This window comes from Kitasatospora sp. NPDC098663, assembly GCF_044760075.1.
Taxonomy (GTDB): domain Bacteria; phylum Actinomycetota; class Actinomycetes; order Streptomycetales; family Streptomycetaceae; genus Kitasatospora.
The window spans coordinates 57,672-113,031 of record NZ_JBIWAP010000009.1 but is presented as its reverse complement, the minus strand read 5'-3'; the positions used below and the strand labels follow the sequence as shown (position 1 = coordinate 113,031).

Annotated in this window: 52 protein-coding genes and 1 CRISPR repeat array (2 of these 53 only partly in view); of the genes, 17 read left to right on the top strand and 35 right to left on the bottom strand. The window is 74.4% G+C overall.

The features are described 5' to 3' along the window. Positions 1-401 carry the 3' portion of an excinuclease ABC subunit UvrA gene (locus ACIQVZ_RS12180; RefSeq protein WP_350879092.1) on the top strand. The gene continues 1,993 nt to the left of window position 1, outside the view, so the window shows 401 of its 2,394 coding nt (coding positions 1,994-2,394); its start codon lies off the left edge, out of view; it ends in the stop codon at positions 399-401. Positions 402-498: 97 nt separating this feature from the next. Beyond that, positions 499-1,086, top strand: a complete 588-nt coding sequence (locus ACIQVZ_RS12175) for a hypothetical protein (RefSeq protein WP_402449181.1) — start codon at positions 499-501, stop codon at positions 1,084-1,086. Here the strand turns inward: ACIQVZ_RS12175 and ACIQVZ_RS12170 are convergent. The 10 genes from ACIQVZ_RS12170 to ACIQVZ_RS12125 form a co-directional block, all read right to left on the bottom strand. Further along, complete coding sequence (locus ACIQVZ_RS12170; protein ID WP_402449179.1) at positions 1,083-2,708, bottom strand: amidohydrolase; 1,626 nt, start codon at positions 2,706-2,708, stop codon at positions 1,083-1,085. The two genes, ACIQVZ_RS12175 and ACIQVZ_RS12170, sit on opposite strands and share 4 nt — an antisense overlap. Further along, a complete protein-coding gene (locus tag ACIQVZ_RS12165) occupies positions 2,705-3,559 on the bottom strand; it encodes a PaaX family transcriptional regulator C-terminal domain-containing protein (protein ID WP_350879095.1) in 855 nt (284 codons plus the stop codon). Before ACIQVZ_RS12165 ends, ACIQVZ_RS12170 begins: the two co-directional genes overlap by 4 nt. A gap of 53 nt (positions 3,560-3,612) precedes the next feature. Beyond that, the gene (locus ACIQVZ_RS12160) at positions 3,613-4,371 is read right to left on the bottom strand and encodes an Asp/Glu racemase (RefSeq protein WP_402449176.1); all 759 of its coding nucleotides are present in this window, start codon (positions 4,369-4,371) and stop codon (positions 3,613-3,615) included. Positions 4,372-4,419: 48 nt separating this feature from the next. After that, positions 4,420-5,322 carry a fumarylacetoacetate hydrolase family protein gene (locus tag ACIQVZ_RS12155; protein WP_402449174.1) on the bottom strand — a complete coding sequence of 301 codons (903 nt, stop codon included), beginning with the start codon at positions 5,320-5,322 and terminating at the stop codon, positions 4,420-4,422. Between the two features lie 55 nt (positions 5,323-5,377). Continuing rightward, positions 5,378-6,214: a cupin domain-containing protein gene (locus ACIQVZ_RS12150; RefSeq protein ID WP_402449172.1), complete on the bottom strand. Its 837-nt coding sequence runs from the start codon at positions 6,212-6,214 to the stop codon at positions 5,378-5,380. Between the two features lie 17 nt (positions 6,215-6,231). Continuing rightward, positions 6,232-8,643 (bottom strand): FAD-dependent monooxygenase, encoded by a 2,412-nt coding sequence (locus ACIQVZ_RS12145; protein WP_402449169.1) that lies wholly within the window; start codon positions 8,641-8,643, stop codon positions 6,232-6,234. Then, entirely contained in the window at positions 8,640-10,667 is a 2,028-nt protein-coding gene (locus ACIQVZ_RS12140) for an AMP-binding protein (protein WP_402449167.1), read from the bottom strand. Before ACIQVZ_RS12140 ends, ACIQVZ_RS12145 begins: the two co-directional genes overlap by 4 nt. Positions 10,668-10,872: 205 nt before the next feature. Continuing rightward, positions 10,873-11,886 (bottom strand): alcohol dehydrogenase AdhP, encoded by a 1,014-nt coding sequence (gene adhP / locus ACIQVZ_RS12135; protein WP_350879100.1) that lies wholly within the window; start codon positions 11,884-11,886, stop codon positions 10,873-10,875. A gap of 133 nt (positions 11,887-12,019) precedes the next feature. Next, entirely contained in the window at positions 12,020-12,523 is a 504-nt protein-coding gene (locus ACIQVZ_RS12130; RefSeq protein ID WP_350879101.1) for a GNAT family N-acetyltransferase, read from the bottom strand. After that, a complete protein-coding gene (locus ACIQVZ_RS12125; RefSeq protein WP_350879102.1) occupies positions 12,520-13,845 on the bottom strand; it encodes a DUF6271 family protein in 1,326 nt (441 codons plus the stop codon). Before ACIQVZ_RS12125 ends, ACIQVZ_RS12130 begins: the two co-directional genes overlap by 4 nt. A gap of 373 nt (positions 13,846-14,218) precedes the next feature. Between ACIQVZ_RS12125 and ACIQVZ_RS12120 the strand changes: the two genes are divergently transcribed. Next, positions 14,219-15,418, top strand: a complete 1,200-nt coding sequence (locus tag ACIQVZ_RS12120) for a peptidoglycan-binding protein (protein ID WP_402449163.1) — start codon at positions 14,219-14,221, stop codon at positions 15,416-15,418. A gap of 72 nt (positions 15,419-15,490) precedes the next feature. Continuing rightward, the gene (locus ACIQVZ_RS12115) at positions 15,491-16,498 is read left to right on the top strand and encodes an MsnO8 family LLM class oxidoreductase (RefSeq protein WP_402449161.1); all 1,008 of its coding nucleotides are present in this window, start codon (positions 15,491-15,493) and stop codon (positions 16,496-16,498) included. 54 nt (positions 16,499-16,552) lie between these two features. On the opposite strand, the gene ACIQVZ_RS12110 is transcribed toward ACIQVZ_RS12115, so the two are convergent. Then, positions 16,553-18,103 carry an APC family permease gene (locus tag ACIQVZ_RS12110; protein WP_402449159.1) on the bottom strand — a complete coding sequence of 517 codons (1,551 nt, stop codon included), beginning with the start codon at positions 18,101-18,103 and terminating at the stop codon, positions 16,553-16,555. A 169-nt stretch (positions 18,104-18,272) separates the two neighbouring features. Further along, positions 18,273-19,883, bottom strand: coding sequence for an amidohydrolase (locus ACIQVZ_RS12105; RefSeq protein ID WP_402449157.1), 1,611 nt, complete (start codon positions 19,881-19,883; stop codon positions 18,273-18,275). A gap of 235 nt (positions 19,884-20,118) precedes the next feature. Here ACIQVZ_RS12105 and ACIQVZ_RS12100 point away from each other — a divergent pair, with 235 nt between their 5' ends. The 5 genes from ACIQVZ_RS12100 (at position 20,119) to ACIQVZ_RS12080 (ending at position 23,777) form a co-directional block, all read left to right on the top strand. Further along, the gene (locus ACIQVZ_RS12100; protein WP_363585199.1) at positions 20,119-20,727 is read left to right on the top strand and encodes a TetR/AcrR family transcriptional regulator C-terminal domain-containing protein; all 609 of its coding nucleotides are present in this window, start codon (positions 20,119-20,121) and stop codon (positions 20,725-20,727) included. A gap of 662 nt (positions 20,728-21,389) precedes the next feature. Continuing rightward, positions 21,390-21,773, top strand: a complete 384-nt coding sequence (locus ACIQVZ_RS12095) for a hypothetical protein (RefSeq protein WP_402449154.1) — start codon at positions 21,390-21,392, stop codon at positions 21,771-21,773. A gap of 88 nt (positions 21,774-21,861) precedes the next feature. Beyond that, on the top strand, positions 21,862-22,869 hold the full coding sequence (locus ACIQVZ_RS12090) for a hypothetical protein (RefSeq protein WP_402449152.1): 1,008 nt from the start codon (positions 21,862-21,864) through the stop codon (positions 22,867-22,869). Between the two features lie 82 nt (positions 22,870-22,951). Continuing rightward, entirely contained in the window at positions 22,952-23,347 is a 396-nt protein-coding gene (locus tag ACIQVZ_RS12085; protein ID WP_350879110.1) for a roadblock/LC7 domain-containing protein, read from the top strand. A 55-nt stretch (positions 23,348-23,402) separates the two neighbouring features. Further along, entirely contained in the window at positions 23,403-23,777 is a 375-nt protein-coding gene (locus ACIQVZ_RS12080; RefSeq protein ID WP_350879111.1) for a hypothetical protein, read from the top strand. 98 nt (positions 23,778-23,875) lie between these two features. On the opposite strand, the gene ACIQVZ_RS12075 is transcribed toward ACIQVZ_RS12080, so the two are convergent. The 7 genes from ACIQVZ_RS12075 to ACIQVZ_RS12045 form a co-directional block, all read right to left on the bottom strand. Beyond that, positions 23,876-24,292, bottom strand: a complete 417-nt coding sequence (locus ACIQVZ_RS12075) for a DUF6188 family protein (RefSeq protein WP_063350273.1) — start codon at positions 24,290-24,292, stop codon at positions 23,876-23,878. A gap of 146 nt (positions 24,293-24,438) precedes the next feature. Continuing rightward, a complete protein-coding gene (locus tag ACIQVZ_RS12070) occupies positions 24,439-25,572 on the bottom strand; it encodes an NUDIX domain-containing protein (protein ID WP_402449147.1) in 1,134 nt (377 codons plus the stop codon). A 103-nt stretch (positions 25,573-25,675) separates the two neighbouring features. Then, the gene (locus ACIQVZ_RS12065; RefSeq protein ID WP_402449146.1) at positions 25,676-26,557 is read right to left on the bottom strand and encodes an SGNH/GDSL hydrolase family protein; all 882 of its coding nucleotides are present in this window, start codon (positions 26,555-26,557) and stop codon (positions 25,676-25,678) included. Further along, positions 26,532-27,758 (bottom strand): glycosyltransferase, encoded by a 1,227-nt coding sequence (locus ACIQVZ_RS12060; protein ID WP_402449144.1) that lies wholly within the window; start codon positions 27,756-27,758, stop codon positions 26,532-26,534. The genes ACIQVZ_RS12065 and ACIQVZ_RS12060 overlap by 26 nt, the downstream gene beginning before the upstream one ends. Further along, positions 27,755-28,984 carry a glycosyltransferase family 4 protein gene (locus ACIQVZ_RS12055; protein ID WP_402449142.1) on the bottom strand — a complete coding sequence of 410 codons (1,230 nt, stop codon included), beginning with the start codon at positions 28,982-28,984 and terminating at the stop codon, positions 27,755-27,757. Before ACIQVZ_RS12055 ends, ACIQVZ_RS12060 begins: the two co-directional genes overlap by 4 nt. 108 nt (positions 28,985-29,092) lie before the next feature. Further along, on the bottom strand, positions 29,093-29,281 hold the full coding sequence (locus ACIQVZ_RS12050) for a DUF1508 domain-containing protein (protein WP_063350276.1): 189 nt from the start codon (positions 29,279-29,281) through the stop codon (positions 29,093-29,095). A 248-nt stretch (positions 29,282-29,529) separates the two neighbouring features. Continuing rightward, positions 29,530-29,924: a CRISPR direct-repeat array (repeat unit 28 nt; unit sequence GAGCAACCCCCGCGAGCGCGGGGCCGAC). A gap of 636 nt (positions 29,925-30,560) precedes the next feature. Further along, positions 30,561-30,941, bottom strand: a complete 381-nt coding sequence (locus ACIQVZ_RS12045) for a hypothetical protein (RefSeq protein ID WP_402449140.1) — start codon at positions 30,939-30,941, stop codon at positions 30,561-30,563. A gap of 1,488 nt (positions 30,942-32,429) precedes the next feature. On the opposite strand from ACIQVZ_RS12045, the gene ACIQVZ_RS12040 reads away from it, so the two are divergent. Then, positions 32,430-34,265: an ABC transporter ATP-binding protein gene (locus ACIQVZ_RS12040; protein ID WP_402449138.1), complete on the top strand. Its 1,836-nt coding sequence runs from the start codon at positions 32,430-32,432 to the stop codon at positions 34,263-34,265. Between the two features lie 66 nt (positions 34,266-34,331). On the opposite strand, the gene ACIQVZ_RS12035 is transcribed toward ACIQVZ_RS12040, so the two are convergent. Together ACIQVZ_RS12035 and ACIQVZ_RS12030 are read right to left on the bottom strand one after the other, a co-directional pair. Beyond that, positions 34,332-34,751, bottom strand: coding sequence for a hypothetical protein (locus ACIQVZ_RS12035; protein ID WP_350879129.1), 420 nt, complete (start codon positions 34,749-34,751; stop codon positions 34,332-34,334). A gap of 240 nt (positions 34,752-34,991) precedes the next feature. Then, positions 34,992-36,374: an amino acid permease gene (locus tag ACIQVZ_RS12030; protein ID WP_402449459.1), complete on the bottom strand. Its 1,383-nt coding sequence runs from the start codon at positions 36,372-36,374 to the stop codon at positions 34,992-34,994. Between the two features lie 400 nt (positions 36,375-36,774). On the opposite strand from ACIQVZ_RS12030, the gene ACIQVZ_RS12025 reads away from it, so the two are divergent. Beyond that, on the top strand, positions 36,775-36,999 hold the full coding sequence (locus tag ACIQVZ_RS12025; RefSeq protein ID WP_350879131.1) for a hypothetical protein: 225 nt from the start codon (positions 36,775-36,777) through the stop codon (positions 36,997-36,999). A 70-nt stretch (positions 37,000-37,069) separates the two neighbouring features. Here the strand turns inward: ACIQVZ_RS12025 and ACIQVZ_RS12020 are convergent, their stop codons facing one another. Further along, positions 37,070-38,020, bottom strand: coding sequence for a deoxyribonuclease IV (locus ACIQVZ_RS12020; RefSeq protein WP_402449135.1), 951 nt, complete (start codon positions 38,018-38,020; stop codon positions 37,070-37,072). 337 nt (positions 38,021-38,357) lie between these two features. Between ACIQVZ_RS12020 and ACIQVZ_RS12015 the strand changes: the two genes are divergently transcribed. Beyond that, positions 38,358-39,431 (top strand): right-handed parallel beta-helix repeat-containing protein, encoded by a 1,074-nt coding sequence (locus ACIQVZ_RS12015; RefSeq protein WP_350879133.1) that lies wholly within the window; start codon positions 38,358-38,360, stop codon positions 39,429-39,431. A 98-nt stretch (positions 39,432-39,529) separates the two neighbouring features. Continuing rightward, positions 39,530-40,561 (top strand): methyltransferase, encoded by a 1,032-nt coding sequence (locus ACIQVZ_RS12010; RefSeq protein WP_350879134.1) that lies wholly within the window; start codon positions 39,530-39,532, stop codon positions 40,559-40,561. Between the two features lie 69 nt (positions 40,562-40,630). Here the strand turns inward: ACIQVZ_RS12010 and ACIQVZ_RS12005 are convergent, their stop codons facing one another. The 9 genes from ACIQVZ_RS12005 to ACIQVZ_RS11965 form a co-directional block, all read right to left on the bottom strand. After that, positions 40,631-41,329, bottom strand: coding sequence for a class F sortase (locus ACIQVZ_RS12005; protein ID WP_350879135.1), 699 nt, complete (start codon positions 41,327-41,329; stop codon positions 40,631-40,633). 168 nt (positions 41,330-41,497) lie between these two features. Then, positions 41,498-42,109, bottom strand: a complete 612-nt coding sequence (locus tag ACIQVZ_RS12000) for a hypothetical protein (protein ID WP_402449132.1) — start codon at positions 42,107-42,109, stop codon at positions 41,498-41,500. 460 nt (positions 42,110-42,569) lie between these two features. After that, positions 42,570-42,890, bottom strand: a complete 321-nt coding sequence (locus ACIQVZ_RS11995) for a TcmI family type II polyketide cyclase (RefSeq protein ID WP_350879205.1) — start codon at positions 42,888-42,890, stop codon at positions 42,570-42,572. Between the two features lie 5 nt (positions 42,891-42,895). Continuing rightward, positions 42,896-43,351 carry an SRPBCC family protein gene (locus tag ACIQVZ_RS11990; RefSeq protein ID WP_063350292.1) on the bottom strand — a complete coding sequence of 152 codons (456 nt, stop codon included), beginning with the start codon at positions 43,349-43,351 and terminating at the stop codon, positions 42,896-42,898. 1 nt (position 43,352) lies between these two features. Then, positions 43,353-43,616, bottom strand: a complete 264-nt coding sequence (locus ACIQVZ_RS11985) for an acyl carrier protein (RefSeq protein WP_350879137.1) — start codon at positions 43,614-43,616, stop codon at positions 43,353-43,355. Between the two features lie 34 nt (positions 43,617-43,650). Then, positions 43,651-44,892, bottom strand: a complete 1,242-nt coding sequence (locus ACIQVZ_RS11980) for a beta-ketoacyl synthase N-terminal-like domain-containing protein (RefSeq protein WP_350879138.1) — start codon at positions 44,890-44,892, stop codon at positions 43,651-43,653. A gap of 5 nt (positions 44,893-44,897) precedes the next feature. Further along, positions 44,898-46,154, bottom strand: a complete 1,257-nt coding sequence (locus ACIQVZ_RS11975; protein WP_350879139.1) for a beta-ketoacyl-[acyl-carrier-protein] synthase family protein — start codon at positions 46,152-46,154, stop codon at positions 44,898-44,900. Further along, the gene (locus tag ACIQVZ_RS11970; protein ID WP_350879141.1) at positions 46,151-46,576 is read right to left on the bottom strand and encodes a cupin domain-containing protein; all 426 of its coding nucleotides are present in this window, start codon (positions 46,574-46,576) and stop codon (positions 46,151-46,153) included. The genes ACIQVZ_RS11975 and ACIQVZ_RS11970 overlap by 4 nt, the downstream gene beginning before the upstream one ends. Positions 46,577-46,608: 32 nt before the next feature. Next, positions 46,609-47,775, bottom strand: a complete 1,167-nt coding sequence (locus tag ACIQVZ_RS11965; protein WP_402449128.1) for a SchA/CurD-like domain-containing protein — start codon at positions 47,773-47,775, stop codon at positions 46,609-46,611. 302 nt (positions 47,776-48,077) lie between these two features. Here ACIQVZ_RS11965 and ACIQVZ_RS11960 point away from each other — a divergent pair, with 302 nt between their 5' ends. Then, the gene (locus ACIQVZ_RS11960) at positions 48,078-49,703 is read left to right on the top strand and encodes an FAD-dependent oxidoreductase (RefSeq protein WP_402449126.1); all 1,626 of its coding nucleotides are present in this window, start codon (positions 48,078-48,080) and stop codon (positions 49,701-49,703) included. A 103-nt stretch (positions 49,704-49,806) separates the two neighbouring features. Here the strand turns inward: ACIQVZ_RS11960 and ACIQVZ_RS11955 are convergent, their stop codons facing one another. The 3 genes from ACIQVZ_RS11955 to ACIQVZ_RS11945 all read right to left on the bottom strand — a co-directional run bounded on the left by ACIQVZ_RS11955 (position 49,807) and on the right by ACIQVZ_RS11945 (position 51,483). After that, positions 49,807-50,730, bottom strand: coding sequence for a serine/threonine dehydratase (locus ACIQVZ_RS11955; RefSeq protein WP_350879145.1), 924 nt, complete (start codon positions 50,728-50,730; stop codon positions 49,807-49,809). A 124-nt stretch (positions 50,731-50,854) separates the two neighbouring features. Next, complete coding sequence (locus tag ACIQVZ_RS11950; RefSeq protein WP_063350300.1) at positions 50,855-51,181, bottom strand: hypothetical protein; 327 nt, start codon at positions 51,179-51,181, stop codon at positions 50,855-50,857. After that, entirely contained in the window at positions 51,178-51,483 is a 306-nt protein-coding gene (locus ACIQVZ_RS11945; RefSeq protein WP_402449123.1) for an SAV_915 family protein, read from the bottom strand. Before ACIQVZ_RS11945 ends, ACIQVZ_RS11950 begins: the two co-directional genes overlap by 4 nt. A gap of 236 nt (positions 51,484-51,719) precedes the next feature. Here ACIQVZ_RS11945 and ACIQVZ_RS11940 point away from each other — a divergent pair, with 236 nt between their 5' ends. The 3 genes from ACIQVZ_RS11940 (at position 51,720) to ACIQVZ_RS11930 (ending at position 54,994) form a co-directional block, all read left to right on the top strand. Continuing rightward, positions 51,720-52,154, top strand: coding sequence for a helix-turn-helix domain-containing protein (locus ACIQVZ_RS11940; RefSeq protein WP_350879147.1), 435 nt, complete (start codon positions 51,720-51,722; stop codon positions 52,152-52,154). A gap of 94 nt (positions 52,155-52,248) precedes the next feature. Further along, positions 52,249-52,605, top strand: a complete 357-nt coding sequence (locus ACIQVZ_RS11935) for a DUF4180 domain-containing protein (RefSeq protein ID WP_363586000.1) — start codon at positions 52,249-52,251, stop codon at positions 52,603-52,605. 166 nt (positions 52,606-52,771) lie between these two features. Continuing rightward, positions 52,772-54,994, top strand: coding sequence for an NADP-dependent isocitrate dehydrogenase (locus tag ACIQVZ_RS11930; RefSeq protein WP_402449120.1), 2,223 nt, complete (start codon positions 52,772-52,774; stop codon positions 54,992-54,994). Between the two features lie 86 nt (positions 54,995-55,080). Here ACIQVZ_RS11930 and ACIQVZ_RS11925 read toward each other — a convergent pair whose 3' ends face one another. Next, positions 55,081-55,360 carry the 3' portion of a YdcF family protein gene (locus ACIQVZ_RS11925; RefSeq protein ID WP_402449118.1) on the bottom strand. 353 nt of this gene lie beyond the right edge of the window, so 280 of the gene's 633 nt are visible here — the last part of the coding sequence; its start codon lies off the right edge, out of view; its stop codon occupies positions 55,081-55,083.

Genomic DNA, 55,360 nt, shown 5'->3' with positions numbered 1-55,360 from the left:
ACCGCATCCTCGCCAACCTGGCCGACGTCGGGCTCGGCTACCTCAGCCTCGGCCAGCCGCTCACCACGCTGTCCGGTGGCGAGCGGCAGCGGCTCAAGCTGGCCACCCACATGGCCGAGAAGGGCGGCGTCTACGTCCTCGACGAGCCGACCACCGGCCTGCACCTCGCCGACGTCGAGCAACTGCTCGGGCTGCTCGACCGGCTGGTGGACTCCGGCAAGTCGGTCATCGTCATCGAGCACCACCAGGCGGTGATGGCGCACGCCGACTGGATCGTCGACCTCGGCCCGGGCGCCGGCCACGACGGCGGCCGGATCGTCTTCGAGGGCACGCCCGCCGACCTGATCGCCGCCCGCTCCACCCTCACCGGCGAGCACCTCGCGGCCTACGTCGGGGGCTGACGGCCCCGGCGGTCGAACCCTTCGGCGGTCGAATGCCCCGGCGGTCGAGCGTTTCGGCGGCAGGGTGGTGCCACGCCCCGGGCACTACCCTGCTGCCATGGCGATCCACGGCTTCGGGGCCACCGAGTTCCAGCTCGTGCTGCTGCGCCGGATGGCCGACTTCAACCCGGAACTGGTCGAGCAGGCCGTGTGGCGGCTCGGCGCGACCCGGGCCGCCATGCGGGAGGCGAACAAGCGCTGGCAGGCGATGGTCCGCTCGCCCCGGTTCCCGCGCGGCGCCGACCGCTGCGCCGCCGTCCTCGGCCCGCCGCAGGCGGTGGCGCCGCGCCGGATCGGGGACCTCGCCTGCACCGCGCGGCAGTGGGCGCTGCCGCTCTGGCCCGAGCTGCGCTTCGAGAGCCTGCTCGGTCCGGCGCAGGCCGGGCGGCCGCTGCTGAACGAGTGGCTGGTGCGCGGCCCGGACGCCCCGGCGCCCGGGCTGCGCACCCTCGCCGACCTCACGCCGTGGAGCTGCGTGGTCGCCGACCTGGGCGCCGCGTTCCCGCCCGCCCGGCCGCGCGAGGGCAGCGCGCCGACCCGCTTCCAGCTCGACTTCACCGCCCCGGACGCCGACGGGCGGGCGCGCCCGTGCACCGCCGACTTCACCTGGGGGCTGCTTCAGGAGGTCCGGCCGGACGGTCCTTAGGCCCGGGCCGGGTGGACGGTCCGCCCGCCGACGACCGTGCGCTCGGGCCGCAGCTCGCGCAGCACGTCCACCGGGCAGCTCAGCGGATCGACCGGCCACACCGTCAGATCGGCCAGCGCCCCCGGCCGCAGGCTGCCGCGCTCGGCGCTCTCGCCCATCAGCCGGGCCGCGTGGACGGTGTGCAGCGCGACCGCCTCGGCCCGGTCGACGGCGTGCTCGGGCCCCACCACCCCGGCGGTGGTCCGGCGGGTCGTCATGCCCCACACCGACACCATCGCGCCGTACGGGCCGACCGGGAAGTCCGAGCCGGCGGCCAGCAGCGCGCCCTCGTCGAGCCATTCGCGCAGCGGGAAGATCCCGGCGGTCCGCTCCTCGCCCCAGGCCCGCTGCTGGGCGAGCGCGCCGTCGTGCAGCAGCGGGTGCTGCACGGTGACGGGGATGCCGAGCGCGATCGCCCGGGCCCGCTGGTCGGCCCGGGCCAGTCCGCCGTGCTCGACCACCAGCGTGCCGGGCGGCAGGCCGGGGCGCTGGTTGAGCACCTCCTCGAAGACGTCCAGCAGGGTGCGCAGGCCGCGGTCGCCCCAGGCGTGCACGCCGACCCGCCAGCCGCGCCCGACCACCCGGTCGACGGCCGCGACCAGCTCCTCCGGCTCCCAGAGCAGCCGGCCGTGGTAGCAGGGCCGGTCCTGGTACGGCTCCTCCAGCGCGCCGGCCTCGAAGCCGCCGTCGATGCCGAACTTCACCCCCCACAGCCGCAGCAGGTCGTCGTCCTCGCCGGCGGCGCGCCAGGCGTCCATCCGGTCCAGCAGCTCGTCGACCTGCTCGGGGGTGCGGGCGGCGAAGCCGGAGACCAGCGCCCGGACCCGGACGGCGAGCGCGCCGGCCGCCCGGGCGGCGAGCAGCACGTCGAGGTCCTCGACCGGGACGAGGCAGTCGCGGACGGTGCCGATGCCGGTGGCGGCGTAGTCGGCGGAGGCGGCGCGCAGGCCGGCCACCCGTTCGGCGAGCGCGGGGCGGGGCAGCACCCGCTCGACCAGTTCGACCGCCTTGTTGACCAGCCGCCCGGTGAGCCGCCCCCGGTCGTCGCGTTCGAGCAGGCCGCCGGCCGGGTCGGGGGTGTCGTCGGTGATGCCGGCGAGGCGAAGCGCGGCCGAGTTGAGCACCATGTTGTAGGCGCCGCGGCGGACCAGGACGGGGTGGTCGGCGGTGGCCTCGTCCAGTTCCGCGGTGGTGGGCAGGCGCTGCTCGGCGAGCAGCACCTCCTGCCAGTTGACGGTGGTGTGGATCCACTGGCCGGGCGCGGTCCGGGCGGCGCGGTCGCGGATCAGGCCGAGGAAGGCGGCGAGGTCGCGGGCCCGGTGGACGGGGACGCCGTGGACGCTGTGGCCGGCCAGGATCAGGTGGGTGTGGGTGTCGTCGAAGGCGGGCAGCACCGTCGCGGCGGGGGCGTCCAGGACTTCGGTGGCCGGTCCGATCAGGTCGTCCAGGCCGTGCGGGTCGGGGGACAGGGCGGTGATCCGCGCCCCGGTGACGGCGATCGCCCGCTGCGGCGGCCGGCCGGGGACGAGGGTGTGGACGGCGGCGGCGCGGACGAGGAGGTCGGCGGGGGCGGGGTCGGTCATCGCGGCTCCTGGTGGGGTGGGGCGCCGGCCGGCAGGCCGGTGACCTTCTCGACGTGCCGCAGACTGGGCTCGGCGAGCAGCGCGTGCAACTCGGTGAAGACGGCCCGCGCGGCGACGGCGTTCCAGTCGGCGGGCAGCAGCGGCTCGGGCAGGCCCGGGTCCAGGTAGGGCAGCCGGCGCCACTGGGTGAGCATCGGGACGTAGTCGCGGAACGCCTCGACCGGGTCGACCCGCGGCCGGCCGCGCAGTTCGGCGGCGACCGGGCGCCAGGCGTCGTCGAAGGCCGCGTACTGCGCCTCGATCGCCGGGAAGTCCCACCAGCCGGCCACCGCGGTGCGCAGTTCGGCGAAGCCCGCGTACTCGGCGGACAGGAACAGGTGCACGTAGGCGCTCAGCCCGAGGCGCTCCAGCAGCCGCCGGGCGTCCGGCAGCAGCCGGGCGGGCGCCAGCCAGACGCCGGGGGCGGCGTTGCCGAAGCCGAGCCAGCTCAGCCGGGAGCGCAGCTGGTGGCGGTGGGCGCGTTCGGACTCGGGCACCGAGAAGACCGCGACCACCCAGCCGTCGGCGAGTTCGGCGGGCTCCAGGCTGTGGAAGATCCGGCGGTCGCCCTCCTCGAACACCGGGCCCATCGCCGGGGCGAGCCGGTAGCCGGTGCCGTCGCGGCGCTCCTGGAACAGGGTGCCGGCCTTCTTCAGCCGGGAGATGGCCGAGCGCACCGCCGGGCCGTCGACGTCGAGTTCGGCCATCAGCGCGATCAGGTCGGCGATCGAGATCCAGCCGCCGAGGCGGCGCACGAACTCGCCGTACACGGTGTGGATGAGGGAGCTGGGCCGGGTCGTGCTCTCCGACATGGTGCGCCTCCTCCCCGGCAGCTCGTGGTGATCATAGCGGTGGGAGCCCGGCGTCAGGCGTCCGCGTAGGCACCGGAGAGCAGGTGCCCGGCGCCGGGGGCGACGGCCGGCAGGCCGAGGGCGCGCAGCAGTTGGTGGGTGGTGCAGATCGCCGCCGAGACGACCGGTTTGCCGAGCTGCTGTTCGGCTTCCTCGACGGCGGACAGCGAGGGCAGTTGCACGCAGGCCGAGAGCACCACCGCGTCGGCCTCGGCGTGGGCGAGACGCCGGGCGATGGCGGGGAGCCGCGCCGGGTCGTGGGCGGCCACGTCGAGGTTGTCGGGGATCTCCAGGGCCGCGTAGTCGAGCACCTCGATGCCCTCGTGGGCCAGGTAGTCGACCACGGTCCGGGCCAGCGGCCGCAGGTACGGGGTGACGAGGGCGACCTTCTTGGCGCCGAGCGTGTGCAGGCCGGTCACCAGGGCGCCCGCGCTGGTGACCACGGGGGCGGGGGCGCCGTTCTCGGCGGTGCGCCGGTGCAGGCGCTGTTCGGCCTCGCGGTGGTAGCCGGGGCCGGTGGCCATCACGGCGACCAGGCAGGCGTAGCCGAGCACGTCGACCCGGGCGTCGGAGAGTTCGGCCGCGCAGCGGTCGGACTCGGCGTCCATGGCGCGCAGTTGCTCGGGGGTGACCCTGGTCATCCGCATCCGGCTGGAGTGGAAGGTGAACCGCTCGGGCGCGACCGCCTCGCGGGCCCGCAGCAGGGCGGGGACCTCGGTCTCCATGGTGACGTTGGAGCTGGGGACGATCTGGCCGATCCGGTAGGTGGTCATGGGGTGCTGGGGCTCCTCTCGGGAGCTGGCCGGGGTGGGGCGCTCGGCTCAGCGGGCGTCGACCACCGGGTTGGCGAGGGTGCCGATCCGCTCGATGGTGGCCTCGACCAGGTCGCCGGGCTGGAGGAACTGCGGCGGCACCAGGCCGGCGCCGACGCCGGACGGGGAGCCGGTGGCGATCACGTCGCCCGGTTCGAGGGTGACGCCGGAGGAGATGTCGGCGATCAGTCGGGCGATGCCGAACAGCATGTGGCGGGTGTTGGAGTCCTGCCGCAGCTCGCCGTTGACCCTGAGCGAGAGGTCGAGGTCCTGCGGGTCGGGGATCTCGTCGGCGGTGACCACGACCGGGCCGAACGGCGCGTAGCTGTCCTGCCCCTTGGAGAAGAACCACTGCCCGGAGCGGCGCTGGTCGCGGGCGCTGACGTCGTTGACGATGCTGTAGCCGAAGACGTGCCGCCAGGCGTCCCGCTCGGCCACCCGGAACGCCGGTTCGCCGATCACCACGGCGAGTTCGCACTCCCAGTCGAGCTGCTTGGTCAGGTCGGCGTTGTGCCGGATGGGCTGGCCCGGGCCGGTGACGGCGGTCGCGGGCTTGCTGAACAGCACCGGCCGGTCGGGCAGTTCGCGTTCGGTGTCCAGGGTGCGGTGCGATTCGGCGACGTGCTCCACGTAGTTGAGGCCGACGCCGACGATCTTGCCGGGCCGCAGGGGCGCGCGCAGCGACACCTCGGCGAGCGGACGGACGGCGGGGTGGTCGGGCCCGGCGTGGGCCAGCAGCGTGCGGGCGGTGGTCAGCGCGGCCTCGCCGGCCCGGACTAGGCCGAGCAGGTCGTCGGGCAGCCGGGTGCCGGCGGCGGTGGCGAAGGCGGTCAGGTCGGCGACCTGGTCGCCGAGCCGGGCGCCGAGGCGCGGGGACTCGTCGCCGTCCGCGCAGTAGGTCAACAGGTGCATGGTCGGGGCTCCTCGGGGGTACCGGGCGGTGGTGGGCCGGGGTGTTTCCGGCGGGTCAGGCCGGGCCCTGGTGCCCGTCGTGCGCGGGGTGGGCCTCCTCGCGGTAGAGGCCGAGCGAGTGCATCACCGGGAAGTCGTTGAAGGAGAACAGGCAGGCGTCCTCGCCGGGGTCGAGGTTCGCGTGCTCGTGCCAGGCCCAGGACGGGACGACGAAGACGTCGCCCTGCTGCCACTCGAAGCGCCGCCCGGCGATCACCGAGACGCCCCGCCCCTTGGCCGCCGTGTAGACCACCGAGCCGGTGTGGCGGTGGGCGCGGGTGGCCTGGCCGGGGCGCAGCAGTTGCAGGTGGGCGGCCATGGTCGGCATCACCGGGCCGCCGGTGACCGGGTTGGTGTACTCCATGATGACGCCGTCGTACGGCGATCCCCCGGTGGCGCGGGCGAGTTGGCACAGCGCGTGGTAGCTGGGCTCCCAGGGCCAGCCGAGCAGGGGGGAGTAGGGCCTGCTCCAGGTCTCGACGCCGTACGGGAGCAGGTTGCCGCCGTAGCTCAGCAGCGAGGAGTTCACCACCGGGCCGGGCCGCTGGTACAGCTCCGGGTGGACCTCGTAGAAGTTCGCGTCGAGCATGTTGACCAGCGGGATGTCCAGGCCGTCCTGCCAGATCACCGGGGCGTCGTCGGACTCGTTGCCGTGCTCGTGCCAGGAGTTGTTGGGCGTGATGGCGAAGTCGCGCGGGCCGACCCTGAGCTTCTGGCCGTCCACGACCGTCCAGGCGCCGGTGCCCTCGTGGACGAAGCGCAGGGCGACGGCCTTGTCGACGGTGGCGGCCGGGTCCAGGTAGACGGGGGCGGCCTGGACGGCCGCGGCGGTGAAGCGGGGCAGGTCGGGCATGGTTCCTCCTCGGCTGCTCAGCGCGGTTCGGGGGTGGGCGGCGGCCAGCGGCGGTGCACCGGCGTGGCGGGCTCGGCCAGCAGGTGCAGGCGCGGTGCGACCCGGTCGGCGTTCGGGCCCGGTGGTCTGCGGCTGCCCGCCGACCAGGGGCCGGGCCAGTGCGCGCCCGGACCGGTGTAGCCCTGCTCGGCGGCGGCGTGCAGCGTCCAGAGCGGGTCGTACAGCTGGGCCCGCCCGATCGCGACCAGGTCGGCCCGCCCGGCCAGCAGTACGGAGTTGGCGTCGTCGTGCCCGGAGATCGCGCCGACCGCGATGGTCGGCAGACCGGTGGCGGCGCGGATCAGCTCGGCGAACGGGGTCTGGTAGCCGCGTCCGTACGGCGGCCGCTGGTGGGCGACCACCTCGCCGGTGGACACGTCCACCGCGTCCGCCCCGCCGTCGGCCAGCGCGCGGCCGGTCGTGACGGCCTCCGGTCCGGTGGTGCCGCCGGGCGCCCAGTCGCAGGCCGAGATCCGCACCAGCAGCGGCCGCCCGGCCGGCCAGACCGCGCGGACGGCCGCCAGCACCTCCAGCGGCAGCCGCAGCCGGTGCGCGAGGCGGCCGCCGTAGCGGTCGGTGCGGTGGTTGGTCAGCGGGGAGAGGAAGCCGGAGACCAGGTGGCCGTGGCCGAACTGCAGCTCCAGCGCGTCGAAGCCGGCCCGCGCCGCGCGTTCCGCCGCCTCGGCGAAGTCCGCGACCACGGTGGCCAGTTGGGCGGCGGTGGCGGCGTGCGGGGCGGGGCTGTCCGGGCCCCACGGGAGCGGGGAGGCGGCGAGCAGCGGCCAGCCGTCGGCGAGCGGGCGCCCGATGCCGTCCGGGCCGGGTGCGGCGGTGGCGCCCCGGCGGCCGGCGTGGGTCAGCTGGAGGCCGACCGGGGTGTCGCTCACCGCGCGGACGGCGTCGACGAGTTCGCGCCAGGCCGTCTCCTGGCGGTCGTTCCACAGCCCCGGGCAGCGGTCGGTGGCCCGGCCGCCGGGGCTGACGGCGGCCATCCCGGCGAGGACCAGCCCGGCGCCGCCGAGCGCGTGCGCGGTCAGCTGGGCCCGGTCGAAGCCGCTGGGCAGGGTGTCGGTGGAGGTGAAGGTGGCGAGCGGGGGCACCACGACGCGGTTGCGCAGTTCCAGGGTGCCGAGCTTGAGCGGCCGGAACATCGGTGGCACACCGGGCGGGCCGCCGGCGGCGGCGTCCACCGCGTCGACGAAGCCGGGGTCGCGCGCCCGCAGGTTGCCGTAGGTGACCCGACGGCTGCGGGTGAGCAGGTTGAACGCGAACCGGTCGGCGTTCTGCCCGGTGCGCCGCTCCACCGTCTCGAACCATTCCAGGCTCGCCTGCGCGGCCCGCTGGGTGGACTCCACCACCGGGCGCCGCTCCGTCTCGTAGGCGGCCAACGCCTGCTCCAGCGACGGTTGTTCGTGCAGGCTCGCGGCGAGCGCGAGGGCGTCCTCCAGGGCGAGCTTGGTGCCCGAGCCGATCGAGAAGTGCGCGGAGTGCGCCGCGTCGCCGAGCAGCACCACGTTGCGGTGGCGCCAGCGGGCGTTGCGCACGGTGGTGAAGCGGATCCAGCGGGAGGCGTTCGGGATCAGCCGGTGGCCGTCCAGGTGCCCGGCGAGCAGGTCCGCGCAGCGCCGCACGCTGGCCTCGTCGCTCTCGCCGCGGGCCGGCTCCCGGGCGGCGAGGGCGTCGAACCCGGCCCGGCGCCAGGCGTCTTCGGCGATCTCCACGATGAAGGTGGAGCGGGTCTCGCTGTACGGGTAGGCGTGCACCTGGAGGGTGCCGAAGTCTAACCGCTCGACGATGAAGGTGAAGGCCTCGAAGACCTTGTCGGTGGCGAGCCAGATGTAGCGGCAGTGCCGCTCGTCCAGGTCGGGCCGGAAGGTGTCGGCGTAGGCCGCGCGGGTGCCCGAGTGGATGCCGTCGGCGGCGACCACCAGGTCGTACTCGGTGGCGAGCCGACCGACCGGAGGGGCGGGGGTGCGGTAGCGCACGTCCACCGCGAGCTGCTCGCAACGCCGTTGCAGGATCGCGCGCAGCCGGTTGCGGTCGAGGGCCGCGAAGCCGTGCCCGCCGCAGGTGCGGACCTCGCCCGCGTAGCGCACGTCGATGTCGCTCCAGCGGGCGAACTCGGCGCCGATCGCGGCGAAGACCTCCGGGTCGGCCTGGGCGATGCCGTCCAGCGTCTCGTCGGAGAACACCACGCCGAAGCCGAACTCGTCCTCCCGGCCGTCGCGTTCGAAGACGGTGATCTCCCGGTGCGGTGCCAGCCGCTTGGCGAGCGCGGCGAAGTAGAGCCCGCCCGGGCCGGCGCCGATCACCGCGATGCGGCGTGCGGTGGTGGGGTGGGCCGCGGTGGTGCGTGCGGCGGTGGTGGTGGTGCGGGCCGCGGTGGTCACCGCACCACCTCCGGCTGTTGCGGTCCGGCCTCGGCCAGCGCTCGGCGCACCGGCGCGGGCCAGGGCTCGGCGCCCTTGGCGTTCGGCGCGGCGTGCACCACCGACATCCGCCCGGAGGCGGCCAGGCCCTGCGGGCCGTGCACCTCGAAGGCGTAGTGCAGCGACGAGCCGCCGACCCGGACCACCCGCAGCTCGGTGCGGACCAGGTCGCCGAACCAGAGCCGCTCGCGGTAGTCGGCCTCGAAGTGCACCCGGGGGATCCGCCCGAACAGCTCGGCCAGGCCCAGCCGGCGCAGCAGCGCCGCCTCCGCGGCCTCGGCCCAGCGCTGGACGGCCGAGAAGTGGTAGTGCCCGGCCGCGTCGGTGTCGGACCACTCGACCCGGCGCTCGATCGCCACGCTGGCCGGGGCGGTAGCGGCCAGCCGGCGCAGCTCGGCGCGGTGCAGCTTGCCGGTGGCGGTGCGCGGCAGCCGGGTGACGAACTCGACCGCGCGCGGGTACTTGTACGGGGCGATGGTCCGTTTGACGTGCTCCTGGAGGCTCCGCACCTGCTCCGGCCCGGCGGCCGCGCCCTCGCGCAGCACCACGTAGGCCTTCACCACCGTGCCGCGCCGTTCGTCCGGCGCCCCGACCACCGCGCAGTCGGCGACGTCGGGGTGGGTGGCGAGGGCCTGCTCGACCTCGGGGCCGGCGATGTTGTAGCCGGCCGAGACGATCATGTCGTCGTTGCGCGCCTGGTACCAGAAGTAGCCGTCCCGGTCGCGGACGTAGGTGTCGCCGGTGAGGTTCCAGCCGTTGCGGACGTAGTCGCGCTGGCGTTCGTCGTCCAGGTAGCGGCAGCCGGTCGGGCCCTTGACGGCGAGCAGCCCGGGCACGCCGTCCGGCACCGGCCGGCCCTGCCCGTCCAGGACGGCGGCCCGGTAGCCGGGGACGGGGCGGCCGGTCGCGCCGGGGCGGATGTCGCCGTCGGCGGCGGAGATGAACACGTGCAGCAGCTCGGTGGCGCCGATGCCGTCGATCAGCCGCTGCCCGGTGGCCGCGCGGAAGGCCTCCCAGAGGGCGGCGGGCAGGTGCTCGCCGGCCGAGACGCAGCGCCGTACGCCGGACAGGCGGTCGGCGAGCCCGGCGGCGAGGATCGCCCGGTAGGCGGTCGGCGCGGTGAACAGCACGCCGACCCGGTGCCGGTGGACCTGTTCGGCGAGCTGCTCGGGGGTGGCCTGCTCCAGCAGCAGGCTGGCGGCGCCGGCCCGCAGGGGGAAGACCACCAGGCCGCCGAGCCCGAAGGTGAAGGCGAGCGGCGGGGTGCCGGCGAACAGGTCGTCGGGGGTGGGGCGCAGGAGGTGGCGGGAGAAGGTGTCGGCGTTGGCGAGCACGTCGCGGTGGAAGTGCAGGGTGGCCTTGGGCCGTCCGGTGGTTCCGGAGGTGAAGGCGATCAGCGCGACGTCGTCGGCGGCGGTGGGCACGGCGGTGAAGCCGCCGATCTTGGCGGCGCAGCGGGCGGTCAGGTCCTGGGGGCCGGGCCCGCCGAAGGCGAGCACTCGCAGGCCGGGCGTCTCGGCCCGGGCGAGGTCGTCCAGGTAGCGGTGGTCGCACAGGGCGATGGCGGGCCGGGCGATCCGGTGCAGCCCGGTCAGTTCGGCGGCCCGCAGCAGCGGCATGGTGCTGACGGCCACGCCGCCGGCTTTCAGGACACCGAGCCAGCAGGCCACCAGCCATGGGGTGTTGGGGCCGCGGAGCAGCACCCGGTTACCGGTGGCCAGGCCGAGGTCCTCGGTCAGCAGCCGGGCCACCCGGTCGGCGTGGTCGCGCAGTTCGCCGTAGGTCCACTGGCCGGTCGGGGTGAGCAGGCAGCGGCGGTCGGGGCCGTACCGGGCGATCGTCGCGTCGAGCAGCGCCTGGGCGCAGTTGAGCCGGTCCGGATACGCCAACTCCGGTATGTCGAATAGGAGTTCGGGCCACTGGTCGAAGGGCGGGAGATGGTCGCGGCAGAACGTGTCCACGTGCGCGGAGGGGGATAGCTCCATGGGCGGGCACCTCATCGTGCGAGCGGGAGTGAGGCCAGTATGGCGTGTTGGTGACGCCAGTCAAGAGAGCGATACACGCATTCGGGGGAGCGGGACCCGCGCGGCCTCACCGGTGGCCCCACCCGTGGCCCGGCGCAACGGCAGCCGCACCCGGCGACCGGTTCGGTCGGGGTGCGGCGGGTGCGGGTCGCTCGACGCGGGCCGCTCAGCGCAGGTCGAAGACCAGGCGGGCGGAGACCTTGCCGCCCAGCACCTCGTCGAAGCAGGCGTTCACCTCCTCCAGGCGGCGGGGCTCAAGGATGACGCGGGTGCGGCCGAGAGCGTGCAGGCGGAAGACCTCGGCGAGGTCCTGGCGGGTGCCGACGATCGAGCCGATCACTCTGGTGCCGTTCAACACGGTCTCGAACACCGGGAGTTCGAGTTTCCCGCCGGCCGGGAGCGCCACCAGCACGAGCGTGCCGCCGCGCCGCAGGGCCCCGTAAGCGGCCTGGAAGGAGGCGTTGCTGACGGCGAGGGCGATGGCCGCGTGGGCGCCGCCGAGCTGCTGGACCTCCGCCGCGACGTCCTGGGTGCGGGCGTCGAGGACGTGGTCGGCGCCGAGTTCGCGGGCCAGGGCGAGTTTGTCGTCGGTGACGTCGACCGCGATGGTCTCGGCGCCGAAGATCCGCGCGTACTGGAGCGCGAGGTGGCCGAGCCCGCCGATGCCGGAGACCAGGACCCGGGTGCCCGGGCGGGCGCCGGAGACCTTGAGCGCCTTGTAGGTGGTGACGCCCGCGCAGGACAGCGGCGCGGCGTCGAGCGGGTCGAGGCCGTCGGGGACGGGCACCACGTAGTCGCCGTGCGCCAGCGCGTACTCGGCGTAGGCGCCGTCCACCGAGTAGCCGCTGTTGTGCTGCTGGAGGCAGAGCGTCTCCCAGCCGGAGACGCACTGGTCGCAGCGCCCGCAGGCGTCGGCCAGCCAGGGGATGGCGACCCGTTCGCCGACCCGGACGCCCCGCACCTCCCCGCCGACCGCCTCGATGATCCCCACGCCCTCGTGGCCGGGCACGAACGGCGGGCTCGGCTTGACCGGCCAGTCGCCGTGGGCGGCGTGGATGTCGGTGTGGCAGAGGCCGGACGCCTCGATCCTGACCCGGACCTGGTGCGGCGCGGGCTCGGGGACGGCGCGGTCCTCGATGACCAGCGGCGCGGTGAAGTCGTGGACGACGGCGGCCTTCATGCGCTCTCCCTCGGGCGGTGGTGATGCTGCTGGCGGCTGGGCGCAGCCGTCAGCAGCATCACCCGACGGGGTGAGTGCCGCAGCCCGGACTACTCCGGACGAGTGGACGAGTGGACGAGTGGACCGGTGAAGGTCAGCCGGCCGCCACCGGCATCGACATGTAGACGGCGCGCTTGCCGTAGCAGGACGGCACCGTCACCTCGCGGTGGGCGCGGTAGCCGAGCAGCCGCAGCAGGATGTCGGTGCCGCGGACCGCGACCATGGAGATCCGCTCGAAGCCCTGCTCGGACGCCTGCTCCCGGAAGTGCCGGATGAACCCCAGCGCGACCTCCCGGCCGCGCAGGTCCTCGGCGATCACCAGGTCGTGCACGTGCAGGTTGTCCGACGCGAACACCGCCTCCTCCGGCCGTTCGAGGTCCGGGCAGCGCAGCGGCGGGTACGGCAGGCTCAGCAGGTAGCCGCGGACCGTGCCGTCCTGCTCCAGCACGAAGCAGGTCCGCGGCGAGGCGAGGGCGCGGGACTGCAGCGCCTCCCGGCCCTCCGACAGGCCGTCCGCCGCGTAGGCGTCGTGCTCCAGGGCGACCACGGCGTCCCAGTCGCCCTCGGCCAGGAGCCGGATCCGGAGGTCCTCGCTCACCCGGCCGCGACCTCCGAGGCGGAGCCGAGCCCCTCCGCGCGGGAGGCGGCCACCAGCGACGCCCACGCCCCCATCAGCACCGCCCAGCGCTCGGCGTCCTCCTGCGCCTCGTCCAGGAGCTGCTGGCGCTGCTCGGCCACCGCGTCCGCGAGCTCGGCGTACTTGCCGCCCAGCTTGCGGTAGGAGCGGTCCAGGACGTCCAGGCAGTACTCGTTCCCGGCCCGGTCCCAGTCGACGCTGCCCCGCACCAGGTCGAGGATCGGTTCGACCTTCAGCCCGTGCCGCTCGTCGAGCAGCCCGCGGCCGAGGTCGATCATCCCGCCGTACACCGGGTACAGGTACAGCATCGAGAGCAGGAACTTGACGAACCGCATCTGGTACGAGATGAAGCCGGCGCCGATGCGGCGTTCGGGCGTGTAGTAGTTGACGATGTGGCGGTTGTGGACGACGCCGGGCAGCCGGGAGTGGACCATGGCGTGCAGCAGGGCGTAGTCGCTGCCGATGGTCTTGACCGAGGGCAGCAGCGGCAGCACCTCGTAGGCCCGGTGGTCCAGCGCGATGTTGCACATGTAGACGTCCCAGATGTCGGGCACGCCGAGGACGGATTCGTCGGTGGTGAACGGCTCGGAGCCGGCGCCCTTGAAGGAGACGTCCACCATCGCGTCCCGGTCCTCCTCCGGCCACACCGGCGGGGTCCACAGGCGCACCACGTCGCGGTAGATCTCCGGGTCCAACTCGTGGATCTCGCTGATGTCCACGTTGAGTTCGCCGATGAAGGAGCCGCTGACCAGCATCACCGGCTTGTCCGCGTCGGCCGGGTCGAGCTCGGAGCGGGTCACGTCGGCCGCCGCCTCGCCGGCCGGTCGGCCGATCGAGAGCAGCTCGTGGTGGATCGGGAAGATCTTCCGGCCGTCGACGACCTGGAAGTCGGCGTCGTCGTTGCGCAGGTGCGCCGAGGTGCAGCCCAGGGCGGCCGCGCCCAGGAAGAGCCGGTTGACGCAGGAGCCGTACGCGACGGCCGGCGGGAGCATCATGTCGAGCAGCAGCTCGGGGTCGGCGGCGCCGGAGCGCTCGGTCACCCGGCGCAGGAACTCCCGCTGCCGCGCGTTGCCGAGGTGGTGGACGACCACGCCGGGGGTGGGCTCCAAGGCGGCCACGGCGTCCGCGTTCTGTGCGAACTGGGCGGCGTCGGTGGTGTCGAGGATGAGGAGGTGCACCTCGACGTCGAAGTTCGCGACGGCGTAGGCCGCCTCCTCGGCGAGTTCCACGATGGTGTCGGGGCAGGATCGCATGGTGGGCAGGGCGAGGCAGACTCGTTGCATAACGGTGGGATCTCCGTCGGTTCGTCAGAATCGTGGCGGTGATGACGGTATGAGTGCTTTTCGCGCACCACCGTGGACTAGACCAGTTCCGAAGTCAACGATTGACAGAGCGGCTGCGGCGGGGTGGAATGCGCCCCGCCCGACGGCTTTCCGGAGCCTCTCGGGCTTCCTTCCGGGCAGGGCGGAGCGCGGGTCCGGCGGCTCGCGGAGCGGGCCCCCGGGTCCGCACGCGAGGACGAATTCCCGTCACAGATCCGAACGGGCGCGCGAGCACGGGTGGTTCATCGCCGTGCATTGCGCCGTTGGGGTCAATCCGGAGGGTGAACCTGCCGATACCCGCAATGACGTCCGTTCGCCGCCTGGAGGAGACCGCATGTCCGACCTGTGGCTGCCCGGTGCCGAGATCCACGACCTCGGCGACCATGCGCCGACCGACCAGCAGTACCCCCCGAGGGCCATCGCCCACATCACCTGGGACCGCGACGCGACCGCCGCCGCACCGCAGGACTGGTGCACCTACGAGGACCTGGTGAGCTACTTCACCGGCAGCGGCGCCGGCGACGCGCCGCACCTGGTCTGGGACCCGTTCAGCGGCCGGATCGCCCAGCTGTTCCCGGCCGACTCCCGCTCGAAGAGCCTGCTCAGCCCGACGACGAGCCCGACCCGCACCAACCGGGCCGGGCGCGTGGTGATCCAGATCGAGGCGGTGTTCTTCCCCTACTGCACCTACCAGGGCACCGTGTACGCGCGGCTGGTCGACACCCCGTGCGCGGGCTGGGACCGGATCCACGCCTGGATCGCCTCCTGGGGCGTGCCCGACGTCTGGCCGATGGGCCGGCCGGTCGACTTCACCAGCCACCGCGACGAGCAGGTGTGGGAGGCCAGCGGCGGCTGGTACGCGCACGCCCACGTCCCGTTCAACGACCACACCGACCCCGGCTCCTGGCCCGACTTCACGGCCGGCCCCGGCACCCCGATCCCCACGCCCTCGCAGCACCCTCCGGTGCCCCCGGCGGATCCGACCCCGGCCCGGTACCAGACCACCATCAACGGCCTCCCGTACGGCTACGGCGCCCAGGGCTACCAGGTCACCGTGGTCGGCCGGGGGCTCGTCGCCCAGGGCTTCGGCGCCCACTACCGCTCCGGCCCCGGGCCGAACTGGAGCGACGCGGACACCGAGAACTACGCGGACTACCAGCAGAGCCTGGGCTACTCCGGCCAGGCGGCGGACGGCGTGCCGGGGGAGGCCTCGCTGCGGCGGCTGCTCGGCTACCTGCCCGGCCCCCGGACGGTGTCGCTCGCGCACGTCGTGGCGGCGGCCCGCACCGACCCCGGCGCCGAACAGGGGCACCGGACGTACGGCGCCGAGGTGGCGATCGTCGAGCAGGCCCTGGCGGACGAGGGGCTGCTCGAACAGCGCTGGGTGGACGGCTCGTTCGGCAGCCTGACGGTCACCGCCTACGCCGGGTGGCAGCGCCGGTGCGGGTACACCGGCGCCGCCGCCGACGGGATCCCGGGGCAGGACTCGCTGGGCCGGCTGGGCGCGGCACAGGGCTTCGCCGTCACGGACTGACCGGGGCCCGTCCGCACCCGGGGCATGGCGGAGGGGGGAATGCCCGGCTCGGCGGCGGGCGTTGTCCACCGCGTGACCAGCGCCGCGCCCACGACCAGGCTCTCCGTCCTCGACCGCTCCCGGACCAGACGGGGCGAGGAGCCGGCGCAGGCGCTGCGGGACACGGTGGCCTTCGCCCGCGAGGCCGAGCGGCTCGGGTACCACCGCTTCTGGGTCTCCGAGCACCACGGCGTGCCCGGGGTGGCGGGATCGGCGCCGACGGTGCTGGCCGCGGCGGTGGCGGCGGCCACCACCCGGATCCGGGTCGGCACGGGCGGGGTGATGCTGCCCAACCACCAGCCCATGGTGGTGGCCGAGCAGTTCGGGGTGCTCGCCTCGCTCTTCCCCGGCCGGATCGACATGGGGCTCGGCCGCTCGGTCGGGTTCACCGACGGCGTGCGGCGGGCGCTGGGCCGGGAGAAGGACTCCGCGGACGACTTCGGCGCCCAGCTGGCCGAACTGCTCGGCTACTTCGACGGCTCGCAGCAGGCCCACCCCGGAGTCCACGCCCGCCCGGCCGAGGGCCTGCGGGTGCCGGCCTTCGTCCTGGCCACCGGCGCGGGCGCCGACCTGGCCGCCGACGCCGGGCTGCCGCTGGTCATCGCCGCCGCCCGGGGGGAGGAACGGATGCTCGCGGCGATCGACCGCTACCGCGGCCGGTTCCGCCCCTCGGCGCAGGCCGCCGAGCCGTACGTGGTGGTCTCGGGCACGGTCGCCGTCGCGGGGAGCGCGGGCCGGGCGCGCGAACTGCTCGTTCCGGAGGCGTGGTCCGGCGCGTACTCCCGCACCCACGGCGAGTTCCCGCCGCTGGCGCCCGCCGCCGAGATCCTGGCCCGGCCGATGAGCCCGCGCGAGCAGGCCGCCTACGAGCAGTCGCTGAAGGGCCACATCGCGGGCACCCCGGAGCGGGCCGCCGCCGAACTCGCGGCCCTGGTGGCGCGCAGCGGCGCGGACGAGTTCCTGGTCACCACCAGCACCTACGACCGCGCCGCCCTCCTCGACTCCTACCGGCTGCTCGCCGAGGCGGTCGGCCAGGCCTGAGGCCGCCGGCCGGGTCCGAGGCAGGCGGGCCGTGCCTGCGGCGCCGTCGCCCGCTCAGCCCGCGTCGACCTCCGACGTCCCGAGCCGGGCGTACACCTCGGGCCGCCGCGCCCGCAGCCGCAGCGCGATGGCGACGCCCGTCAGGAACACCACCGGCACGATCGCCACCAGCGGCCAGTTGACCTCCGGCCCGGCATTGGTGAACAGGTCCAGCCGCCACACCACCAGCGCCGTCGCCCCGCACAGCAGCACGGTGGCGGCGACCGGCGCCACGACCGTCCGGAACACCCCGGCGCTCGCGGCCGCCTCGCGATGGCGGCGGAAGAAGGCGTACACGGACAGCCCGGCGAGCGCCTGCAGCACCAGGATGCCGACCACGCCGGGGGAGTTCACCCAGAGGAAGAACTGGTTGTACGGGTCGGCGCCGATCAGCGCCGCCACCACGACGGCCACCGCCGCCAGCACCGACTGCGCGATGCCGCCGATCCACGGGGAGCCGTGGCGCGGGTGGACCCGGCCGAGCGCGGCCGGGGCGGCCTGCTCGGTGGCGAGGGCGTAGCCGTAGCGGGTGATGGTGTTGTGGAAGGCGAGCAGCGCGGCGAGCAGGCTGGTCACGATCAGCACCCGCTGGAGGTCGGTGGCCCAGGCGCCGACGTAGTCGGTCATCGCGGTGAAGAACATCCCGGCCGGGTCGGCGGTGGCCGTCGCGACGGCCTCGGTGGCGCCGAAGGCCTGCACGATCATCCAGGTGATGAAGGTGTAGAAGAGGCCGAGGAAGGCGATCGCCGCGTAGGTGGCGCGCGGCACCGTCCGCCGTGGTTCGCGGGCCTCCTCGCGGTAGATGGCGGTGGCCTCGAAGCCGATGAACGCGGCGAAGGAGAGCCCGAGCACCCCGCCCATGCCCCCGGAGAACACGTTGTGCGGGGCGAACGAGGACAGGTCGAGCCCGTGCGCGCCGCCGCGCACCAGCACCGCCACGGCGAGCACCAGCAGGATGCCGGTCTCGGCGATCAGCAGCGCGCCGAGCACCTTGGCGCCGAGGTCTATCGAGCGGTAGCCGAGGAGCCAGACCACCGCGACGCCGAGCAGCGCCCAGACCGGCCAGGGCAGGTCCAGGCCGAGCAGGTCGGCGGCGGTGGTGTGGGCGAAGAAGCCGAAGGCGCCGTACATGCCGATCTGGATGGCGTTGTACGAGAGCACCGCGAGCAGCGCGGCGCCGAGCCCGGCGGGGCGGCCGAGGCCGCGGGTGACGTAGGCGTAGAACGCGCCGGCGTTGCGGATGTGCGCGGTCATGGTGGTGAAGCCGACCGCGAAGAGCGCCAGGATGACGCCGGTGGCCAGGTAGGCGACGGGCGTGCCGATCCCGCCGAAGGCGATCGCGAACGGGGCCACGCCGGCCATCACGGTCAGCGGTGCGGCGGCGGCCACGACGAAGAAGACGATGTCGCCGGTGCCGAGCACGCCGCCTTCCAGGCGGGCGGGGCCGGTGGAGCCAGCGGCTGCGGTGCCGGGCCCGGTGCTGCTGGGCCCGGCGCGGCCGGTGCCGGGGCCGGTGCGGGGGGAGCCGGGTGCGGTCGGGGAGGCCGCGTCGGAGGGCAGGGTCATGGGGGAGCTCTCCTGGGGTCGTACGGACGAGGGTAGAGCGGTCGGCCGCCGATCGGGGGCGGGCGGTCGACGGGGTGCGGACGCCGTGGGGGGCGTTCCGGCGGGCGGGGGACGGGGGATCCCGCCTCGGGGGTCGGTGCGTGCGCAGGCTTCAGTGCGTGTGTCGGCTTCAGTGCGTGCGTCGGCCGCCGAGCCAGGTCCCGGCCACCGGGACGGCGGCCAGCTCGTCGGCCGGCACCGCGTAGGGGTCGGCCGCCAGGTGCACCAGGTCGGCCCGCATCCCGGGCCGCAGCACGCCCCACTCCGCCTCCTCGAAGGCCTGGTGCGCGACACCCGCCGAGTACGCGGCGAGGGCCTCGGTGAGCCCGATCCGCTCCTCGGGCAGCCAGCCGCCGGCCGGCAGGCCGTCCGGGGTCTGCCGGGTGACGGCGGTGGCGAGACCGGCCAGCGGCTCGTAACGGGTGACCGGCCAGTCGCTGCCGAAGGAGACCCGGGCGCCACCGCGCAGCAGCGCGGCGATCTGGTACTGCCGGGCGCCGCGCTCGGGGCCGAGCCGGGGGAGGGTGAGTTCGGTCATCAGCGGGTCGGTCTGGGCCCACAGCGGTTCGAAGTTGGCGATCACGCCGAGTTCGGCGAAGCGGGGCAGGTCGGCCGGGTCGACCAGCTGGACGTGGGCGATCACCGGGCGGCGGGCGCGCAGGCCGTTGCGGCGGGTGGCGGCCTCGACGGCGTCCAGGGCGATCCGGACGCCGTGGTCGCCGATGGCGTGGATGTGTGGCTGGAAGCCGAGCGCGTCGACGGCGGTGACGGCGTCGGCCAGTTCGGCGCCGGTCCAGTTGGCGACGCCGTGGGAGTGCGGGCAGTCGCTGTAGGGCGCCAGCAGGGCGGCCGTTCCGGACTCGACGACGCCGTCGGCGAAGAACTTGACCGCCCGGGCGGTGAGCCGGCCGCGCCCGCCGGCCTCGACCCGCTCCCGGTCGGCGGCCAGGCCGGGGAGCCGTGCGCGCCAGCCGTCCGGTTCGAGCAGCAGGGCGAGCCCGGCCCGGACGGGCAGGTCGTGCTCGGCGACGGCGGCGAGCCAGGTGTCGACCTGCGCGGGCTCGATCCAGGCGTCCTGGAGCCAGGTGAGCCCGGCGGCGGCGAGTGCGGCGGTGGTCTCGCGCAGGGCGGCGACCTGTTCGGCGAGCGGGAGCGGCGGGACGAGCGCGAGGACGGGGTTGAGGGCGCCGAACTCGCGCAGGGTGCCGAGCGGGGAGCCGTCCGGGCGGCGGACGATCTCGCCGCCCACGGGCTCGGGCGTGTCCGGCCCGTACCCGGCGCGGCGCAGCGCCTCGCTGTTGGCCCAGCCGGTGTGGTGGTCCATGGTGCGCAGCAGGACGGGCCGGTCGGGGACGGCGGCGTCGAGCAGCCGGGCGTCGAACAGGCCGCCCTCGGCGAGCCACGGATTGACGGCGTCCCCGGTGATCCACTCGGCCTCTGGGTGCCGGGCGGCCCAGCTGCGGACGGCCTCGACGACCTCCGCCAGGCTGGTGCAGTCGCGCACCGGCACGCCGCGCAGCCCGATGGCGCCGAGCAGCGGGTGGAGGTGGCCGTCGCCGAAGGAGGGCAGCAGGGCGCCGCCGGCCAGGTCGACGGTCTCGGTGCGGTCGTCGCGCAGGGCGAGCGCCGCGTCGCCGAGGGCGGTGATCCGCCCGGCGGTGACGGCGAGGGCGTGGGTGGCGGGGTGGGCGGGGTCTCCGGTGTGGATCCGGCCGCCGGTGAAGATCGTGTCGGCACGCATGGGGGAGCGTCCTCTCCGGGTCGCGGCAGGTGACGAGGGCGACCTGCCTAAACCGAATGGGGTTCGGTTACCGTAGGCGCGGCACCGGCGGGTGCGGAAGAGTTTTATTGAAAGCCATTCAGTAACGCTTGGGTAACGATGATCTTGAGAGTGCTCCGGAAGGCCCCCTGAAGGACTCCCCGAAGGGCTTCCCGAAGGATTCCCCGAAAGACTCCCCGAAAGACGAGGAACCGGCATGGCCAGGCCGCGCACACCCCTGCTGGACCGGCAGCGCATCGTCGACACCGCGCTGCGGCTGGTCGACGAGGCGGGCGACCTCACCATCCCCGGCCTCGCCGGTGCCCTCAAGGTCAGCCCCTCCGCGCTCTACCACCACGTCGCCGGCCGGGCCGAGATCGTCGCCCTGATGCGCGCCGAACTCGTCCGCACCATCGGCGAGCAGTCGATGTGGGACCAGCCCTGGGACGCGGCGCTGCGCACCTGGGCGCACGCCTACCGGGACGCCTTCGCCGAACACCCGGGCATCGTCCGCCTGCTCGCCACCGCCCCGCTCGCCGAGCCGTTCATGCACGCGCTGTACGAGCGCGCCGTCGCCACCCTGGAGGGCGCGGGCTTCGCCGCGCGGGACGTGATGGGCGTGATCACCGCCCTGGAGAGCTTCATCCTCGGCTCCGCGCTCGACCTGGTCGCCCCGGACGTCATGGTCGACGCCGTCGACCGGGACGCCACCCCGCGCCTGGCCGACGCCCTCGATGCCGTCCCCGCCGGCCGCGAACGCGCCGACCGGGCCTTCGAGCTGGGCCTCACCGCCCTGATCGCGGGTTACCGGGCGCTACTGCCCTGACCGCCCTTCGTGCCGGGGTCGGGGCAGTCGCGCCGGGGTCGGGTCGCCGCGGTACCGCCGGGTCCGGTCCCGTTCCTCCATCCGGTTTCTGAGCAGGCGTGATGACCTGCTAATGTTCTTCTCGTCGGGAGGGAAACAAACTTCCGAACAGGCGTCAGCGGTGCTACCAGAGCACGTCCTACTTTCAGTAGGAAGAGTCCGTGCGACCCGGGCCTGGCGCTCCACTCGAAGGGGCTCGTTCCGTCCAGCGGAACGGGCCCCTTCGTCATGTCCGGAGGTACTGGAGGCGCCGGAGGTTCCGGCGGCAGTCGGGCGGCGACCCGGTGGTGTAGACCTGTTCGCCCGGCCCTTCTACCGCAGGCCGGCGGTCGAAACCCTGCCATGCGGCCGGTTCTCGGCCAAGCTCCCCTGCCAGGTGGTCGGCGGGTGGCGGTGGGTCGCGGTCCGCGACCGCCCCTGGGCCAGCGGGTTCGCCCGGCGGCGGTGGCTGACGCCTTGTCACACCTTGGCCGGAAGTGGACGCTACTGATGTGAATATGCCATTGGAATGTTCGTCATATGGAATCCGGCAGTAGCCTTCCGTGTCGAGCCCGCCACTGCTGGTGGCGGCCCGGCCGTGCCGTGCTGCGCCCGGCTGCCCAGACCCCCTCGAAGGAGCCGGTGTGCCGGGTATCGACGAATGCCTCGCCGGAGCGATGTCGATCTCCGGGGCACGCTCCGCGAGCCTGGTCGACTGGAGCAGCGGACTCGCACTCGGCAGCCTCGGCGAGTGCCCGACCGGCGACCACGAGACCGCGGCCGCCGAGACAACCGACTTGGTGCGGGCGGCCGTTGAGAGCCAGACCTTCACCGGGGCGGAGGATCGGCGGTCGCCGTTGCAGGACGTCATCCTCACCGCCGGCCGCAGCTACCACCTCATCTGCTTCATCGACACCGTCTTCGACAGCCGCCTCGTCCTCCACCTCTGGCTCGACCGTGCCCAGGGCAACCTCGCCGCCGCCCGCTACCGCCTCCAGGCGCTCGCCGAGGAACTGGTGCTGGGGTGAGCGGGCCGCCCACCGCGGCCATCGGGTTTCGGCCAGCACACCGGGCGGGCCGCCCCCGCCGTCCGCGCTCCACCGGCCGGTGGCCCCGATGACCGCCGCGCCCGCCGCCGTCCGCCCGCCCGCCCCGCCGCAGACCCCCGGCGAGGCCCTCGGCCTGCTCGCCGCCCGCCGCGCCACCGGCGCCCTGCGCGGCCCGCTCGGCAGCCTGCACCTCGTCGACGGCCAGGTGGCCCACGCCGACTCCCCGCGCGCACCCGGCCTGGCCGAACTGCTCACCGGCTGCGGCCGGATCACCCCCGGGCAGTGGGCGGAGCTGCTCCGGCTCCACGGCCCGCGCGCCCGGGTCGGTGAGGCACTGGTCGAACGGCGGCTGCTCACCCGGGGCGAGCTCGAACTCGGCCACCTGGGCACGCTCTTCGACGCCGCGTTCTTCGTCCTCGCCGACCGGACCGGCGGCGTCTGGCGGTTCGAGCCCGACGCCCGGCACTGGCTGGGCCCGGTGGCCACGGTCGACCCCGGCCGGCTGCGCCGCGAGGTCGAGCGCCGGGGCCGGCTGCTGGAACGGATCTGGCCCTGGCCGCAGCTCGACACCGCGCCGGTCCGCCCGGTGGTGCCGGTCCCGCGGCCGTCGCACCGCCCGCCCGGCCGCCGCCGGTGCGAACTGCTGGACCACGCCGACGGCCGAAGAACCCCGGCGGACCTGGCGCGGCTGCTCGGCCGGTCCGGCTTCGGCGTCACGGCGGACGTCCGCCGCCTGGCCGCCGCCGGGCTGCTCGCCGCCCCGCGGCACGCCGCACCGGCGGTGGTACCCGCGGTGGCGGTGGTACCCGCGGTGGCGGTGGTATCCGCGACGCCCGGGACACCCGCGACGCCCGTGGCGCCGGCCCCCGACGCGCCGGCCCCCGCCCCCCAGCCGGGAGGCCTGCACCGCCGGGTCCCCGGCGCCACCCTCGCCGGCGCCACGCCGTCCGGCCCCGTGGCCCCCACCCGCTCCGATCGCCCGCCCACCACGGCCGCGGCCCACCCGCTGGCCGTCCCCGACCCGGACATCGCGCTGCTGACCCGGGTCCGAACCCTTCTGGAGGCCCGACTTTGAACCACTCTCCACCCGCGACCCCGCCGTCCCGGCCATGAGGCGGGCGCTCAAGCAGCGTGTCGGAAGGAGACAACTGATCGCCTTGGAGACCGAACTGCTCGCCGAGCTCCGCGCCGTCAAGCAGCGCGTCCCGCACCTCGCGGGTGGCCTGGTGGCCAGCGTGGACGGCCTGTTGGTCGCGCACGACACCCACGGGGCGGAACCCTCCGGCCTGGCCGCGATGACGGCGGCCTCGTTGTCGTTGGCCCAGCGGCTCGCGGACACCACCGGCCAGGGCGAGTTCCGCGAGTCGCTGGTGCGCGGCGAGCACGGCTACGTCGCCACCTACGCGGCCGGGGGCAGCTGCGTGCTGGCCCTGCTGGCGCACCCGGACGTCAACGTCGGCCGGCTGCACCTGGAGGCCCGCCGTTCGGCCCAGCGGATCGCCGGGCTGCTCAGCGACAGCCTCCTGCCCAAGGACCCGCGCGACCCGGCCTGACCGCACCTATCACCACAGCACCCCAGCACCCCACCACCGAAAGGGAGTTACCCAGATGACCGACGCAGCCGGCGCACTCAAGCAGGCCATGACCAGCATCGAGGGCGCCATCGGCGCGGCACTCGTGGACTACAACAGCGGCATGGCGCTCGCCACCCTCGACGGCCCCGGCGGGCTGGACCTCAACGTGGCCGCGGCGGGGAACACGGACGTGGTCCGCGCCAAGATGCGCACCATGGACATGCTCGGCCTACAGGACGGGATCGAGGACATCCTGATCACCCTGAGCAGCCAGTACCACCTGATCCGGCCGCTCGCCGGCCGCACCGGGAAGGGCCTCTTCCTCTACCTGGCGCTGGACAAGGCGCGCGCCAACCTGGCGATGGCCCGCCACCAGCTCACCAGGATCGAGGCCGAGCTGGAGGTCTGACAGGCCGGACAGCTCGAACAGGCGGACAGCTCGACAAGCTCGGACAGGCCGGAGAGTCCGGAGAGTCCGACCGGACGAAGCGTCGGCCCGGCGTCGGCTCAGGCCGCGCCGGGCGCCGTCCACCGGACCTCGCCGCCCGGCAGCCCCGCGCACACCGCGCCCTCGGCGGTCTCCACGCTCCACGGCGCGAGCTGCGCGTGCGGCGGGACGGACAGCGCGCCGCCTTCCGCGAAGGCCAGCTCCAGGCCGCCGGCGAGGGTGATCTCGGCGGTGTCGACGGTCCGGCCGACGAGCGCGAGCAGAGTGCCGGTCGGGCGGACGGTCAGCGCCGGAAAGTAGTGCTCGACCTCCGCCGGGGCGGTGAAGGAGGGCGCGGCGAGGCGGAACTCGTGCGCCACCCGGACGGTCACCGGCCCGTCGAGGGTGAGGTCCAGCCGGTCGCCGCCGCTGACCGACGCCACTCGCCGGCCGGCCAGCGCCTCCGTGATCCCGTGCTGCGTGATCCCGTTCTGCATGGCCCCAGTGTGACCCACCCGACCCGGCGCTGTCCGCCCTGCCCGACAGCCCCGCCCGACCAGCCCGCCTGACTCGCCTTCCTGAACCCGCTCGACCCGCTCGACCCGCCCGCCTGGCCCGGCCGGCCCACCCGGCCCGCCCGCCGCTACCCGGCGGCGCGTCCGCGCACCAGCTCGGCCGGCCCGCCCGCCCGCTCCCGCGCGGCCAGCGCGGCGGCCGTCCGGGCCCAGGACGGGCCGGTCAGCAGAGCCCGTGCCTCGGCGGGGCCGCAGAGCCGCCACTCCACCAGCTCCTCCTCCGGCAGCGCGATCGAACCGAGCATCCGCTCCGTCACCGTGCCCCCGTCGAATACGGACACCAGCACCGCGGTGTCCCGCCCGGTCGCCGGGTCGGCCTCCGGGTCGGCGGCCGCCCCGGGCTGCCAGTCCAGCGCCAGCAGCCGCCCCGGTTCGACCTCCCAGCCCAGTTCCTCGCGGATCTCGCGCCGGACGGCCGCCCGGGGCAGTTCCCGGTCCGCCTCGATCCCGCCACCCGGCAGCGTCCAGCGCGGCACCCGGCCGCGCGGCCCCTCCCACGGCCGCAGCCGGACCAGCAGGACCCGCCCGGCGTCGTCGGTGAACAGGGCCCGGGCCTTGGCCCGGATCCGCGGGCGGGTGGCGATGTAGGTGGCCCGGTCCATCGGCGGCTCGTACCCGGGCCCCGCCCCCGGCCCGTCCGGGGCGGGGGCGGGGCCCAGGGCGGGCACCCCGGCCAACCCGGTGTACGCGGGCGGCGGTTCGTCCGCCGGCAGGTGGTCGAGGGTGTGCCCCACGGGCCTGCTGTCCTCCAGCTCCAGCGGACCGGCCGACCGCGGCGCCCGCAGACAGGCCGTGACCCGGCGGGACAGCAGGGGCGGCAGCGCGTGGCCCGCCTGGTCAGGGGTCAGCCAGGCCCAGCCGCCGACCTCCGCCGCGTCCGGCCGGATCGCCGCGGCCTGTTCGGCGGTGAGCGGCTGCGCCCAGTACAGGTACGCGGCGATCGGCGGCCGGAAGTGGTCGAGCGTCCAGTCGACGCAGGCCAGCGGCCCCAGCCGGGGTGTGAACCCGAGTTCCTCCACCACCTCGCGCAGCGCGGTCTCCCGTGGCGAGCGATCCTGCGGCTCCCACCCGCCGCCCGGGATCGCCACCGGATGCTTCCGGTCGTACGGCAACCGCACCACCAGCACCCGCCCCCGCCCGTCCGGGAACAGCACCCCCGCCGCCGCCAGCAACTCCCGCCCGCTCCCGGATGACGCGTCCACCGCTGCTCCCTCCGTCAGGCCCGGTTCGAAGGCCGTGCCCCCCGACGACTCGGCGGACCTCCTTCATGGTTCCCCCCGCGGGCCTGGCCGAGCCCTCGCCGCCTCACCCCAGTGACGCGAGGGCCTGCGCCGCCGCGCGGGCCATCTGCTCGTCGTGCCGTCCGTTGGACCCGCGCAGCCGGGCGAAGCCTTCGGCCGCCGCCAGGGCGAGCAGTCCGGGCAGCAGGTCGGTGCTTCGGGCGGCCACCCAGCGGGTGCCCTGGGTGGCCATCCACCACAGGTCGGCGGCCCGGCCGGGCGGGGCCTCGGCGGGGGTGTCGACGGGCGGCGGGCCGAGGGGGTGGCCGGCGGCGGCGAGCAGCTCGTGGAACCCGCGGGCGATCAGGTGGTGGCCCTCGGCGCTGGGGTGCAGCCGGTCGACGCTGAGCAGCCGGCGCTGCGCGCACCAGGGCAGCTCGGCGATGTGCAGGTGCACCGCCCGGTGCCGGGCGGTGAGGGCGTGCACGACGGTGTTGACGGCCTGCATCCGCCGCGCCAGCGGTCGGGCCAGCGGCGCGGGCAGGCGGAGCAGGGTGCCCGGATCAGGCAGGCAGGCGGTCAGCAGGACGGCGCCGTGGCTGGAGAGTTCGCCCAGGGTGGCGTCCAGTTCCAGGGTGGTGCGCCGGATGTCGAAGCCCGCCCGCAGCGTGTCGTTACCGCCGATCACCACGGCCGCGAACCGCGGCCGCAGCGCGAGCGCGGAAGGGAGTTGACGATTCGTCAGGTCAGTGGTCTGGGCGCCGCTGCACGCCAGGTTGGTGAACTCGACGCCGCCCTCGGGTGCCAGCGACCGGGCCAGGACGGCGGCCCAGCCGCGCCATCCCTCACCGACCGGGTCCCCGACCCCTTCGGTCAGCGAGTCCCCGAGCGCGACGAACCGCACCGGCCCGCCGGTGGCCGGCCGGCCGTCCGCGGACCGGTCACGCCCAGTGCCGAGCACGCTCATCCCAGCCCTCCTCCACCGCACCGGGGTTCCGTACGCCGTGGTTCCGTACGCCGGGGTTCGGCGCGTCGTGGGCCGCGAGGAACGCGGCCACCGCGGCCGGCCAGCCGTACCGCTCGGCCCGGGCCCGGGCGCCGGCCCGCCGCGCCTGCTCCGGGCGCGCCAGCAACTCCCGTACCGCCCCGGCGAATCCGGCGCCGGTGTCGGCGGCGGCCACCCCGGCCAGGCCGACCAGCCCGGGCAGCGCGGAGGAGCGGCTGACCGCCACCGGCGTCCCGCAGGCCAGCGCCTCCAGCGCGGCGAGCCCGAAGGTCTCCACCGGCCCGGGCGCGAGCACCACGTCCGCGCAGCCCAGCAGCCGGGCCAGTTCCTCCCGCCAGCCCAGGTGCCCGAGGAAGCGCACCGGCAGCCGCAGCCGCTCCGCCCGGGCCGCCAGCCGGTCCCGCAGCGGTCCGGCCCCGGCCACCACCAGGACGGCCGGCAGCCCCCGGGCCCGCAGTGCGGCCAGCGCCTCGACCGCCCGCTCGGGCCGTTTCTCGGCCGAGAGCCGGGAGCAGAGCACCAGCAGCACGTCGTCCGGCCCGCAGTACCGCGCCCGCTCCCGGGCCCGCGCGGCCGGCGGCATCGGGCGCATCGCGTCCAGGTCCACGCCGAGCGGGGCCCGGGCCAGGTTGGGCACGCCGATCCGCCGGAACTCCGCCGCCGCCCAGTCGGTGGTGCAGAGCACCGCGTCGTACGTACGGGCCGTCGCCGCGTTGAGCCGGTCGGCGGCCGCGTCGGCGAGCGGGCGGGGCAGCCCCCAGGTGCGCAGCACCCCGACGGCGCTCTCGTGCGACACCATCACCGAGCGGACGCCGTGCCGCCGGGCCCAACTGCCGGTCCAGCGCAGCGTGGTGCGGTCGGACACCTCCAGTCGGTCGGGCTTCAGCCGGGTCAGTTCGGCGGCCACCGCCCGCCGGTCGGTGAGCACCCGGTAGCCGCCGCTGGCCGGCAGCACCGGCCCGGGCAGGGTGACCACCAGTCCCTGCTCGCCCTCCTCCTCGCTGCGCCGCTCCCCGGGCACGATCAGCACCGGCCGGTGCCCGGCGGCCAGATAGCCGGCACCGAGGTGGCGCAGCGCGGTGCGCAGGCCCCCGGAGACCGGGGTGACGAAGTTCGCGAGCCGCACGATGGTCAGCGGCTCGCGGTCGGCGGTGTCCGTCATGCCGGCAGCTCCTCCACGACGGCGACCGGCTCGACGACCGCCGGGGGAGTGGAAGGGGGAGCGGAAAGGGGAGCCGCCGGTGTGCCGCGGTGCTCGGAGAGGACCTCCGCGTAGTGCCGCAGCAGCAGGTCGCCGACCGCCTCCCAGGTCCGCGCGGTCACCTCGGCCCGTCCGGCGCGCCCGTACGCGGCCCGCCGCCCCGGGTCGGCGGCCAGTTCCGCCACCGCCCGGGCCACCGCGGCGCCGTCCCGGGGCGGTACCAGCAGGCCCGTCCGGTGGTGCGCGACCAGATCCAGCGGGCCGCCGGCGGCCGGACCGATCACCGGCACGCCGCTCGCCATCGCCTCCTGGATGGTCTGGCAGAAGGTCTCCAGCGGGCCGGTGTGCACGAACACGTCCAGGGTCGCGAAACAGCGGGCCAGTTCCTCGCCGGTCCGGCGGCCGAGGAACACCGCGCCGGGCATCGAGGTCCGCAGCCCGGGTCCGGACGGCCCGTCCCCGATCACCACCACCCGCACCCCGGGCAGGGCCGACGCGGCGGCCAGCAGGTCGACCCGCTTCTCGGGCGCCAGTCGCCCGACGTACCCGACCAGCACCTCCCCGCCCGGGGCGAGCGCCCGGTGCAGCGCCTCGTCCCGGTGCCGGGGGTGGAACCGCACCGAGTCCACCCCGCGCGGCCACAGCTGCACCCGGGGCACTCCGTGCGCGGTGAGGTCCTGGGCGGCGGGGGTGGACGGCGCCAGCGTCCGGGCGGCGGCCCGGTGCACGGCCCGGATCCGCCGCCAGGCCGCCGCCTCCCCGAGGCCCCGCCCGGCCCGGTAGGCGTGCGCGTACCCGGCGAGGTCGGTCTGGTAGACGGCCACGGCGGGGACACCGAGGCGGGCCGCGACCTGCACCCCGCGCGCGCCGAGCACGAACGGGCTGGCCAGGTGCACGATGTCCGGCCGGTGCCCGGCGACGGCGGCCGCCAGCTGCCGGCTCGGCAGCGCGATCCGCACCTGCGGGTATCCGGGCAGCGGCACCGACGGAATGCGCACCACCGGCAGCTCCACCGTTTCGGAGCCGCCGAAGGTGTGCGGCGGGCACGCGGCGCCCCGCGCGGGTGCGGGGGTGACGACGAGTGGCTGGTGGCCCCGGCGGACCAGATGCTCGGCCGTCCGCAGCACGCTGTGGGCGACTCCGTTGACCTCGGGCGGAAAGGATTCGGTGACGATGACGACGCGCATGCCAGTGTTCTCTCCGCGCCCGGCGTGCACCCGGCCAAAGGGATCTGTCATAGAAGCGAACGCGGGTCGGCGATTTGCATCGCCGACCCGCGCCCGCACCGCGCCGCCTCAGTGCGACCCGGCCGCCTCCTTGAGCTCCGCGTACGGCGCGAGCTTGCGGAGCGACTCGATGCTCCTGAGGCACTCGTCCTTGCTCTCGTGCGGGTCCCCGGTGACGATGACCGTCCCGTTGCTCGCCTTGAGCCGGAAGCGGTGCATCCCGCTCTCGTCCTTGTACAGCTCGAATTTCCCGGCCATGTCGGTGACAGCCTTCCGTTCAGGTGACCCCCTCGATCGAAAGGTAGGGCCAAACCCTTTGGAGTGCAGGACAGTTGGCCCAGTCGGGTGGCATCCATTCGAGTCGCGGAGCCGGGTACTGCCTGGCCGCTGCTGGGGCCGTGAGGGAAGGCGGTGCACATGGCGGGTTTCTTTTGGGGAGTGACGGTCGCCGCCGGTTGCCCGTTGGGCGGGTGCTCAACCCTGGGTACTTAGTCACGGACAGCGACCGAACAACCTCGCGAGCGCGAGGCCGGCCGGCCTTTGTCCAGGTCCACCACACTGTTCTGAGAGCAACCCCCGCGAGCGCGGGGCCGACACCACCAAGGCCGCCGGCGGCGGCGGCTTCGGGGAGCAACCCCCGCGAGCGCGGGGCCGACGAGAAAGTCGTAACAACGAAGCGCCCCCGCCTGGAGCAACCCCCGCGAGCGCGGGGCCGACCTCCGAGCGGACCACCCTGGTCGTCGGCGCCGTGGAGCAACCCCCGCGAGCGCGGGGCCGACCAACCAAGAAGGGAAATTCGTATGTCTCAGTGGGAGCAACCCCCGCGAGCGCGGGGCCGACTCCGTGCCAGCAGACGACACGGGGTGACTAGAGGAGCAACCCCCGCGAGCGCGGGGCCGACACTTGCTGACGTGCGGCGATTGGGCTCAGAGTCCTCCGGTTGATTTAGTTCGATCGGATGGCAGCCTGAAGGAGATCTCATGTATTGACATCATCTCTCCATGCCCTGAGGCGAGTTGTCATCGCCGTGTCCCGCGCTCTCGAAGGGTACTCGCACGTGGATGTTGGGGTGATGGCTGAGGGTCGTTGGCAGTGGTCGGCCCTGAACGTACGGGGATGGATCTGCGCCCGTGCCCGGTCACCGTGACCGGCACCGTGAATGCCGTCGAGCAGCTGAGTCTCGTTGCTCTCAGTGGTGATCGCGTCGAGGCCCAGCAGGCTCCGGATGCTTTCGACTGGCCGTCAGGCGGGTTGGCCCGTGGGCGCACATCGGGTGCACAAGACGATGAGTGCGGTTGTCTGTCGAGGAGAGACAGCGATAAGCGTTTCTGCAGGTTAAACGCTGTGAGCGGATCTTCATCCCCCTGAGTGCGGGAGGATCGATTCAGGAGTCCTTGTACAGCTCGAACTTCCCCGCCACGCCGAAACAGCCTCTCGCTCAGGTGACCCCCTCGTGCCGCACCGTAAGTCCAACCCCGTTGCGCCGCCCGCCGGCTGGGGGTGGTGGCCCGGGAGTGCTTCTTGCGGCAGCCTCGTTTCACCGGCGGACCGGGGTGGTGCCGTTCATGCCGAAGCGGGCGGAGCACTGCTCGCCGGATCGGTTGTTCGCGTTCCACACGCAGATCCACATCGTGTAGCCGATGTCCGGGACGAAGCTCGTCTTCGCGGCGCCCAGGGAGGCGCGGAAGGTGTACGTGATGCCGTCGCTGCGGGCGAGCTCGGCGACGCAGGTTTGGGTCAGGGAGGTGTTGAGCACGCCCGCGAGCGAGCCGGAGCCGTTGTCGTCCAGCCAGGCGGAGCAGGCGGCGTCGGGGCCGAACCAACTGGTGTCCGCCTCGGAGCCCTTGACCTGTGCCGGGTCGTCGCCGCCGTTGATGCCGCGGATCGATGACGAGGTGGGGCTGGCGGCCGGATGCACATCGCCACCGACGTCAAGGGCTTCGAGTACGTGCAGGTCGCCCAGGAATACGTGGACTGAGCGTGGACACCGAACCGCGTACCGCGGCGCCCCGGGCGCCCCGGGCGCTGCGGGCCTCCGCCGGGCTGTCGGTGCTGGCCGCGGTGCTGCTCGCCTGCGGCGGCGTGGTCGAGGCGGCGGGCCATCTCAGCGGCCCCTCGACGAACGGGGGCGGAGGCGGCTCGTACCCGGCGGCGCCGGTGCCGGTACAACCGGCCCCGACCCTGGACCCGGCCCCGATCCCGACCCCTGAGGTCTCCTCGCCCGCCGCGGTGCCGTCGCCGAGTTGCCCGCTCCCGGCCTCACCCACCCAGCTGCCCGAGCCGACGACCACCCCCACCACACCGGCGTCTCCTTCGGAGCATCCCCCAGGGAAAGGGGCATCCCGGACGAGGACTCCCGTGACGAGGGCTCCTGCGGCGAGGAGTACTGCCCCGTAGCCCCCGTAGCCGCGATACCGGCGGGGGAGTGGGGGGCGGGGGTGCCGCTCCTGGTGGCGCCGTCACCCGAACGCAGTCGCCTCGGGTCCTCGTACGGCCCCGGAGTCGCCCGGAAGGCGGCTCCGGGGCGCCTTCTCGCAGCGGATCCGCCGTGGCGCGGGCGGTGCCGGGGCCTCGTTCCGGTGCTTTCCGCGGGGCTCGACGCGGGGGTTCCCGTCGCACCGGGCGGGGGTGCGCACCCCCGCTCCGGCGGTCGGCTGCGCCATCCGGGTAGGCGTCGGCGGGCGGGGTCGGCGGCCCGGGCGGGGGTCTTCGGGGAGGGGGCGCGAGGGCCGGGGGATCGCGCCGACGCCGTCGTCGCGGGGGCCGCCGGCGGACCGGTGGGCGGCGGTGGCCGGTGTGCGGGGGCGGCCGTTTCGGGACGCCGGACGAAAGGCACTTGACGGCGGGTCAGTCGCGGAGCCGGCCGGGCGGCTCCCCGCCCGACCCGGCTCGTCGGGGGGCCGGGCGGGAGGGTCGGATCCGGCCGCCGGGGCGCCGGCCGGGCGTTCGCGTCGGGGGGCCCTTCGCATGCCGAGGGCCGGTCACGGTTGCGGTCCAGAAGCTGCGAGCGGGGGCGTCAGGCGGATACTGGAGATGTGAGAACGGCTCTGGCAGGCACATCCCTGACGTGCCCGCCGCTTAGGGCTGTCTCACGGCAACGGCAGTCTCTGTCGTGCTCCCCGGGTCCGCGCCGTCGGCGTCGGCCGTGGACGTGCGGCGTGCCAATGCAAGGGAAGAAATGGAGTCGTGATGAGTTACTTCAACCGCAGGGACCGCGGTCGCGGACGTGAACGTGACCGTCGCCGCCGTCGCCACGGCCGCCGTCGTCGGTTTGGCTTCTGGTGACAGATTAAGGGCGGTCCGGGCTGTGCTTAACAGTCCGGCATGACACCCATCCCTGGGGCCGGCGGTATCACCGCCGGCCCCTCATCCTGAGTGGGGTTCCTCCATGCACGGTGCCACGCCCATGGGGGGTCCGGAGGACCGGGCAGCCGACCGGGCCATCGACCAGGGGCCGGTGGCGGACTCGCCCGCCATCTCGCTGCGCGAGCTGTTCCGGCGGTTCTGGCCGTGGGTCCGACCGGACGTGCGCTGGCTGCCGCTGAGCGCGGTGCTGCTCGTGCTGGGCGCCTTCGGCGAGGTCGTCTCGGTCTGGATGTTCAAGGACCTGATCGACGAAGTCCTGGTGCCGCGGCACTTCGCCGAGTTCTGGCCGCTCGGCGGCACGATGCTCGCCGCGGCCGCGGCGGCGGCACTGTTCACCTTCGCCGGCACCTACACCGGTACCTGGATCGCGGAGCGGTACCTGCTCCGGCTCCGGACCGGCACACTGGCCCATCTGCACACCCTGCCGCCGGACACCCTGGAGACCCGCTGGCGCGGCGACCTGGTGGCCCGGATGACCGCCGACATCGCGACGATCGAGCAGATGGTCGCGACCGGTCTGGTCGAGGGCGCGGTGGCCTCGGTCAGCCTGGTGCTGTTCGCCGGCGCGGCGTTCTACCTGAGCTGGCCCCTCACCCTGGCGGCGCTGATCGTCGCGCCGCTGTTCATCTTCACCACCGGTTTCTTCGGGCGCCGCATCCGCATCCGGGAGCGGCAGGTCCAGCGCCGCGCCGGCGGCGTCACCGCGCTGCTGGAGGAGACGCTGCGCAACGTGGTCGTCACCCGCACCTGCGGCCAGGAGGAGCGCGAGGTCGAGCGGGTGCACCGGGAGGGAAAGGCCCTGCTGGACGCCGAGCTCTCCGCCGCCCGGATGTCCGACCTCTACCAGCCCCTCCTCAACGTCCTCCAGATGCTCGCGGGGCTGGTCGTGGTGGGCGTCGGCGCGCTCCAGGTGATCCGCGGCGAGCTGAGCCTGGGTGGTCTGCTCGCCTTCGCCGCCTTCATGGCGCAGCTGTTCGAACCGATCCAGCAGCTCGCCGGGCTCGTCCCGCTCGCGGGCGCGGCCTGCGCCTCGGGCGAGCGCCTGCTGGAGATCCACGACCTGTCCAGTCCGGTCCGGGAGAGCCCCGCCGCGCGGGACGCCGACGCGGTCCGCGGCCGGGTCTCCTTCGAGGGCGTCCATGTCGCCTACCCCGGCAGCCACGACGCCCCGGTGCTGTCCGACGTCAGCTTCGACGTCAGCCCCGGCAAGGTCCTGGCCGTCATCGGCCCCAGCGGCAGCGGCAAGTCCACGCTCGCCAAGCTCCTGGTCCGCTTCCTGGACCCGCAGGCCGGTACCGTCCGCCTCGACGGCACCGACATCCAGGACCTGACCATCGCCTCGCTGCGTGCGGCGATCAGCTTCCTGCCCCAGCAGGCGCAGCTCTTCCACGCGACCATCCGGGACAACATCGCCTACGGCAGGCCCGACGCCCCACAGAGCGACATCGAACGTGCCGCCCGCAGCGCGGGCGCCCACGGCTTCATCACCGCGCTGCCGCAGGGGTACGGCACGGTCATCGGCGACGAGGGCTTCCAGCTCTCCGGCGGGCAGGCCCAGCGCGTCGCCATCGCCCGGGCCTTCGTGCGCGGCGCGCCGGTCCTCGTCCTGGACGAACCCACCACCGGCCTGGACCCGAAGACCGTCCAGCAGCTGATCCCGCCGCTGCGCCGCCTGATGGCGGGCCGCACCACGATCCTGATCACCCACGACCCGGCCTTCCTCCCGCTGGCCGACCACGTCCTCACCCTCCAGCCGCCGGACGCCCCGCGGCCCCGCGCCCGCTTCGCGGAATCGGCCACCGGGCGCCCGGAGGCCGTCGCGGTGAACGCGTCCGAGGCGGGGCTGCCCGGTGAGCGGGGCCACGGGCCCGGGTGAGCTTCGCCCCCACCCGAACGGCCGGGATCCGCAGGCTGCGGACCCCGGCCGTTCGAGCGCGTGCGGTCAGGAGACGACGATGGTGGTCCGCAGGTAGTAGACGAACGGCGGGCAGGCCGAGCCGCGGTCCGGGAAGGCGCACCGCGAGATCCAGGTGATGTCGCTCGTCCCGGCGGTGGCCGCGCTGAAGGTCGCGTGCGTGGTGTTGTCGGGGTCGGTGCTGCCCGCGGTCTGCGGCAGCACCGAGGGCACGGTCGGCACGGGGACGGAGGACAGCCAGGTGACGGTGCGGTCGCGGTAGGGCGGCAGGTCGATCTGGACCACGTCACCTGTGTGGACCTGCACGGTCTGGCCGTTGGCGGCGGGGCCGAGGGCCACGACGTCGGCCAGGGCCGGCCGCGCCGGTGCCGCCGCGGCGGTGGTGACGGTGCCGGCGGTCAGGGCGAGGACGGCGGCGGGGGCTGTCAACAGCCTCAGGATCTTCATGGCACTCCCGGTACTCGAAGGTTCACGGAACGGAGGTTCGCGTGGAACGGCGGTGCAGGGTGCGGAGGTTCCGGTCTCCCGTCTATCCGACGCGGGCGGCCCGGCCGATGGCGCGGAGCCGCCCGGGAGGGAAACCTCCGGCCAAGGATGTCCACATCCTCCGCTTCAGGCAAGGAGCGTGACGTTCCGTCAGTTGTGCGTGACCCCGGGTCGCAGTGGCCCCGCGCCGGGCCCGGGCCGTCAGTCCCGGCGGCGGGCCGCCATCCAGACGTAGACCAGGATCCCGGCGAACAGGAACAGCACGCCCTGGTAGACGGCCGCGTAACCGGCGCCGGCCACCAGCCACAGGGAGAAGCCGAAGGCGCCCAGGCCCAGCACCGCGTCCCGGGCGAGCCGGCCCCCGGAGACCTTGTCCGGCATGCCGCGCACCAGCCAGTACAGCTGCGCGGCGGTGGAGAGCAGGTACGGGACGGTCGCGGTGAAGGTGGTGACCAGCACCAGGATGTTGAACGCGCCCTTGGCGCCGGTGGCGAAGTTGAGGATGGTCAGCACCGAGGCCAGCGCGACACTGGTCACGACGCCGAACACCGGGACGCCGCGCCGCTCCTTGGCGAAGGCGGCCGGGAACAGCCCGTCCTTGGCGGCCGCGTACGGCGCCTGGGCGGCCAGCAGCGTCCAGCCGTTGAGCGCGCCGGTCATGGAGACGAGCGCGGCGACGGCGATGGCCGTGCCGCCCCAGGTGCCGCCGAACATGGCGTCCACGGCGTCCGAGAACGGCGCGGTGGAGTGGATCAGCCGGTCGTGGGCGACGGTGCCGAAGACCGCGAGCGTGCCCAGCAGGTAGACCACCGCCGCACCGGCCGTGCCGAGCACGCTGGCCCGCCCGACGTTGCGCTCCGGATCGCGGACCTGGCCGGCGCTCATCGCGGCGGACTCCACGCCCAGGTAGCTGAAGAGCAGGATGGCCGCGGCCGCCGTCATCCCGCCGGCCCAGCCGTGCCCGGTGGCGTCGAAGGGGCCCAGGTTGCGCGCGTCGAAGAAGCCCAGGCCGCCCACCGCGACCAGCAGCAGCGGGATGAACTTGAGGACGGTGGAGACGAGTTGGACGGCGCCGACGTAGCGGGTGCCGGCCAGGTTCGCCAGCGCGGGCAGCCACTGGAAGGCCATCGCGGCGGCGATGCTGAGCCCGATGGAGTGGCCGACGGGCAGCAGCACGTCGAGGTAGCCGACGGCGGCGACCGCGAGCGCGGCGTTGCTGACCCAGGTGGTGATCCAGTACGACCAGGCCGACAGGAACCCGGCGAAGTCCCCGAAGGCCTCCCGGGCGTAGACGTAGGGCCCGCCGGTGCGCGGGTTGCGGCGCGCGAGCTGCCCGAAGACGAGTGCGAGTGCGATCGCGCCCACGGTCAGGACGACGAAGGAGACCAGGCTGACCGTCCCGTAGGGGGCCACGGCGGCGGGGATCATGAAGATGCCGCCGCCGATGATGTTGCCCATCACCAGGGCGGTGGCGGTCGGCAGGCCGAAGCGGCCGCCCTTGCGGGGCGTCGCGGTGACCGCTTCCGGGGTTTCCGGCGGGCTCGGTCGGGTCGCCTGCCGGGGTGCGGCCGGGCTGGTCTGCATGAGGGCGGTGCGCCTTTCGTGGTCCTGCTCGTGCTCGGTGGAGCCACCGTTCATGCTCGAACCGGGTGGCGCTCTGTACCAAATCGATGGGATTTGTTCAGTCGGCCTGGCATGTCACCGCAAGACTTGCGGTCCCGTGCCGGTCGGACGGGCACTCGTCCTGCGCCGCTCCGGCCCGGCCGTTCGGTGTGCGGCCGGGTGTCCGAGGGCGTTCACCCGGGGGAGGGATGTCGTCACCCGAATGCCTCAGCCGGGTTGCGGCGCGCCGCGGCGCGTGCGCGTTCGTGTGCAAACGTTGGCCCGGCGCTCCCCCGGTGGGGCGCCGTCCGCCCCGTCCGGTGGCCGCACCGGCCGTTCCGGGAGGCGGATCGAGGACCAGAATCGAACCAGAGGACATCAGATGTCGCTTCGTGGGAAGATCCGCAAGCTCGCCGTGATCGCCGTCGTGGCGGGCGCCGCCGCCTTCGCGGCGCCGGTGCCGGCGATGGCGGCCTGGCACGGGTCGCACTCGTCGACCGGGGAGAGCCTGGAGTCGGGTTCGGCCGGGGTCGGCCTGTTCGGCCCGCGCGCCAACTGGCTGAACGTCCACGAGCACACCGAGGACGCCTGCTTCGGCGACTGCTGACCGACCGGTGAGCCCGGGGGCCGCTGTGGGCCCCCGGGCTCACCGCTGTCCGCGGGGCGGTCCGAGCAGGTCAGGCGGGCAGGGTGGGGGCGGCGGCCCGCTCGCGCAGTTCCTTCAGTACGGCGATGTCCATCGCGTGTCCGGTGCCGTCCCCGCCGTGCTTGCGGTCCGGGGTCTCCACCAGCAGCGGGACACCGGCCGTCTCCGGGTGCTCGAACAGCTCACGGAACGGTTCCGCGCCGATCATCCCGGCGCCGATGTTGGCGTGCCGGTCCTTGCGCGCGCCGACGACGTCCTCGGAGTCGTTGGCGTGGATCAGCCGCAGCCGGCCCGGCCCGGCCGCCGACGCCAGGGCGTCCAGCGCGGCCGTCACCCCGCCCGGTACGGCCAGGTCGTGCCCGGCGGCGAAGGCGTGGCAGGTGTCCAGGCAGACGCCGACCTTCGGGTGCCCGTCCAGCGCCTCGACGTACTCGGCGAGCTCCTCCAGCCGGGAGCAGAGCGAGCTGCCCTGGCCCGCCGTCGGCTCCAGCAGCAGCCAGGGCGCGTCCTCGCCGAGGGCGTCCAGTTCGTCCAGCAGCGGCCGCACGTCGGCCCGGACCTGTGCCATCGCCTCGGCCCGCCGGGAGCCGCCGCCGGGCGCCGTGCCGACCGCCGAGCCGGTGTGCAGGACGACGCCCAGTGCGCCGATCGCGTGGCCGCGGCGCAGCGAGTGCCGCAGCGAGTCGGCCGAGCGCTCGCGGGTGGCCGGGTTGTCCGAGCCGAAGTTGATCAGGTACGGGGCGTGCACCCAGGCGGGGAGCGCCTGCTCGGCGCAGGCCGCCCGGAACTCCTCGTCCTGTGCGGGGTTGCCCGGCGGAGTGGCCCAGCCGCGCGGGTTGGCCACGAACACCTGCACGGTCTCGGCGCCGACCCGGCGCGCGTACGCCAGCCCCGTTCCGGCCAGTCCGCGGGCGGCCACCGGGACGTGGGCGCCGACCGGGTTGCGGAGGGTGCCGAGGTGCGCTGCGGGTGCGGTGGTCATGGCCCCGAGGATGTCACGCCGCAGGCCGGCGGTGGCACGCGGCCCGGCCGACGGTGCCGGAGGCGGTCCGAGGGCGTGCCGTGCGGCTCGGCCCGGAGCGCGCCGCGCCGTACGCGCCACGCCGGGCCGTCCCACCACCGGCCGACGCCCCGTCAGTCCCGCAGCCCAGCCCTGGTGGCGGGCCCACTCGGCGGCCCATAGCGTCGAGTCGGCCGCACCCACCGGCCGTCACCACCCCCGCACACCGTGCGACAACAGACACCGCGTACCTAGCGCGCCGCCCGGCAGGCTCCGGCCGCACCCCGGCGAGCGCGCCGGAGAGAACAGGTCACCACTCATGCCCACGCGACGGGTCCACCACTTCGCCGCGGCCACCGCCGCCGCCACCGCCCTGACCACCGTCCTCGCCGGCCTGGCCGCCGTGCCCGCGGCCCACGCCGCCGACGGCCTGCACGTCGTCCAGCCGGGCGAATCGATTCAGCAGGCCGTCGACGCCGCCCTCCCCGGCGACACCGTCCAACTGCTCGCCGGCACCTACCCCGGCAGCGTCCGCATCACCACCCCGGGCCTCACCCTGCGCGGCGCCGGCGCGGACAGCGTGATCACCCCCGGAGGCGGTACCGAGAACGCCTGCGCCACCGCCGGACACGGCCTCTGCGTGGACGGCACCGAGACGGCCCCGCTGCCGGACGTCACCATCGAGACCCTCGCCGTCACCGGCTTCCGCAAGAACGGCATCGACGCCAGCGGCACCACCGGCCTGACCGTGCGCGACACCTACGTCCACGACAACGCCCAGCAGGGCATCAGCCAGGAGATCTCCACCCGGGCCCGGATCGTCGGCAACCGCGCGACCCGCAACGGCCAGTCCGGCGTCTTCCTCGCCAACTACGCCTACCGCGAGGGCGGCGCGCCCGACACCGGGGGCACCGTCGTGGAGGGCAACGAGCTGACCGAGAACCGGGTCGGCGTCACCGTCCGCCGACTGCGCGGGCTGGCCGTCCAGGACAACGAGCTCCGCGGCAACTGCGCCGGCGTCTTCGTGGTCGGCGACGAGGGCGTGCCCCGGGCCGGGGACCTCGACGTGCGCCGCAACGAGGTCGTCGCCAACAACATGTTCTGCCCGGCCAACCCGCGGCTGGGCGCCATCCAGGGCGCGGGCATCGTGCTCACCGGGGTCGAGGACGCCCGGGTCACCGACAACGAGGTCCACGACAACGTCGGCAGCTCGGACTTCTCCGGCGGGATCGTCCTCTTCAAGAGCGTCGTCGGCGTCGCCAACGCCCGCAACACCGTCGCCGACAACCACCTGAGCGGCAACAGCCCGGCCGACATCGCCGACCGCGACACCGGCGAGAACGCGTTCGCCCGCAACAGCTGCGCGCGGTCCGAGCCGTCCGGCCGCTGCTGAGCCGCGGCACCCGCACCCGGTACGACCCGCACCCGGTACTGCCCGCCCCCGGCACGCGCCCCCGGCACCCCCGCCCCCGTCGACAAGGAAGACCTCCCATGACGATCGCACCGCCCCCCACTCCCCAGGCCGCGATGCGCCTGCGCGAGCTCGTCTTCGGCGCCGCCTGCGCCGCCGCCGTCCGCGCGGCCGCCCGGCTCGGTGTCGCCGACGTGCTCGGCGACACCCCGACCAGCGTCACCGATCTCGCCGCCGCCCTCGACACCGAGCCCCTGCCGCTGCGCCGCCTGCTGCGCGCGCTCACCTGCTACGGCATCTTCTCCGAGACCTCCGACGACCGCTTCGAGCACACCGAGATGTCCCGCCTGCTGCGCGAGGACGCCCCCAACTCGCTGCGCTACATCTCCCTCTGGTGCACCGAGCCGTGGACCTGGGAGGCCTGGCCCAAGCTGGACGAGGCGGTCCGCTCCGGCCGCAACGTCTTCCCCGAGCTGTTCGGCAAGGAGTTCTTCGACTACCTGCACAGCGACGCGGGCGACTCCGCGAAGGTCTTCGACAAGGCGATGACCACCTCCAGCCGGCAGTCCGCCCACGACCTCGCCGAGTACCTGGACCTCACCGGCGTCGACTCGGTGGCGGACATCGGTGGCGGCCAGGGGCACGTGCTGGCCAGCCTGCTGGAGAAGCACCCGGCGCTGCACGGCACCCTGCTCGACCTGCCCAAGGTGGTCGCCGGTGCCGAACCCCGGCTCCAGGACGGCGGCGCCTTCTCGGCCCGCGCCCGGCTGGTGCCCGGTGACTGCCGGGTGGAGATCCCGGTCCGCGCCGACCTCTACATCATCAAGAACATCCTGGAGTGGGACGACGAGAGCACCCGCCGCACCCTCGCCAACGTGGTCGCCGCGGCCCGGCCCGGCGCCCGCGTCGTGGTGGTGGAGAACCTGGTCGACGACAGCCCGTCGATGCGCTTCACCACCGCGATGGACCTGATGCTGCTGCTCAACGTCGGCGGCGCCAAGCACTCCAAGGAGAGCATGGTGCGGCTGATGGAGGACGCCGGACTGGACGTCGCGGACGTCCACCCGGTCAACCCCTACCTGCACGCCTTCGAGGCCACCGTGCGCGGCTGAGCGCCGGCCCCCACGCGAACGACCGCCGTCCCCCCGGGAGTTGGGGGCGGCGGTCGTTCGCGTTGCCGGTCAGGCCGGGTGTGAGGAGTCCAGGTGCGCGAAGACCACCACGTTGTCCTGGTAGTCCTTCTGGCCCTTGTCGTACGCACCGCCGCAGGTGATCAGCCGCAGCTGGGCGTCGGGCGTCTGGCCGTACACCTTGTCGTCCGGGAAGGCGTTCTTGGGGAAGGCCTCCACCGAGTCCACCGAGAACACCGCGACCGTGCCGTCCGCGCGCTCCACCTCGATCTGCTGGTCCGGTTGCATCTGGCTCAGCATCAGGAACACCGCCGGGCCCGTGGTGGTGTCCACGTGCCCGGCGACCACCGAGCTGCCGGGCTCGCCCGGGGAGACGCCGTCCCGGTACCAACCGACCAGGTTGTCGTCGTCCGGCGGCGGCGCGGTGAGCTGGCCCTCCGGATCGAGCGTCAGCTCGGTGAACGGGGCGTCGACGCCGATCTGCGGGATCCGCAGCCGGGTCGGATTGGCGCGGCCCAGCGCCGGTGTCGCGGGGGCCGGGTCCTCGGCGGCCTCCGCGGGGGCGTCCGTGGGGGCGTCCGCAGGGGTGGTGGCCGGTGCGGACGGGCGGGGGGTGGCCGGCGCGACGATCGCCGGCGGACGGGTCATACGGGACGCCGAGTTGGCTCGCGGCGTGGTGTCGACCGAGTTGTACATCAGCAGCAGACCGACCGCCGCCGCACCGATGCCGGTGCGCAGCAGTCGGGACATTCCAGGGACGGGACCGCCCATCGCTCCTCTTTCTCCATTCCCATGCGCAGCCGGGCCGCTGACGGCCCGAAAAGGTCAGAAAGGTCCAGAAGGTCCAAAACGACCCGCCGCCCCCGTGCGCGCCGCCCTGGTGGGGAGGCGCGTGGGGGCGGCGTCAGATGCCGGACGTCAGATGGTGGCGCCGGTGTTGCGGCGGTTGCGGCGCAGCGCGTACGCGCCGGCCCCGAGGCCGCCGATCAGCAGGACGGCACCGGAGGCGAGGCCGCCACCGGACAGCGTGGTGCCGGTCTCGGCCATGGCCAGGCCGCCACCGCCGGCGTGCACGCCGCCGTGCGGGCCCTTGCGACCGTGCTCGCCACCACGGCCGTGCTCGCCGCCGCGGCCCTCGCCGCCCTTGTCGCCACCGCGGCCCTCGCCGCCCTTGTCGTCGCCGCGGCCTTCGCCGCGACCGTGCTCGCCACCACGGCCGTGCTCGTCGCCGCGGCCCTCGCCACGGCCTTCGCCACGGCCTTCGCCGCGGCCCTCGCCGCGACCGTGCTCGTCGCCGCGGCCTTCGCCACGGCCGTGCTCGTCGCCCCGGTCGTCGCCACGGCCGTGCTCGTCGCCGCGCCCGTGGTCGTCACCCCGGTCGTCGCCGCGACCGTCGCCGCGGTCGGACTGGTCCTGCGAGGTGGAGCTCTTCGCCTGGTCGGCGGAGCCGTCGGCGAAGGCCATGGGGGTGCCGACGGTGAGAACGGCGGCGACAGCCGCCCCGGCGAGCAGAGTGCGTGCAGAACGCATGAGGTTGATCCTTCCGATACACAGGCCCGCGACCGCCGGCACGGCGCCGGACAAGGGAATTCGTGGGAACTGCGTCTGATCCACCGTCAACCACCGCGACGTCCGCCGCCACCGGAGAGTGGCGGCTTGGGTACGGACTGTGCTCGATTCGAGTGGAGTCCCGGCCCGGTTCACCCGGGTGCCCCAGTGGGACGGGTGAAAAGGATTCGCGGCGGTCCGGGCCGATTCGGTCCCGTGCTGACGGCGTGTCGGGCCCGCCTCGAAGGCGCTGACGCCGCGTCGGGCGGGTCCGGACGGTGCTGACGCCGCGTCGGGCCGGCGCGCCTGGCGCTGACGCCGTGTCGGGCCGGCGTGCGGGCGGCGCTGACGCCGCGTCCGATCGGGCCGGACGCGCACGTGGGCCCGCCCCCGGCGGATAGCCGGGGGCGGGCCCAGGACGAGCGGGACGGGTGGGACGGGGTCAGCGGTCCCAGCGGTAGAACTCGTGCGCCATGGCGTCCTTCGGCTCGCGCCAGGTGGCCGGGTCGTAGGCCTGGACGAAGGCGGTCAACCGGTCACTGACGGACCGGAACTCCGGGTGGCCGATGACCTTGGCGACGGCCGGGCCCGGCGGGCGCTCGGCCTCGATGAGGTGCAGGTAGACGTCGCCGAACTGGAACAGGCTGCGGCCGGTGACGCCGATCAGGTGCGGCAGTTCGCCCTGGTCGGACGTGGCGAACACCTCGGCGATGTCCGGTGCCGCCTCGGGCTTCATCCGGGCGACGATCAGGGCGCGGTGCATTCCGGTCACCGCTCCGCCGCCCGCTTCTCGACCTTCTCGCGGATCAGCTCCAGCTGGATCCGGGAGTTGCGGTTGATGTGGTTGACCATGCCGTGGTCGTCGACCGGGGCGGTGGGCTTCATCGCGAAGTCCTGGATCCAGCGCATCCTCGTCCCGGCCGGGACCTCCGCGTACTCCCAGCGGATGTCCATGAACTCGAACGGGCCGGGCTCGACCCGGCGGGCGCGCACCGCGAGCGAGGACTTGTCGGTGGTGCGCTCGGAGACCCAGCTCCACACCTGGCCGTTCTCGTCCGGGTGCATGGTGAGCCGGAAACGGACGCTGTCGCCGTCGCGCTCCAGCACCTCCACCGAGGCGTACTCGCTGAAGAGGTCCGGCCAGTTCTCCAGGTCGTTGGTGATCTCCCAGACCAGGTCGAGGGGCGCGGCGATGACGATCTCGTTGTCGGTGTGTCCGGGCATCTCAGGCACCAGCTTTCGGGGAGAGGAGGGAGGTGTTGACGAGCTGCAGGAACTCGGCCGGGGTCTTGGCGGACTCGGCGCCCGAGGTGACCTTGAGGCCGTGCCGGTTCTCCAGCTCGCCGACGACGCCGAGCAGGCCGAGCGAGTCGACGCCGAACTCGTCGAACTGCGCGCCCGGGCGCTCCAGGTGGAGCGGGTCGACGGTGACGCCGGCCCGGGCCTGGATCAGGGCGGCCAGCTCGTGATAGCTGAGGGTGTTGCTCACGGGGTGTCCCTTCGGTGGAATTGCGGGTGCGGTCTCAGGGCCGGTCTCCGCACCGGAGCACCAGCGCGGAGTTGGAACCCATCAGCCCGCGGCTGAGCACCAGTGCGGTGCGCAGTTCGGCCGGGCGGGCCCGGCCGGTCACCAGGGCGAGGTCGTGGCTGACCTCGGTGACGTTCGGGGTGGGCGGCAGCACGCCGTCCTCCATGGCCAGGACGGCGGCCGCCACGTCCAGCATCGGCGCGCCGCAGTAGGCCCGTCCGGTGCCGGACTTGGGGGCGGTGACCGGGACGCGTTCGGCCGCCGGGCCGAGCGCGTCGGCCAGTGCGAGCGCCTCGGCCCGGTCGGCGGCCGGAACGCCGAGCGCGTCCGCGAAGACCACGTCGATCTCCTCGGGCGCGATCCTGGCCTCGTCCAGGGCGATGCGGATCGCGGCGGCCAGCCCCTCGCGGGACTCCTCCCAGCGGGAGGCCCCGGTGAAGGTGGAGCCGTGTCCGGCCAGGTGGGCCCGGACGGCGGCGCCGCGCCGCCGGGCCGCCTGCTCGTCCTCCAGCAGCAGCATCGCGCCGCCCTCGGCGGGGGCGAAGCCGCAGGCCTGCGCGGTGAACGGCAGATAGGCCCGGTCGGGCTGCCCGGCGAGGCTGACCTCCGGGTAGCCGAGCTGGCAGACCATCGAGTACGGCGCCAGCGGTGCCTCGGCGGCGCCCGCCACCACCGCGTCGGTGCCGCGCTCGATCGTGCGGGCCGCGTGCGCGAGCGCGTCCAGGCCGCCGGCCTCGTCGCTGGCGACCACCCCGCACGGACCCTTGTAGCCGCCGCGGATCGAGATCTGGCCGGTGCTGGCGGCGTAGAACCAGGCGATGGACTGGTACGGACCGACGAACTGCGGCCCCTGGCCCCAGAGCTGCTGGAGCTCGCGCTGGCCGAACTCGCCGCCGCCGGAGCCGGCCGCGGTCACCACCCCGACCGCGAAGGGATGCTCGGGGTCGGGGTGGAATCCGGCGTCCGCCACCGCCAGGTCGGCGGCGGCCATCGCGTAGTGCGTGAACCGGTCGGTCTGCACCAGGTACCGGCTGTCGATCGCGGCCCGCGGGTCGAAGTCCCGCACCTGGCCGGCGACGCGCAGCGGCAGCCCGTCGCAGCCCTCGCGGGTGATCCGGTCGAGGACGCTCACGCCCTGCCTGGTGGCCTTCCAGAAGGCGTCGGCCCCAACGCCGTTCGGCGCCACCACGCCGAGGCCGGTGACCACCGCCCGGCGGCCCTGCTGACGTGACGTCATGACACTCACCCCGTTCTGTTGAGCACGACGGCGGACTGGAATCCGCCGAATCCGCTGCCGACCGAGAGGATGTGGCTCAGCGGCAGCTCGCGCGCGGTGCGCGGCACGTAGTCGAGGTCGCACTCCGGGTCCGGAGTCTCGTAGTTGGCGGTCGGCGGCACCACGCCGTGGGCCAGCGCCAGGGTGCAGGCGACCACCTCGATGGCGCCGATCGCGCCGAGCGAGTGCCCGACCATCGACTTGATGGAGCTCATCGGCGTCCGGTAGGCGTGGGCGCCGAGCGAGCGCTTGACGGCGGCGGTCTCGTGCCGGTCGTTCTGCTTGGTGCCCGAACCGTGCGCGTTGACGTATCCGACGTCGGTGCGGTCCACCCGGGCGTGGGCGAGCGCGTCGTCGATCGCCCGGGACATCTCCACCCCCTCCTGGGTGAGGCCGGTCATGTGGTAGGCGTTGCCGAAGGTGGCGAAGCCGCCGATCTCGCCGTAGATCCGGGCGCCGCGGCGGCGGGCGTGCTCCAGTTCCTCCAGCACCAGGACGGCGCCGCCCTCGCCGAGGACGAAGCCGTCCCGGTGGGCGTCGAAGGGCCGGGACGCGTGCTCCGGGTCGTCGTTGCGCTCGCTGGTGGCCTTGATGGCGTCGAAGCAGGCGACGGTGATCGGCGAGATCGGTGAGTCGGAGGCGCCGGCGATGCAGATGTCGGCGCGCCCCTCCTCGACGGCCTGGAAGCCGTAGCCGATCGCGTCGAGGCCGGAGGTGCAGCCGGTGGAGACGGTCTGCACCGGGCCGTGCGCGCCGGTCCGTTCGGCGACCGTGGAGGCCAGCGTGCTGGGCGCGAAGGCCCGGTGCAGCTGTGGTTCGGCCCGCTGGTGGTCGACGTCCCAGCGGGCGCCGCCGGCGCTGACCAGGGCGTAGTCGTGCTCCAGTCGGGTGGTGCCGCCGACGGCGGTGCCGAGCGAGACGGCGATCCGCCACGGGTCCTCGGCGGCCAGGTCCAGGCCCGCGTCGGCGATCGCCTCGTCCGCCGCGACCATCGCGAACTGCACGTACCGGTCGGCCCGCTGGACGTCCGCCGGGCCCAGCCCGTGGGCCGCCGGGTCGAAGTCGACCTCGGCGGCGATCCGGGAACGGAACCCGGTGGGGTCGAAGAGCGTGATGCCCCGGGTGGCGGTGCGGCCGGCGGTGAGGAGCTCCCAGAACGCCGGGACCCCGACCCCGCCGGGCGCGACGACGCCGATCCCGGTGACGGCGACGCGCCGGGTCACGAGGCCACCTTGGCGTGTTCCGGCGGCCCGGCGGCGCCGGTCTCCTCGGTGTCCACGTGGCCGAGTTCGGGGCGGGGGGCGAGCGGGCCGAGGTGGAACACCATCCGGGCCTCGGTGTCGCCGACGTTGCGGAAGCGGTGGCGCATGTTGATCGGGATCATCAGGCCCTGGTTGGGCCTGATCGGACGGCTCTCGCCGTCCAGGTCCACCTCCAGGTCGCCGCTGACCACGAACACGAACTCCTCGGAGTACGGGTGGTAGTGCTCGCCGATCCGCTCGCCGGGCTGGACGATCGCCAGCCCCATGAACCCGCTGGTCGCCCCGCAGGTGGTCGGGGTGAGCATGGCGCGCAGGTCGCCGCCGCGCCGACGGTTCTCCGGTGCCTCGTCGACGTGCACGATCCGTGGGTACTGCGTGGTCATGGTGTTTTCCTCCGAGAGATGCGGCTGGTTCTTCAGTTGTCCTGCGAGCTGCGGTCGGTGACCGGGTTCATGGCGCGGGCGGCGAGGGCGGCGGCGAGCCCGGTGGAGGTGCGCAGGTCGCCCTGCGGGCCGAGGTCGAGCAGTCGGCCGAGCGCCGCGGCCTCCTGGTCGCCCGCCACACCGAGGGCGGCGGCCGGGTCGGCCTCGGCCGGCACCCGCAGGTCGACCAGGCGCACCACCACGTCCGCCCGGTGGAACACGGTGCCGGCCGCGACCGGGCCGGTCGGGTCGGCGGTGGCGAGGTTGTCGTAGTCGGCGAGCAGCTCGGCGACGGCCTGCCCCTCGCCCGGGCGGACGGGGTACAGCACGGCGTGCCGGTGCAGCCGGGCGGAGGTCGGGGAGCTGGCGATCGCCTGGTGCTTCGCCGGCAGCGCGGCCCGGGCGAAGAAGGCGCGCGCGGCCTGCGGGTCGCCCAGCTGGCGGGCCTCCTCCAGGTACGGGTTGATCGCCTCCTCGACGGCCCGCACCTCCGGCTGCATCGCCACGTGGCGCAGCGCGTCGCCGAGGTTGCCGACCACCTCGACGGCCCGGACCACCCGGTTGCCGTGCATGAACAGCGAGGTGCGGTGCAGCCGGGTGTGCTCGTCCACCTCGGCCCGGGGCGAGGCGTAGCCGGACAGGATCCGGGCCACCTCGTGCTCGCTGCCGGGCTTGACCGTGAAGGTGAGCGCGTGCCGGACCACGCCGTCCGGGCCGGGCTCGGCCTTCGGCGGGCCGACGTGCCCGGCGGGCTCGGTGCGCGGCAGGCCGGGCGGGACCTCCAGCGGGGCCCGGGTGCCGGTGGAGCCGGCCGCGGAGGTCTCGCGCAGGATGCCGTAGCGCAGCGAGCGGAAGTTGTCGCTGACGCAGCCGTGCATCGGCTTGACCATCTCGCGGTGGGCGGGGCTGTCCACCCACTCCAGGAAGGTGTCCTGGTCCTCCCACTCGCTGGTGATCAGCCACTGGCGGGGGTCGTTGATCGACTGGCACAGCTGGTCGCTGACATGGCCGGGCACCGAGGCCACCTGGTGGCGCAGCTGCTCGTAGACGTCGAGGAAGCGCTGCTGGGCGCCGTCCTGGATCTCCAGCATCAGTACCACCCGGAGCCGGGTGTCGGAGTCGGCCTGCTGCTTCCGCTGCGGTTCGGACAGAGTTGTCATGATCCACTTTCTGCTCTGGGCCGCACGTTGCGGGCCGCGGTGGGCCGCGTCCGGGGGGTGCTCCCGGCTTGGGAGGGCGGTGCGACGGCGATCGGCCCGGTCGGTCGGCGCCAGGCCTGAAGTCGATCGTGAGCGGCGTACCGGGGTGCCGCGATATTTGCGGGCCATCCGGGCGAAGAGGCGGCACAAGCACCCTCGGGCGGGGGATGGAAGAGCGGGGCCCCCGGCCGTGCGGCCCCCTCGGCGGCGGCCCCGATTCCGGCTGCCGATCCGCTGAATCCCCTGACAGGGTGGAGCAATTGATGAATCCGAAGGTTGACGACCGGGTGCCGGTCCTGATCGTGGGAGGGTCGCTGGTCGGGCTGTCGGCCTCGCTCTTCCTCGGCCGACTGGGTGTCAGGCACCTGCTGGTCGAGAAGCACGCCGACACCTCGCATCACCCGCGTGGCCGAGGCAACAACGTCCGCACGATGGAGCTGTACCGGGTGGCCGGGATCGAGCCGGCGATCCGCGAGGCGGCGTCGGTCCTCGCCCCGAACCACGGCATCCTCCAGGCGCCCTCGCTGACCGGTACCGAGCAGGAGTGGCTGTTCCGGGAGATCGACCCCGGCGGGCGGCTCGCCCGGTTCAGCCCCAGCTCGTGGTGCCTGTGCAGCCAGAACGACCTGGAGCCGGTGCTGCTGCGCGCCACCCGTGACCTCGGCGGCGACGTCCGCTTCAACACCGAGCTGGTCTCCTTCGAGCAGGACGCCGAGGGCGTCACCTCGGTGCTGCGCAGCCGGGAGACCGGCGAGGAGCGCCGGGTGCGCTCGGACTACCTGATCGCCGCGGACGGCCCGCGCAGCCCGGCCCGCGAGCGCCTGGGCATCGGCCAGAGCGGCCAGGGCGAGCTGTTCCACAACGTCAGCATCACCTTCCGCGCCAAGCGGCTGGCCGACGTGGTCGGGGACCGGCACTTCATCGCCTGCTACCTGACCAACCCGGAGGCGGACGGCGCGCTGCTGCCGGTGGACAACCAGGAGGAGTGGGTCTTCCACGCGCCCTGGCACCCGGAGCACGGTGAGCCGCTGGAGGCGTTCACCGACGAGCGCTGCGAGCGGCACATCCGCACCGCCGTCGGCCTGCCGGAGCTCGACGTCGAGGTGACCGGCCGGGCGCCCTGGCACGCCGCGGAGCGGGTGGCCGAACGGTACGGCGCCGGGCGGGTCTTCCTCGCCGGGGACTCCGCGCACGAGATGTCTCCGACCGGCGCGTTCGGCTCCAACACCGGCATCCAGGACGCGCACAACCTGGCCTGGAAGCTCGCCGCGGTGCTCTGCGGGTGGGCCGGGCCGGAGCTGTTGGAGACGTACGGGCAGGAGCGCCGCCCGGTCGCGCAGGTGACCGGTGAGCGCGCCTCGGCCCGCTCGGCCGAGCACAGCCACCCCGGGTACGCGGTGGTGCCGGGTGCCGGGCGGCAGACCGGGGTGCTCGGGGTGGCGCTCGGCTACCGCTACCCGGTGGGCGCGGTGGTCGGGACGGACCCGGCGGGCGCGGTCGTCCCCGAGAAGTTCGAGTCGGCCGGGGAGCCGGGCAGCCGGGCCCCGCACCAGTGGCTGCTGCGGGCGGGCGTGCGGCTGTCCACGCTGGACCTGTACGAGCAGGCGATGGTGCTGCTCACCGGCCCCGAGGGCGCGGCCTGGCAGGCCGGGGCGCGGCGGGCGGCCGACCGGCTGGCCGTCCCGCTGGACGCCTACCGGATCGGCGGCGGCGCCGAGGACGACCTGGCGCCGGAGCCGGGCGCGGACTTCGCGGAGCTGCACGGGATCGGCCCGGCCGGCGCCGTGCTGGTCCGGCCGGACGGCTTCGTCGCCTGGCGCTCGACGGGCGCGGCGGACGACCCGGAGGCGGAGGTCGCCGGGGCCCTGCGGGCGGTGCTGAGCCTGTAGCCCTCGGCCGACAACGGGACCTGCCCGCCGGTTGACCAACCGGCGGGCAGGTTTCGTGCTTGACGACCGATCCGGCCGGGGCCGCCGTCCGGGCGGCCGTCGGTCAGGGGGTGGCGAGGTCGGACGGGTCGGTGTTGGCGCCGCACAGGAGGACGGCGATCCGCTCGCCCTCCGCGTGGTCGAGGGCCGCCAGGGCGGTGGAGGCCGCGTACTCGACGGCGATGCGGCGGTCCTCCCAGAGCCGGCGGCGGGCGCGCACGATGGCCTCGTCGTCGACCAGGACGGACCGGACGCCCTCGTGGCGGGCGGCGTGGACGGCGAGGGCGGTGGCGCGGCGGGCGCCGAGGGCGTCCTGGGCCACGGAGGACACCGGGACGTCGACGGGGTGGCCGGCGGCGAGGGCGGCGTGTAGGGCCCGGCTGCCCTCCGGCTCCACCGCGACCACCCGGACGCCGTGCTCGCGGGCCGCGACGGCCACCCCGGCGAACAGCCCGCCGCCGCCGACCGACACCACCACCGTGTCCAGCCCGGGGACCCGGGCGCGGATCTCCTCCAGCACGGTGCCGGCGCCGGCGGCGATCAGCGGGTGGTCGTAGGCGTGCGAGGCCAGCGCCCCGCTGCCCGCCGCGAACTCCTCGCAGGCCGCCAGCGCCTCCGCGTACTCCCGGCCGACCAGCCGCACGTCGGCGCCGTACGAGCGCAGCCGCGCCAGCTTCACCGGGGAGGCCGTCTCGGGCAGGAACACCGTGGCGCGCACGCCGAGCTCGCGCGCCGCCCAGGCGCAGGCCAGCCCCGCGTTGCCGCCCGAGGCGATGGTGACCCCGGCCTCCGGCAGCGTGCCCGCCTCGGCGTGCGCGAGCAGGAAGTTCTGCGCGCCGCGCGCCTTGAAGCTGCCGGTGTGCTGAAGGAACTCCAGCGCCAGCCAGGTCCGCCCGCGGTCGTCCCCGGGGGCGACCGCGACCGGCCGCACCCTCCCGGCGATCCGCTCGCCGGCGGCCTTGACCTCGTCGTACGTCAATCGGTCCATCGTGCCTGCTCCTCAAGCCGGGTGCGTCGCCTCTGGGCTCGACGGTACGTCGCGGGCGCGGGACGAGGAAAGGATCACGGTCGGACGGTACCGGGGCGGGGCCCGGTACCGCCCGACGGTGGTCCTACGGCACCGGGCGGAGGGTGACCGGTCTGGGGGTGAGGGCGCGCAGCACGAGATCGATCCGGATCCTGGCGGCCCCGGCGCGCTGGAGGGCGGCGGCGACCGCCCGAAGTTCCTCGGGGCCGGTGCAGGCCAGGCGGAGCTCCAGGTCGGCGTCGCCGGCGAGGGAGAGTCCGCCCTGGACGGCCGGGTGCTCGGCCGCCAGCCGGTCGAAGTCGAGCGGGACCGGCCCGTAGCTGACCCGGGCGAGCGCGTGCAGCGCCCGGGCCGGCTCGGGTGGTTCCGGTTCGGGGTCCGGGTCCTCGGGGACCAGCTGGAGGGCGGTCACCGGTGCTGGAGCTGTGCGGTCGGGGCGGGGGTGAGCGGGGCGGCGGGTGCGGTGACGGGCGGGGCGACCAGGCGCGGGTCGAGGACGAGGGTGTCGACGCCGAGCGGGGCGGTGAGCGCGCGCAGGGCGGGTTCACCGAGTTCGGTGAAGGCCTGGTCCGGCCCGAAGAGGGCGGCGAGCGACTCGGGGCTGGAGAAGCCGACGGCGCAGCGGCGGCCGTCGCGCAGGCGGAAGAGGCGGAGGGCGGTGGTGGGGCCGGTACCGGAGACGGTGACCGGAACGTGCCAGACGAGGCGGGCCATGCGAGTGCTCCCGGGTGGGGTGGTGGTGCCTGCCGGAACTGCTGCTTCGACGCTAGGCCGGGTTCCGGCGGGCGTCGCCGGTCCTGACGCGGCGTTGACCGAATGGGGGTGTGCGTTGACGCACCCCTGACGTTCGGTTCACCCGAGTGGACTAAACCACTCCCTATCATTACGTAAACATCCCTATCGGATGGTATGTTTCCTGCGGATGGGGGCGTTCGAGAGGATGGTCGCAGGTGGCGCAGTACTACTCGGTGGAACAGGTGGCCGAACTGCTCGGCCTGCACGTGCGCACCGTCCGCGGGTACATCCGCGACGGCCGGCTCGCCGCGGCCAGGATCGGCAAGCAGTACCGGATCGCCCGTGCGGACCTGGAGGCCTTCACCGGCGCCCCGGCCGCCCCGCCCGTGCCCGCGTCCGGCGCCGGCTCGCGGCGGGCCGAGGTGTCCGCCGTCGTCCGGATCGAGAACGTCGACCGGGCCGCCGCCGACCGGCTCTCCAACGCCGTGCTGGCCGCGATCGCCGGCCCGCGCGAGGGCGGCCGGCCGCTGCACGTCGAGGCCGTCCACGACGAGGAGCGGGAGACCCTGCGGCTCGTCGTCCTCGGCGATCCGGCCGACACCGCCGCGCTGCTCGGCATCGTCCACACGATGACCTCGTCCATGCACTGACGCCGGCCGCGTCGGATGGCGTCGGTCACACCGAATCCGCATCGAGATCGGCCTCGGATCCAGATCGGATCCACATCGACCAGGGAGAACGGCAATGTCCGAGCAGTACGGCACGACGGTCCTGCGGCTGCCCGCCGAGGGCGCGCCGATCCGCGAGGAGCAGGACGCCATGGACGTGATCGGCGACGCGTTCGGCCGCGGCGCCTCCTGGGTGGTCGTCCCCGTCGCCCGGCTGCACCCGGACTTCTTCACGCTGCGCACCCGGGTCGCCGGCGGCATCGTGCAGAAATTCGTCAACTACCGCGTCGGCCTCGTGGTCCTCGGCGACATCGCCGACCACGTCGCGGCGAGCGACCCGCTGCGCGACTTCGTCCGGGAGAGCAACCGCGGCCGGCAGCTCTGGTTCCTCGCCGACGAGACGGAGCTGGCGGCCCGGTTCACCGAGGTCTGAGCGTTCTCCGCTTGCCCCGCACCCGCCCCGGGACCACGGTGGAGCTGACCGTCGGCGCGCCCCCGGGGCGCCCGGCGCGCGCTCCGGGGCGGGGGCGAGGTGGAGCTAGGGGGCCGCGACGAGATATCTTGACGTCAAGACGTTGGAGACGTGAAGCGGAGTACCGATGACTGACTCGACCATCATCTATACGCACACCGACGAGGCTCCGGCCCTGGCGACCTACTCGTTCCTGCCGGTTGTCCAGGCATACGCCTCGACGGCGGGTGTGCGCGTGGAGACCCGCGACATCTCCCTGGCCGGGCGGATCATCGCGAGCTTCCCGGAGCGTCTCGCCGAGGGCCAGCGGATCGAGGACGCCCTCGCCGAGCTGGGCGACCTCGCCAAGACCCCGGGCGCCAACATCATCAAGCTGCCGAACATCTCGGCGTCCATCCCGCAGCTGAAGGCCGCCGTGGCCGAGCTGCAGGCGCAGGGCTACGCGCTCCCGGACTACCCGGACGACCCGCAGACCGACGAGGACAAGGACGTCCGCGCCCGTTACGACAAGGTCAAGGGCAGCGCCGTCAACCCCGTCCTGCGCGAGGGCAACTCGGACCGCCGTGCCCCGGGCTCGGTGAAGAACTACGCCAAGACCCACCCGCACCGCATGGGCGCCTGGTCGGCCGACTCCGAGACCAACGTCGCCACCATGGGCCAGAACGACTTCCGCTCCACCGAGAAGTCCGCCGTGATCGCCGCCGACGGGGCGCTGCGCATCGAGCTGGTCGCCGAGGACGGCAACGCCACCGTGCTGCGCGAGCGCGTCCCGGTGCTGGCCGGCGAGGTCGTCGACGCCTCGGTGATGCGCGTCGCCGCCCTGCGTGAGTTCCTGACCGCCCAGGTCGAGCGCGCCAAGGCCGAGGGCGTGCTGTTCTCGGTCCACCTCAAGGCCACCATGATGAAGGTCTCCGACCCGATCATCTTCGGCCACGTGGTCCGCGCCTTCTTCCCGAAGACCTTCGCCAAGTACGGCGAGGTGCTGGTCGCCGCCGGTCTGGACCCGAACAACGGCCTCGGCGGCATCCTCAACGGCCTGGACGGCGTGCCGCACCTGGGCGCGGAGATCAAGGCCTCGTTCGAGGCCGAGCTCGCCGAGGGCCCGGCCCTGGCGATGGTCGACTCGGACAAGGGCATCACCAACCTGCACGTCCCGAGCGACGTCATCGTCGACGCCTCGATGCCGGCCATGATCCGCACCTCCGGCCACATGTGGGGCCCGGACGGCCAGGAGGCCGACACCCTCGCGGTGCTGCCCGACAGCAGCTACTCCGGCGTGTACCAGGCCGTCATCGACGACTGCCGCGCCCACGGCGCCCTGGACCCGGCCACCATCGGCTCCGTGCCGAACGTCGGCCTGATGGCCCAGAAGGCCGAGGAGTACGGCAGCCACGACAAGACCTTCGAGATCGCCGCGGCCGGCACCGTCCGCCTCGTCGACGCCGAGGGCAACGTGGTGCTGGAGCAGGCCGTCCAGCCGGGCGACATCTTCCGCGCCTGCCAGACCAAGGACCTGCCGATCCAGGACTGGGTCAAGCTGGCCGTCACCCGCGCCCGCGCCACCGGCGACCCGGCGGTGTTCTGGCTGGACGAGAACCGCGCCCACGACGCCGTCCTGATCGAGAAGGTCAAGAAGTACCTGCCGGAGCACGACACCACCGGCCTGCAGATCGAGATCAAGTCCCCGGTCGAGGCCACCGCGTTCTCGCTGGAGCGCATCCGCCGCGGCGAGAACACCATCTCGGTGACCGGCAACGTGCTGCGCGACTACCTGACCGACCTGTTCCCGATCCTGGAGCTGGGCACCAGCGCCAAGATGCTGTCGGTCGTCCCGCTGATGGCGGGCGGCGGCCTGTTCGAGACCGGCGCCGGCGGCTCCGCCCCGAAGCACGTCCAGCAGCTGGTCAAGGAGAACTACCTGCGCTGGGACAGCCTCGGCGAGTTCTTCGCCCTGGCCGCCAGCTTCGAGCACCTGGCCACCAGCACCGACAACGCCCGCGCCCAGGTGCTGGCCGACACCCTGGACCGCGCCACCGGCACCTTCCTCAACGAGGACAAGTCGCCGAGCCGCCGCCTCGGCGGCATCGACAACCGCGGCAGCCACTTCTACCTGGCCCTGTACTGGGCCCAGGAGCTGGCCCAGCAGACCGCCGACGCCGAGCTGGCCCAGGCGTTCGAGGGCCTGGCCAAGGCGCTCGGCGAGCAGGAGACGACCATCGTCGACGAGCTGAACGCCGTGCAGGGCTCGCCGGTCGACCTCGGCGGCTACTACCAGCCGGACCCGGCCAAGGCCGCGGCGGTGATGCGCCCGTCCAAGACCTTCAACGAGGCGCTCGCCAACCTCGCCTGATCCCAGGAGAGTCGAAGCACCGGGAGGCTCCCGGGTCCGTACCGGACCCGGGAGCCTCCCCGCGTTCGGGGGCCCGGCACGATCGCTCAGGCGAGGAGGGCTCCGGTGCCCGCGAGGAGCAGGAGGGCGGCGGCGTTGGCGCGCGGGTACGCGAGGGCCGTGCCGACCGCCTCCCGCAGCAGTGCGTACGGGCCGTGGGCGAGCAGTCCGTCCGCGCCGACCACCCGGCCGGGGGCGCCGGCCCGGCGGGCGGCGAGCGCGGTGCGGGCGGTGTGGAAGCCGCTGGTGACGACCGTGCACCGGTAGCCGGGCCGTTCGGCGGCCATCAGCGCCGCGCTGAAGCGCAGGTTCTCGACGGTGTTCACG

Coding starts and splice junctions, on each gene's coding strand:
- ACIQVZ_RS12175 (WP_402449181.1), top strand. CDS start 499: ATGGCGATCCACGGCTTCGGGGCCACCGAGTTCCAGCTCGTGCTGCTG.
- ACIQVZ_RS12170 (WP_402449179.1), bottom strand. CDS start 2,708: ATGACCGACCCCGCCCCCGCCGACCTCCTCGTCCGCGCCGCCGCCGTC.
- ACIQVZ_RS12165 (WP_350879095.1), bottom strand. CDS start 3,559: ATGTCGGAGAGCACGACCCGGCCCAGCTCCCTCATCCACACCGTGTAC.
- ACIQVZ_RS12160 (WP_402449176.1), bottom strand. CDS start 4,371: ATGACCACCTACCGGATCGGCCAGATCGTCCCCAGCTCCAACGTCACC.
- ACIQVZ_RS12155 (WP_402449174.1), bottom strand. CDS start 5,322: ATGCACCTGTTGACCTACTGCGCGGACGGCGACGAGTCCCCGCGCCTC.
- ACIQVZ_RS12150 (WP_402449172.1), bottom strand. CDS start 6,214: ATGCCCGACCTGCCCCGCTTCACCGCCGCGGCCGTCCAGGCCGCCCCC.
- ACIQVZ_RS12140 (WP_402449167.1), bottom strand. CDS start 10,667: ATGGAGCTATCCCCCTCCGCGCACGTGGACACGTTCTGCCGCGACCAT.
- adhP (WP_350879100.1), bottom strand. CDS start 11,886: ATGAAGGCCGCCGTCGTCCACGACTTCACCGCGCCGCTGGTCATCGAG.
- ACIQVZ_RS12125 (WP_350879102.1), bottom strand. CDS start 13,845: ATGCAACGAGTCTGCCTCGCCCTGCCCACCATGCGATCCTGCCCCGAC.
- ACIQVZ_RS12120 (WP_402449163.1), top strand. CDS start 14,219: ATGTCCGACCTGTGGCTGCCCGGTGCCGAGATCCACGACCTCGGCGAC.
- ACIQVZ_RS12110 (WP_402449159.1), bottom strand. CDS start 18,103: ATGACCCTGCCCTCCGACGCGGCCTCCCCGACCGCACCCGGCTCCCCC.
- ACIQVZ_RS12105 (WP_402449157.1), bottom strand. CDS start 19,883: ATGCGTGCCGACACGATCTTCACCGGCGGCCGGATCCACACCGGAGAC.
- ACIQVZ_RS12100 (WP_363585199.1), top strand. CDS start 20,119: ATGGCCAGGCCGCGCACACCCCTGCTGGACCGGCAGCGCATCGTCGAC.
- ACIQVZ_RS12090 (WP_402449152.1), top strand. CDS start 21,862: ATGACCGCCGCGCCCGCCGCCGTCCGCCCGCCCGCCCCGCCGCAGACC.
- ACIQVZ_RS12080 (WP_350879111.1), top strand. CDS start 23,403: ATGACCGACGCAGCCGGCGCACTCAAGCAGGCCATGACCAGCATCGAG.
- ACIQVZ_RS12075 (WP_063350273.1), bottom strand. CDS start 24,292: ATGCAGAACGGGATCACGCAGCACGGGATCACGGAGGCGCTGGCCGGC.
- ACIQVZ_RS12065 (WP_402449146.1), bottom strand. CDS start 26,557: ATGAGCGTGCTCGGCACTGGGCGTGACCGGTCCGCGGACGGCCGGCCG.
- ACIQVZ_RS12060 (WP_402449144.1), bottom strand. CDS start 27,758: ATGACGGACACCGCCGACCGCGAGCCGCTGACCATCGTGCGGCTCGCG.
- ACIQVZ_RS12055 (WP_402449142.1), bottom strand. CDS start 28,984: ATGCGCGTCGTCATCGTCACCGAATCCTTTCCGCCCGAGGTCAACGGA.
- ACIQVZ_RS12050 (WP_063350276.1), bottom strand. CDS start 29,281: ATGGCCGGGAAATTCGAGCTGTACAAGGACGAGAGCGGGATGCACCGC.
- ACIQVZ_RS12040 (WP_402449138.1), top strand. CDS start 32,430: ATGGGGGGTCCGGAGGACCGGGCAGCCGACCGGGCCATCGACCAGGGG.
- ACIQVZ_RS12035 (WP_350879129.1), bottom strand. CDS start 34,751: ATGAAGATCCTGAGGCTGTTGACAGCCCCCGCCGCCGTCCTCGCCCTG.
- ACIQVZ_RS12030 (WP_402449459.1), bottom strand. CDS start 36,374: ATGCAGACCAGCCCGGCCGCACCCCGGCAGGCGACCCGACCGAGCCCG.
- ACIQVZ_RS12025 (WP_350879131.1), top strand. CDS start 36,775: ATGTCGCTTCGTGGGAAGATCCGCAAGCTCGCCGTGATCGCCGTCGTG.
- ACIQVZ_RS12020 (WP_402449135.1), bottom strand. CDS start 38,020: ATGACCACCGCACCCGCAGCGCACCTCGGCACCCTCCGCAACCCGGTC.
- ACIQVZ_RS12015 (WP_350879133.1), top strand. CDS start 38,358: ATGCCCACGCGACGGGTCCACCACTTCGCCGCGGCCACCGCCGCCGCC.
- ACIQVZ_RS12010 (WP_350879134.1), top strand. CDS start 39,530: ATGACGATCGCACCGCCCCCCACTCCCCAGGCCGCGATGCGCCTGCGC.
- ACIQVZ_RS12005 (WP_350879135.1), bottom strand. CDS start 41,329: ATGTCCCGACTGCTGCGCACCGGCATCGGTGCGGCGGCGGTCGGTCTG.
- ACIQVZ_RS12000 (WP_402449132.1), bottom strand. CDS start 42,109: ATGCGTTCTGCACGCACTCTGCTCGCCGGGGCGGCTGTCGCCGCCGTT.
- ACIQVZ_RS11995 (WP_350879205.1), bottom strand. CDS start 42,890: ATGCACCGCGCCCTGATCGTCGCCCGGATGAAGCCCGAGGCGGCACCG.
- ACIQVZ_RS11990 (WP_063350292.1), bottom strand. CDS start 43,351: ATGCCCGGACACACCGACAACGAGATCGTCATCGCCGCGCCCCTCGAC.
- ACIQVZ_RS11980 (WP_350879138.1), bottom strand. CDS start 44,892: ATGACGTCACGTCAGCAGGGCCGCCGGGCGGTGGTCACCGGCCTCGGC.
- ACIQVZ_RS11970 (WP_350879141.1), bottom strand. CDS start 46,576: ATGACCACGCAGTACCCACGGATCGTGCACGTCGACGAGGCACCGGAG.
- ACIQVZ_RS11965 (WP_402449128.1), bottom strand. CDS start 47,775: ATGACAACTCTGTCCGAACCGCAGCGGAAGCAGCAGGCCGACTCCGAC.
- ACIQVZ_RS11960 (WP_402449126.1), top strand. CDS start 48,078: ATGAATCCGAAGGTTGACGACCGGGTGCCGGTCCTGATCGTGGGAGGG.
- ACIQVZ_RS11955 (WP_350879145.1), bottom strand. CDS start 50,730: ATGGACCGATTGACGTACGACGAGGTCAAGGCCGCCGGCGAGCGGATC.
- ACIQVZ_RS11945 (WP_402449123.1), bottom strand. CDS start 51,483: ATGGCCCGCCTCGTCTGGCACGTTCCGGTCACCGTCTCCGGTACCGGC.
- ACIQVZ_RS11935 (WP_363586000.1), top strand. CDS start 52,249: ATGTCCGAGCAGTACGGCACGACGGTCCTGCGGCTGCCCGCCGAGGGC.
- ACIQVZ_RS11930 (WP_402449120.1), top strand. CDS start 52,772: ATGACTGACTCGACCATCATCTATACGCACACCGACGAGGCTCCGGCC.